At 64.0% G+C, this 42,624-nt stretch carries 39 protein-coding genes and 1 pseudogene; 28 read left to right on the top strand and 12 right to left on the bottom strand.

Annotated elements, in window-relative coordinates:
* A pseudogene (locus Q7W02_08410) lies at positions 1-162 on the bottom strand (IS256 family transposase).
* A 399-nt stretch (positions 163-561) separates the two neighbouring features.
* On the opposite strand from Q7W02_08410, the gene Q7W02_08405 reads away from it, so the two are divergent.
* A complete protein-coding gene (locus Q7W02_08405; GenBank protein ID MDO8476206.1) occupies positions 562-1,788 on the top strand; it encodes a Swt1 family HEPN domain-containing protein in 1,227 nt (408 codons plus the stop codon).
* Positions 1,789-2,219: 431 nt separating this feature from the next.
* Here the strand turns inward: Q7W02_08405 and Q7W02_08400 are convergent, their stop codons facing one another.
* Complete coding sequence (locus tag Q7W02_08400; protein ID MDO8476205.1) at positions 2,220-3,566, bottom strand: tyrosine-type recombinase/integrase; 1,347 nt, start codon at positions 3,564-3,566, stop codon at positions 2,220-2,222.
* Between the two features lie 892 nt (positions 3,567-4,458).
* Between Q7W02_08400 and Q7W02_08395 the strand changes: the two genes are divergently transcribed.
* The 5 genes from Q7W02_08395 (at position 4,459) to Q7W02_08375 (ending at position 8,871) form a co-directional block, all read left to right on the top strand.
* A complete protein-coding gene (locus Q7W02_08395) occupies positions 4,459-5,430 on the top strand; it encodes a tripartite tricarboxylate transporter substrate binding protein (GenBank protein MDO8476204.1) in 972 nt (323 codons plus the stop codon).
* Positions 5,431-5,533: 103 nt separating this feature from the next.
* Entirely contained in the window at positions 5,534-5,980 is a 447-nt protein-coding gene (locus Q7W02_08390) for a tripartite tricarboxylate transporter TctB family protein (protein ID MDO8476203.1), read from the top strand.
* Between the two features lie 22 nt (positions 5,981-6,002).
* The gene (locus Q7W02_08385; GenBank protein MDO8476202.1) at positions 6,003-7,517 is read left to right on the top strand and encodes a tripartite tricarboxylate transporter permease; all 1,515 of its coding nucleotides are present in this window, start codon (positions 6,003-6,005) and stop codon (positions 7,515-7,517) included.
* A gap of 123 nt (positions 7,518-7,640) precedes the next feature.
* A complete protein-coding gene (locus Q7W02_08380) occupies positions 7,641-8,528 on the top strand; it encodes a dihydrodipicolinate synthase family protein (protein MDO8476201.1) in 888 nt (295 codons plus the stop codon).
* Positions 8,529-8,577: 49 nt separating this feature from the next.
* Entirely contained in the window at positions 8,578-8,871 is a 294-nt protein-coding gene (locus Q7W02_08375) for a hypothetical protein (GenBank protein MDO8476200.1), read from the top strand.
* A gap of 727 nt (positions 8,872-9,598) precedes the next feature.
* On the opposite strand, the gene Q7W02_08370 is transcribed toward Q7W02_08375, so the two are convergent.
* From Q7W02_08370 to Q7W02_08340, 7 genes are all read right to left on the bottom strand, one after another.
* On the bottom strand, positions 9,599-10,456 hold the full coding sequence (locus Q7W02_08370) for a nucleotidyl transferase AbiEii/AbiGii toxin family protein (GenBank protein ID MDO8476199.1): 858 nt from the start codon (positions 10,454-10,456) through the stop codon (positions 9,599-9,601).
* The gene (locus tag Q7W02_08365; GenBank protein MDO8476198.1) at positions 10,437-11,507 is read right to left on the bottom strand and encodes a type IV toxin-antitoxin system AbiEi family antitoxin; all 1,071 of its coding nucleotides are present in this window, start codon (positions 11,505-11,507) and stop codon (positions 10,437-10,439) included. Before Q7W02_08365 ends, Q7W02_08370 begins: the two co-directional genes overlap by 20 nt.
* A 1,402-nt stretch (positions 11,508-12,909) precedes the next feature.
* Positions 12,910-13,614, bottom strand: a complete 705-nt coding sequence (locus tag Q7W02_08360) for a hypothetical protein (protein ID MDO8476197.1) — start codon at positions 13,612-13,614, stop codon at positions 12,910-12,912.
* Positions 13,607-13,738, bottom strand: a complete 132-nt coding sequence (locus tag Q7W02_08355) for a hypothetical protein (protein ID MDO8476196.1) — start codon at positions 13,736-13,738, stop codon at positions 13,607-13,609. Before Q7W02_08355 ends, Q7W02_08360 begins: the two co-directional genes overlap by 8 nt.
* Before the next feature lie 32 nt (positions 13,739-13,770).
* The gene (locus Q7W02_08350; protein MDO8476195.1) at positions 13,771-15,654 is read right to left on the bottom strand and encodes a DUF262 domain-containing protein; all 1,884 of its coding nucleotides are present in this window, start codon (positions 15,652-15,654) and stop codon (positions 13,771-13,773) included.
* Between the two features lie 554 nt (positions 15,655-16,208).
* On the bottom strand, positions 16,209-17,867 hold the full coding sequence (locus Q7W02_08345; protein ID MDO8476194.1) for an NERD domain-containing protein: 1,659 nt from the start codon (positions 17,865-17,867) through the stop codon (positions 16,209-16,211).
* 125 nt (positions 17,868-17,992) lie between these two features.
* Positions 17,993-18,721, bottom strand: coding sequence for a WYL domain-containing protein (locus Q7W02_08340; GenBank protein ID MDO8476193.1), 729 nt, complete (start codon positions 18,719-18,721; stop codon positions 17,993-17,995).
* Between the two features lie 156 nt (positions 18,722-18,877).
* Here Q7W02_08340 and Q7W02_08335 point away from each other — a divergent pair, with 156 nt between their 5' ends.
* The 19 genes from Q7W02_08335 to Q7W02_08245 all read left to right on the top strand — a co-directional run bounded on the left by Q7W02_08335 (position 18,878) and on the right by Q7W02_08245 (position 36,763).
* Positions 18,878-19,540 (top strand): TetR/AcrR family transcriptional regulator, encoded by a 663-nt coding sequence (locus Q7W02_08335; GenBank protein ID MDO8476192.1) that lies wholly within the window; start codon positions 18,878-18,880, stop codon positions 19,538-19,540.
* A gap of 7 nt (positions 19,541-19,547) precedes the next feature.
* On the top strand, positions 19,548-20,015 hold the full coding sequence (locus tag Q7W02_08330; GenBank protein ID MDO8476191.1) for a hypothetical protein: 468 nt from the start codon (positions 19,548-19,550) through the stop codon (positions 20,013-20,015).
* Between the two features lie 5 nt (positions 20,016-20,020).
* On the top strand, positions 20,021-20,260 hold the full coding sequence (locus Q7W02_08325; GenBank protein ID MDO8476190.1) for a 4Fe-4S binding protein: 240 nt from the start codon (positions 20,021-20,023) through the stop codon (positions 20,258-20,260).
* A gap of 33 nt (positions 20,261-20,293) precedes the next feature.
* A complete protein-coding gene (locus Q7W02_08320; protein MDO8476189.1) occupies positions 20,294-21,430 on the top strand; it encodes a 3-methyl-2-oxobutanoate dehydrogenase subunit beta in 1,137 nt (378 codons plus the stop codon).
* A gap of 26 nt (positions 21,431-21,456) precedes the next feature.
* Entirely contained in the window at positions 21,457-22,200 is a 744-nt protein-coding gene (locus tag Q7W02_08315; protein MDO8476188.1) for a thiamine pyrophosphate-dependent enzyme, read from the top strand.
* Positions 22,197-22,763: a 2-oxoacid:acceptor oxidoreductase family protein gene (locus Q7W02_08310; protein MDO8476187.1), complete on the top strand. Its 567-nt coding sequence runs from the start codon at positions 22,197-22,199 to the stop codon at positions 22,761-22,763. The genes Q7W02_08315 and Q7W02_08310 overlap by 4 nt, the downstream gene beginning before the upstream one ends.
* 203 nt (positions 22,764-22,966) lie before the next feature.
* A complete protein-coding gene (locus tag Q7W02_08305) occupies positions 22,967-24,508 on the top strand; it encodes a long-chain-fatty-acid--CoA ligase (GenBank protein ID MDO8476186.1) in 1,542 nt (513 codons plus the stop codon).
* Positions 24,509-24,918: 410 nt separating this feature from the next.
* The gene (locus Q7W02_08300; protein ID MDO8476185.1) at positions 24,919-25,698 is read left to right on the top strand and encodes an SDR family oxidoreductase; all 780 of its coding nucleotides are present in this window, start codon (positions 24,919-24,921) and stop codon (positions 25,696-25,698) included.
* Between the two features lie 72 nt (positions 25,699-25,770).
* The gene (locus Q7W02_08295) at positions 25,771-27,264 is read left to right on the top strand and encodes an FAD-dependent oxidoreductase (protein MDO8476184.1); all 1,494 of its coding nucleotides are present in this window, start codon (positions 25,771-25,773) and stop codon (positions 27,262-27,264) included.
* A gap of 28 nt (positions 27,265-27,292) precedes the next feature.
* Positions 27,293-28,063: an SDR family NAD(P)-dependent oxidoreductase gene (locus Q7W02_08290; GenBank protein MDO8476183.1), complete on the top strand. Its 771-nt coding sequence runs from the start codon at positions 27,293-27,295 to the stop codon at positions 28,061-28,063.
* A gap of 128 nt (positions 28,064-28,191) precedes the next feature.
* Positions 28,192-29,118, top strand: coding sequence for a dihydrodipicolinate synthase family protein (locus tag Q7W02_08285; GenBank protein ID MDO8476182.1), 927 nt, complete (start codon positions 28,192-28,194; stop codon positions 29,116-29,118).
* Positions 29,119-29,222: 104 nt separating this feature from the next.
* Positions 29,223-30,521, top strand: coding sequence for an ABC transporter substrate-binding protein (locus tag Q7W02_08280; protein MDO8476181.1), 1,299 nt, complete (start codon positions 29,223-29,225; stop codon positions 30,519-30,521).
* Positions 30,522-30,732: 211 nt separating this feature from the next.
* Positions 30,733-31,608: a branched-chain amino acid ABC transporter permease gene (locus Q7W02_08275; protein MDO8476180.1), complete on the top strand. Its 876-nt coding sequence runs from the start codon at positions 30,733-30,735 to the stop codon at positions 31,606-31,608.
* Between the two features lie 53 nt (positions 31,609-31,661).
* On the top strand, positions 31,662-32,681 hold the full coding sequence (locus tag Q7W02_08270; protein ID MDO8476179.1) for a branched-chain amino acid ABC transporter permease: 1,020 nt from the start codon (positions 31,662-31,664) through the stop codon (positions 32,679-32,681).
* Between the two features lie 9 nt (positions 32,682-32,690).
* Positions 32,691-33,416 (top strand): ABC transporter ATP-binding protein, encoded by a 726-nt coding sequence (locus tag Q7W02_08265; protein ID MDO8476178.1) that lies wholly within the window; start codon positions 32,691-32,693, stop codon positions 33,414-33,416.
* Positions 33,409-34,107, top strand: coding sequence for an ABC transporter ATP-binding protein (locus Q7W02_08260; protein MDO8476177.1), 699 nt, complete (start codon positions 33,409-33,411; stop codon positions 34,105-34,107). Before Q7W02_08265 ends, Q7W02_08260 begins: the two co-directional genes overlap by 8 nt.
* A gap of 319 nt (positions 34,108-34,426) precedes the next feature.
* Positions 34,427-34,693, top strand: a complete 267-nt coding sequence (locus Q7W02_08255) for a hypothetical protein (GenBank protein MDO8476176.1) — start codon at positions 34,427-34,429, stop codon at positions 34,691-34,693.
* An 820-nt stretch (positions 34,694-35,513) separates the two neighbouring features.
* Positions 35,514-35,906, top strand: a complete 393-nt coding sequence (locus Q7W02_08250) for a hypothetical protein (protein ID MDO8476175.1) — start codon at positions 35,514-35,516, stop codon at positions 35,904-35,906.
* Complete coding sequence (locus Q7W02_08245) at positions 35,906-36,763, top strand: alpha/beta hydrolase (GenBank protein ID MDO8476174.1); 858 nt, start codon at positions 35,906-35,908, stop codon at positions 36,761-36,763. Before Q7W02_08250 ends, Q7W02_08245 begins: the two co-directional genes overlap by 1 nt.
* A gap of 413 nt (positions 36,764-37,176) precedes the next feature.
* Here Q7W02_08245 and Q7W02_08240 read toward each other — a convergent pair whose 3' ends face one another.
* The 3 genes from Q7W02_08240 to Q7W02_08230 form a co-directional block, all read right to left on the bottom strand.
* Positions 37,177-38,469 (bottom strand): DUF362 domain-containing protein, encoded by a 1,293-nt coding sequence (locus tag Q7W02_08240; protein ID MDO8476173.1) that lies wholly within the window; start codon positions 38,467-38,469, stop codon positions 37,177-37,179.
* A 652-nt stretch (positions 38,470-39,121) separates the two neighbouring features.
* Positions 39,122-40,312: an acyl-CoA dehydrogenase family protein gene (locus Q7W02_08235; protein MDO8476172.1), complete on the bottom strand. Its 1,191-nt coding sequence runs from the start codon at positions 40,310-40,312 to the stop codon at positions 39,122-39,124.
* Between the two features lie 19 nt (positions 40,313-40,331).
* The gene (locus tag Q7W02_08230) at positions 40,332-40,469 is read right to left on the bottom strand and encodes a hypothetical protein (GenBank protein ID MDO8476171.1); all 138 of its coding nucleotides are present in this window, start codon (positions 40,467-40,469) and stop codon (positions 40,332-40,334) included.
* 493 nt (positions 40,470-40,962) lie between these two features.
* Between Q7W02_08230 and Q7W02_08225 the strand changes: the two genes are divergently transcribed.
* From Q7W02_08225 to Q7W02_08215, 3 genes are all read left to right on the top strand, one after another.
* Entirely contained in the window at positions 40,963-41,286 is a 324-nt protein-coding gene (locus Q7W02_08225; protein MDO8476170.1) for a C-GCAxxG-C-C family protein, read from the top strand.
* 72 nt (positions 41,287-41,358) lie between these two features.
* The gene (locus Q7W02_08220) at positions 41,359-41,781 is read left to right on the top strand and encodes a hypothetical protein (GenBank protein ID MDO8476169.1); all 423 of its coding nucleotides are present in this window, start codon (positions 41,359-41,361) and stop codon (positions 41,779-41,781) included.
* A 71-nt stretch (positions 41,782-41,852) separates the two neighbouring features.
* Positions 41,853-42,383 carry a superoxide dismutase family protein gene (locus Q7W02_08215; GenBank protein ID MDO8476168.1) on the top strand — a complete coding sequence of 177 codons (531 nt, stop codon included), beginning with the start codon at positions 41,853-41,855 and terminating at the stop codon, positions 42,381-42,383.
* The last annotated feature ends 241 nt before the right edge of the window (positions 42,384-42,624 follow it).

The raw sequence follows: 42,624 nt of genomic DNA, 5'->3' as shown, positions 1-42,624 counted from the left end.
CCGCGCCACCGAGGGCAAGGTCGCTTCTCCGCCGCTCGTGCCCCGGACCCGCGGCCGCGGCACCTGCACCCGCCGGCCGCCGAACGTCAACTCCGTCGCCGTCGTGCCCCAGTGGTGATGCGTGCGCGCCGCCTGCTGCCGCCCCTTGGGCCCGGCCAAGGCCACGGCCTCCTCGCGAAACAGCTCGTCCAGCGCTGCCAGCCCCTGCGCGTGGACCCACGCCAGCAGGTGGTGGCGCGTGCTCGTCATCCCGGCGAGCATCGGCTCCACCAGGTAGGCCAGTGCCGGGCCGGCCTCATTCTCCCCTTGCGTTCGCTCGGCTCTCGCTGTTCTCTTCGTCATTGGCGGCTCCTTTGGTCCCGGCGTTGGGGACCTTGTCTTGGTCGACGCGATTCTCACGCCAACCAGGGGGCCGCCGCTACTCAGTTCTCAAGTTCAACACCGGCCGGGACATCCCCTCCGGTGAACACCACCTCCGATTAATGGGGCGACGGAACTCAACATCGGCGTGCGTTTCTGCTAGAGTGAGGTGTTAACGAAAGGGAGCAACGGGGATGATTCATGGATAGCGAAAAGCATCGTGTCGTGAATGCGGGTTTGCGTTTGCCGGAGCTGGGGGCGCGCGAGATAGCGGCGCTTCGGAAAACCCAAGCCCTCAGTGAGCTACAGCTAAAGACGCTGATTGAGCAGGCATTCAGCGCGCGGCCGGTGGTTGGGGACTTGGACGCGCGGTTCTTTATGCCAGAGATAGCAGAAGCCGCCCGGCGGCAGATAGCGGAGTTCGAGCATCTCGCAGGCTCAAGAGGGCTGGAGCTCAGGACATTGTTGGAGCAGGCATTCAGCGCACGGCAGGCGCTGGAAGGTTTTAATGCGCGTTTCCATCTGCCGGAGGTAACGGACACTGCCCGGCTGATTGCGGAGTTTCAGAAGAGCCCGGGGGCAGAAGAACTAAAGAAGTTCGGTGAGCAGGCAATCGGTTTGAAGCTGGCGATCGAGGGCATGCGTACGCCCTGGCTTGATATTCAGGAACAGATGCGTTCGATGGCGGGTTTTGCGGAGTTGCAGGGGATTGGTCATGCTCTGGGCAGGCTGCCTGCTTTCGACAAGGATCTGGCGGCTGCCTTGCGGATCGACCTGGGGGACTGGCGGGCCCGTATTACGTGGCCGGCGGAGATATTTACGGATGCGGCGGCGCGGTCAGCGTTCTACGCAGGGCGCGGCTTCGATCGGGCGCTGACGGACTTCCCGGCCCCTGCTTTCCAGGAGAGCCTGCGCATTGCGCGGCTGCGGCACAAGCCGCCGCCGCTGGATCGTCGGTACGGAGCGCCGGTGCCGCGCGCTGAGGGTGATGAGGAGGACAGTTTCGGGCGCAACAATAGGGCGCACGACTGGCTGCAGCGCCTCGAAACGCAGCTGCGCCGGTTCATCGACGAACAAATGACACAGGCATTTGGGGCCGACTGGCCTAGGCGGCGCCTGCCAAACGGCATGTACGAGGCGTGGCAGGTGAAAAAGCGGAAAGGGGACCAGGTCAGCGGCAGAGAATGGCCTTTGATTGTCTACGCTGACTTCACCGATTACGAGGCGGTGATCTGCAGGCGTGACAACTGGCGTGAGGTCTTTGCGCCGTTCTTCGGTCGGCCGGAGAGCGTGAGGGAGTCTTTGCAAAGGCTGTATCCGGGCCGTTTGGCCGCGTCGCATTCGCGCCCGATCACGCAGGACGATGAGTTGTTTATATACGTGGAGATAAAACGTCTGGGGAAGGTGATTATTGTAAAGGGACGGTGAGCAAGGGACGCCGGCCCGTCGAGCCGGACCGGCGCCCTGGCTGTGGTTATGCGCGGCGCAGGAGCGCGGGCAGCCAGCCCGTGCCGGCGATCTCGCGTTCGGCCACGGATGCGAGATCGGCCCTCTTGAGCTTTTCCCAGGCGGGCGCGGGCGGTTTCGGGCATGCCCCGACCGGCTGTGGCAGCGGCTCCTGGGGCTCCTGGGGCGGCCGGCGTCCGAGTAGGGAGATTATGTCACAGGGACGGGGCCCACGAGGGGGCGACCGCTGGCAGAGGGGTTCATGTTCCGTCGCCGGCCGTAGGTCGCGAGCATCGTCGACGCCGAGGGACTGGCGATGTCGCACGAGCTTGAAGCGTTCCGTCGAGGTGAAGGGCTCGAGGTTCGAGCACCAATCACACCAGGACCCACCAACGCCATCTTCCCCCGGGACCCTACCCGGAAGGTTCACCCCGCCGGTGCGGCCTGCGGCCAGCCGGCACGCGGGCGAGTGGGTGCGCTCGCGCCCGTTGCTCACGGCCTTTCCCCTTGGGTTGGCGCCGATCGAGTGGTCTCCCCTCGTCGTCGGCCGCTCCCGGCGTGTTCTTGGCGAGTTCAGCCGCCGGGCTTCGCTCCACCTCCAGCATGGCCTGGGCGTTCGCCTCGAGCGCCCGGCGCACGGGCTCCAGGTCGAGCCGGGCGTAGACGGCGGTGGCGGACGGCTGGGAGTGGTTGAGCACCCGGCCGATCATCGGCAACCCGTACCCGCTCGCGGCCAGCCAGCTGCCGAGGGTCCGGCGCAGATCGTGAATGCGGACGTCCTTCGTGTTCGCGCGCTCCCGGATGCGCTGCCAGGCCTTCTTGGGCTCTTCGAGATGGCCGGAGCGTGCCGTCGGAGAGGGGAACACCCACTCGGACTGGCCGCGGCTCGGCAGCGACTCGAGGATCTCGACGGCTGGGGTCGGCAGAGGCAGGAGGTGTGGACGTCCCGCCTTGGTCGTCGGTAGTCGCCAGGACCGCGCCGGGAAGTCCAGCTCCGGCCACCGTGCGCGAAGGAGCTCCTGCCTCCGAGGCCCCAGCAGCAGGGCCAGGCGGAAATACGCGCGCCACCGCCAGTCCGGCTCTTGATCGATGGCGACCAGGGCTCGGCTGAGCTCGTCGGGATTCAAGAAGCGATCGCGCTTTTCTTCGTGGAACGCCCGGATGCCCGTGGCGGGGTTGTCGCCGGAGACGAGTCCCCAGGTGCGCGCGAGGTTGAACATCGTGCGGAGCAGGGCCAGCCCTCGGTTGGCGGCGTAGTGGCCGCTATCGCGCCCGACCCTGGCGTGCAGCTCTGCGATGTCCTGGCGCGTCAGGTCGGAGAGCCGGCGATGCCGCCATCTCGCCGGGATCAGCGCGGGCTCCTTTCCAGGGCGACCCAGCACGTCCCTCAACATCCGCTCGTCCTGCCTGGCCGACCGCTTGCGCGGGCGCGCGTGGCGTTCGAAGTAGAGTTCGGCCAGACCGCCGAACGTCAGCTCGCCGCGCTCGCGAGCTCGCGCCGCCGCAGGGTCCTCACCCCGAGCGACCGCGGCCGCCATAGCGAGGGCTTCGTCCCTCGCGACAGACAGGGAGAGCGCCGGGTGCGGCCCGAGCGTGATGCGCCGGACCCTCCCTTTCACGCGGCCCTCCCACACCCAGGCCTTGGCGCCCCCGCTCGTCACGCGCAGGGCAAGCCCCTGGGCACGGGCGTCTCGGAAGAAACGCTGCCCCGTGGCTGGGGTCGTGACGCGGTCAACGAACTGCTGAGTAAGTTTAGGCATAGCTAACGTCCATGTAGACGCTGTGTAGACAGTCGCGAGCGTACGACAGCGGGGGAGGGCGTAGCAAGTGGGAAGTCGAATCTCGTGAAAACGAGTATTTACACGGCCTTGCGTGGACGATCGTACACGGCAGGGGTCCCTGCCTTGAGACTCTTAATCAGCGGGTCGGAGGTTCGAGTCCTCCACGGCCCACCACTTCAATCAGTAGGTTAGCGGGCACCTCGACTGAGGTGCCCGCGGCCTGCTGACGTCACGCTGACAGCTCTGCCGTCCTTAAGCTCCTTCTCCAGCTTTCACGGAACAGCCCGATCAGGAGCGAATCTACAGTCGCGATACAGTGCGACAGTTCCCTCACTTCACAGCCGTCCCGAGCATCCCAGATCTACCCGTCTGATCCCTTGTAAAACGTCAGCGTGGCGTCTGGAGAACAACGCATGGCGAGTCGCTGTTCGGAACTTGGGCGTCCTCTACCTTCCTCACATCAGGACCAACGCCAGCTGGTGTCCGGGTATGGCACCGTATGTCACGGTGATGGGGCCCACGGACGGGGCGACCGCGCCGCCGGAGGGTGCTAATGTTGGCTGGCCTGTCTGCGTGTCGGACCGTGACAGAGCGTGAGGCTCTGTTCCGCCATTGGGATTTGAGGAATTGGTCATTTGTTCCGGAGAATTCATGAATCCCTTCGTGCATTGTCCGGATGAACCGATGAACCTGAGATGGTTCTCAGTCGCAGACAAACCAGAGGAGGGCGTAACCAGAGCGAAGGGGGATGTGTCAGAGTGGAGCAGCGATTCCTGGCAGCGTGGGGGGTGCCAGCGCGGAGGAATGGTCCGCCCGTCCGGATGCTGCCGGCGGACCTGAGAGGCAACTCGAACCTCGAAAGGAGGCAGTCATGATGCGAAAGGTTGGGTTGGTGCTGGCGGCCGTGCTCGCCGTGGCGCTGCTCGTGCCCGCGCCGGCGAAGGCGGCCTTCCCCGAGCGCGACATCACCCTGGTGGTGCCGTGGTCAGCGGGTGGTGGCACCGACACCCTGGCGCGCACGCTGGTGAAGAACGGCAAGAAGTACTTCGGGGTCAACATCAACGTCGTCAACCGCGTCGGCGGCACCGGCGTGGTGGGGATGGACTCGGTGGTCAAGGCCAAGCCGGACGGATACACGGTGGGGGTCATCACCTTCAACCTCAGCACCTACCGGCTGCTCGGCCAGTCCGAGCTGTCCTACCGGGACTTCGACCTCATCGCGCTGCTCAACCGGAGCCCGGCAGGTCTTTCGGTCAAGGCGGACTCTCAGTTCCGCAGCATGAAGGAACTCGTCGAGTACGCCAAGGCGAACCCCGGCGTGGTCACGATAGGGCATTCCGGGCCGGCCGGCGCCTGGCATCTCGCTGGCGCGGCCATCGCCCAGAAGTTCGGCCTGAAGTTCACCTTCGTCCCCTTTGACGGCGCAGCCCCGACCCGGACCGCCTTGGTGGGCGGCCACATCAGCATGTGCGCCAGCGGCATGGACGAGGTACTGCAGTTCTACCAGACGAAGCAGGTGAGGATCCTGGCGGCCGTCACGCCCACCCGCAACCCGTTCTTCCCGGACGTCCCGACCCTGGCCGAGGCCGGCTACCCCCTCGAAGGCTACATCTACGACTGGCGCGGCCTGGGCACGACGAAGGGCACGCCGCCCGAGGTCCTGAAGGTCCTGCGCGACGGGTTCCAGAAGGCGGCGGAGGACCCGGAGTACATCGCGCTGATGGACAAGGTGACCCTGCCGCGGACCTACCTGGCTCACGAGAAGTTCCAGGAATTCCTCATCGGAATGGAGAAGAGCCTGGAGCCGACCCTGGAAGCGCTGGGCCTGCTGAAGAAGAAGTAGTTTCGGATTTCCCTGTGGGGGGTTGCGAGCGCCCCGCGGCAGTTGCCGCGGGGCGTCTCATGCTTGCTTGACCGGAAAGGGAGACGGTATGCCCCACGTGTCCATGAAGAAGATTGATATCCTCTCGGCGCTGGTGATCTTCCCGATCAGCGCGTACGTCTTCTATGAATCCGGGCAGTGGCCCATCCTGCCGGACATGGGGAGTCCGGCCTGGATTCCCCGCGGGGTCGCCGTCTGCCTGCTGGGGGCGGCATCTCTGTTGCTCATTCGAGCGCTCCGGGGGCAGTCGCTGACACTGCCTGGCCGGGTGGAAGGGGCGGATCGCAACCGGGTGCTCTGGGTGGCCGTCTTGACCGGCCTGTACGTGATCTTCATGGAGCGCATCGGCTTCATCACGGCCACTGCCCCATACCTGTTCGGCTTCGTTCTGGTGCTGGGCGAGCGGCGGTGGGTGCGGCTGCTCCTCTTCGCTCTGGTGGTCCCGGTGATGACGTATCTGCTCTTCGATCGAACCCTCAACGTGCCGCTCCCGCGCGGTTTGTTCCGCTAGCGGGAGGCAACGAGTCGGCCGCATGGTAGATCTGGGTCTGCTGCTGCAGGGCTTTGGGACGGTCCTCTCCGGCTACAATCTGGTGGCCTTAATTCTGGGCTCGTTCTTCGGCATCATCATCGGGGCCATCCCGGGGTTGACCGCCACGATGGGGATCGCCATCCTCGTGCCCTTCACGTTCGGCATGACGCCCATCACGGGCATCGTCATGCTGCTGGGGATCTACACGGGGGCCATCTACGGGGGCGGGATCGCCTCGATCCTGATCAAGACGCCGGGCACGCCGGCAGCGGCCGCCACCGTGTTCGACGGCTACCCGATGGCGCAGAAGGGGCTGGCCGGGAAGGCCATCGGTATCGCGACGATCTCTTCGGGGGTGGGCGGAACGTTCACCGCCATCTGCCTCGCCTTCTTCGCCCCGATCCTGGCCAGCTTCGCGCTCCGCTTCTCGGCACCCGAGTACTTCGCACTGGCGGTCTTCGGGCTGTCGGTGACCATTACCCTGTCGGGCCGCTCACCGGTCAAGGGGGTCATCTCGGGCTTGCTGGGTCTGCTCCTGGCGATGGTCGGCCTGGACCCGATGGGGGGATTCCAGCGCTTCACCTTCGGGTTCGCCGAGCTGACCGGAGGCCTCTCCTTTGTCCCCATGCTCATCGGCCTGTTCGCCCTGTCCGAGGGCTTCCGCCAAGTGGAGATCATTCTCACCGCCCCACGAGTCAGCGCGGTCCTCAAAAACATCCTTCCGACGCTGAAGGATCTCAAGGAATGCATCCCCGCGTACGTGCGCGCCTGCCCCATCGGGCTGATCGTGGGCATCACGCCGGCGATCGGCGCCGATACGTCCGCCTTCCTGAGCTACGCCGAGACCAAGCGGGCCTCGAAGCACCCGGAGCGCTTCGGGACCGGGGAGCCCGCCGGGGTGGCGGCCGCGCAATGCGGCGAGAACGCCAGCACGGGCGGGGACGTTCTGCCCATGATCACCCTGGGCATTCCCGGAGACGCGGCAACGGCGGTGCTCATGGGCGCGCTCACCATCCATAACCTCCAGCCCGGCCCCATGCTCTTCCAGAGTCACCCGGAGGTCGTGCACCAGATCTTCGCCGGGATGATCGCGGCAAATGTCACCTTCGTGATCCTCGGTCTCATCTTTGCCCGGTTCTTCGCCCAGGTGATCAATCTCGACCGGAAGTTCCTGACTCCCCTGATCTTCATGACTTGCATGGTGGGCTCCTACGCCATCAACAACGTCTTCTACGACGTGGCGACCTGCGTCATCTTCGGCTTCCTCGGGTACCTCATGCTTCGCTACGAGTACCCGGTGGCCCCCATGGTGCTGGCCCAGATCCTGGGCGCGATGATGGAGTCGAACTATCGCCGGGCCATGACCATGTCCCGGGGGGATCCCACGATCTTCCTGACGCGCCCGATCACCGTGGTGATCCTGGTCCTGGCGGCCTTCACGACCTTCGTGGCGGTGCGTCGCCAGCGCCAAGCCCTCAAGCTGGAGGCGGCGCAACTGGCGAAGCTGGAGGAGTAGCGGATCCGGCCGTCCGGATTATCGAAGGTGGAATAGCGTTGACAACTGGGTGTTGGAACGGTTGATCGGGGAGAGGAAGGCGGTGCCCGATTCACTCGCCCGCAGCGCACGAAAGGAGCCTGCATGTACGAGCACATCTACGGGATCGTCCCGCCGGTGACCACACCCTTCCGGCCGGACAACACCATTGACGAACAAGCCCTGCGCGCCGACACGCGATACATGGTGGAGACGGCAAAGGTCCATGGTCTGGCCGTGACCGGCAGCACGGGAGAGGGGCACACCCTGACCACGGACGAGGTCCGGCGGATCACCGCCATCGTGGCCGAAGAAGTACGGGGGCGGGTCCCGCTCATCACCGGCATCATCACCGACAGCACCGAATCCGCTATCGAGCGGGGGCGTGCGGTCAAGGACTTGGGCGTCGCCGCCTTGCAGGTCACACCGCCCCACTACCTGTTCCGGCCGGACGATGACGCGATGCTCAAGAACTTCGACGCCATCGCCGGCAAGACCGGGCTCCCCGTCCTCATCTACAACGTGGTCCCGTGGGCCTACCTCTCACCCCAGCTTCTCGCCCGGATCCTCACGTCGGTGGACGGCGTCGTCGGGGTCAAGCAGAGCGCCGGGGACATGAAGATGCTGGCAGACCTGCTGCTGCTGGTAGGCAACCGGGCGCGGATCATGTCCGCCGTGGACGCCCTGCTGTATCCCTCCTTCGTCCTGGGGGCCCACGGGGCGATTGCCGCTATCCTCACGGCCGTCCCGACGCTGTGCGTCCAGCTCTGGAACGCCGCCAAGGCCGGAAATTACCTGGAGGCGCTCCGGCTCCACGAGAAGCTGCTCCCGATCTGGAACGCCATCTTCCACGACAACTTGCCGGCGAACGTGAAGCATTGCATGGAGCTGCTGGGGCGGCCTGCCGGCGTCCCCCGGCCGCCGATGCCGGCAACCTCCGAGCGCCAGGCGGGCCCGATCAAGCAGGCATTGAAGAACGCCGGCCTGCTGTAGCGCATTCAACGCTGGGCGGCACGACACCCATTTCCTTGAGGAGCCTGCCATGAAGAAGCTCATCAACCATCCAGAGGCGTTCGTGGATGAGACGATCGAGGGGATCCTGCACGGAGGCGATGCGCCGCAGGCGGCCGCCACAGCGTGGGCAGGCGAGGACGTCGAGATCGAACACGCGGCGCATCAGGGCGGCCCAGGTCCACGCACCTGGGGTGCCGGCGGCGCAGGGGCTGGCCTCGCGTTCGCGCGCATGGACGTCCGGGGGCCGGGCGGCCGTGGCGGACGACGTGCGCGCGCCAGCGCGCATGCGGGGCGAGAACGCCGTGATACACGACCAGGTTGACCGCGGGGCGGGGGATGATCGCCGCGAGCTTCTCCATGAACTCGATTGGCTCGAAAAGTAGATGCGAGGTGCCATCGCGCCAGACCGTCTTCAGCGTCTCGACGATCGAAGCGCCTCACGCATTGCTACCTATCGGCCGGGTAGCATTGAGGACGATCCGGAGACGTTGAAGGAAATCCGAGACTGGGGTATCGATCGGCTCCTTAGGTTCAAGATGGTGTTCGGCCCCAGGATTGCCGCGTTGACGAGCAGGTGAGCTAGCCGGGCATCTGCGCCCGAGAGCTGGCTTCCATTGTGAGGGCAGCGTCGGGGCCGTCCTGGGACGGCGGGAATCTCCGGGCCCTGCTGGCCTGACCGACCGACTACAGATGTCCGGCTTCTGTCCGAGAACTACTGCCGAGGTAGTGAGAAAAGCCTCAACTCCTGAGTTTCGGGAAGCCTGTATTTCTAGGCAATTGTCTCAGTAAGCTGAGGTCTGTTTCGTCTGTAACTGGTCTCTTATTCAGCGGGTCGGAGGTTCGAGTCCTCCACGGCCCACCAATCGAATCGGGCACTTCGGGATCCCCGGAGTGCCCGATTTCGCTTTTCCGGCTTGCCCCTCATCGCCTGGCCTTCCTCAGCTCGTCGAAGCTATAGCAGTCGCCCTTTCCGTGCGAGCTGATCACGTGAGGTCATCGCGCAAGAGTCAGGGTTCGAATCTACAAAGAACCTGCGCCATGATGGAGGGTCAAATCTCCCCCAATCCCGTTTTGAACTGGACGACCGAGGCCTCGGCCTTGGCGATAGGATCCTCGGCGCCCCGGAAGACTCTTGCCATGTCTGTAACGAGCCGGTCCAGGCGTTCTGCATCGTCAAGTAGTGCGAGGAGTTTGTTTCTCGTCTCGCGTGTGGCTACACGAGCCGCATCTTTGCCGAGGAGCCGCGGGCCGGCGAGATCCACGTTGTAGGCGAGGTCCTTCAAGAGCCCAAGCTCTTCGGTGAAGAGTCGATCCTCGTTGCCGGCTGCGCTGTACTGGCCCAATAGAACGGCAAAATCGAGAGCGTCCTTGGGATTGGCAGCCCCGCGATCGGCCCAGGCGAATAACTTCAAGATGGCAAGGCCCGCCAACGATGCCACGTGTACGATGAGGCCCGGATGGACCTCGACCTCCACCGCCGCGGCAAGCGCTTCGCGGTAGCCAGCCACATTCATGATGATGGATAGGTCTGGGGGCCAGGCGATCTGGTTCGGATGTTGCTCTATGCCACCGAAGGGAAGGAGGTCGAGGGGATAGCCTCTTTGCCCTATGCTTCCGCGATGGAAGAGCCTGTGCATCACATCCCCGGCAGTAGTAAATACTCCTGTCTCGAGAAGGCATGCCTTGACCGCCTCGAATTGCTTCCAGCTGTCGACCGCTACAGCAAGGTCCACGTCCAGCGTCGCCCGGCCAGTGTCGAGGCCGAAGACACCGTATAGAAGGAGGTCCCGCGCCATCGCACCCGTCACGAAGTAATCGAGCGCGAGCTCTCGTGCGATGCGATCCACGAGCGTCAGAACCGCAAGCGTCATCGGAGCGACGGGGCGCTCAGGCGCGACGGAGAGCATGGTCGATGTATTCTCCGCGGATCTGTCTTGCGACTTGCAGGTTGCGCGGGTCGAACGTGGCCATGAGGTCAGCATAGACAAGGAGTGGCGGCACGAGATCGGGTTGAGTTCCTTTAGGTTGGAAGTTCCAGAAGGCATCCAGGATCTCGACGTTTCCGTGCGGGTCAGCACGCAGGCGGTGTTGCTTCACGAGTGCGGGAAGAGCCTCGCGGGCGTTCTCTGGATGCAGGTAGATAGTGCAGATCGCTGGTTTGAGATCGTCAGTTAGTTTTGCCGCAGCGATTTCGCCTCCCCAACGCGCCCCAGCTTCGAGGCGCGCCTGTCGCCACCAGCCGGGGTCGGGGGCCTGGAATCGGCGTGGATTGAGCTTCGGGCGCAGCTTAATCGGGAAATTGGTAACCCATTCGTCGAGCAGGCGGGCAGGCTCTAGCAGTCGGCGGTTGTGCTTCCGCAAGCCACCGGTGATGTAGCCGCGGCCCTGGAGGTCGAAAAAGACCCAGCCAACAGCACCCAGCGCGACACCTGCCGCTGCAACGATTTCTCGGTACGGCGCGTTGAGAAGTTCTGGATTGCAGAGCAGCGCGAATACGACTCGCAGGGCGGTTGCAGTGCCCCCGCCGCGAGTGCCCATTCCCATTTCTCGGAGGTTCGGGGGGCGCTCGCCACGGACGAAAACGTAAAGGCCTGGTGCCCGCAAGTAAGCGTTGCCGGCAGTGTCAATGAAGTGAAGGTCGAGTTTGTTACGGCAGTGATTCGCGAGCTCGGCCGTAATGTAGGGTGCGACGAGCACGCCTCTGTTGCCGTGCGGTGCGAGTTGGTTCTTGGCCGTAGCTAGCGCGACTGCCCGATCGATCGTCTTGATTTCGGCAAAGAACTGGAATCGCTTTCCGTTCGCTTCGATTTGGATTTCCGCGTCAGGGCGGGCGCCCGTCGCACGCAGTGGCTCGCGTGTAACGATCGCCGCGGTAAGTCCAGTATTGCGCGTTAGTGCGGCAAGCGCGTCATCCAAGAGTCTAACTTCTCGATCGTGTAGTCGCGTCGTCTTGTTCATGGCAAATCTCCGTGTTCATCCTAATGCTGTGTCCACGTTACGTGAACTGGTCGTAATTATGAACGCACGAGCACTTCGTTCAGTCCCTTTGACTGTACACGAAACGTGAACATTAGTCAAATATGAACACTCTAAGACTATAATCTATCTAACATAGTGTAAATATTGCCAAAACTTGCAAGAGAAATGGCTTATCCAGGCTCGCCGAGGCGACTTGCCTGGCCAATCGTGTCTTAGGTCCAAGACCTAGATGATCATCCCCATGGGCTGCGCGGGGCAGGGGCGCTGGGGCAACCGAAGCCGCCGCCCGCTCGGCAGGGTATCAGCTGCGCGGTCACACCTTCGGTGCACGCTCCAACACCGCACTGCCGCGCTCGATGATTGAGCTTCATCCCACGCATCCTTGCGTGACGGTGTCCCTTTAATCGGAAGCAGTGAGTATGACAGCTGGGGTTTCTTCTCGGCCCACTTAGGCTTCGGAGGAGAAGGAGCACGGACGCGACCGGGGTAGGGGAGCTACCGCGCGCCGGGTGGCACTATTGCCTGGTACACATCCCCCTGCAGGTAGAGCTCCGGGAACAGGCGTCCGAACTCGTTCGTGCGCCGCTTGAACAGGGGCAGGACGCGGCTCACGAATCGCTTCTCCAGGCCCCGCACATGCGGCCGACGGAGCCTGATCGTGCCGCTTGGACGCTGCCCCGTAAGTCTTGCCGCTGTCGTCCGAAAATTTCCTGCTCGGATTGCTACTATGTATCTTTCGGCCCACTGCTCGGTCAACTTGGATGGCCGGCCGCTGCCCCCAGGTCCGCGCCTTCCTCGCCTCTCGATGCGATGGGCTCGACTTGGGCTGATTTGCGAGGCTGCACTGCCGGGGATCGTCGTGCGCCGGCATAACGTGGTAGATTTGGGGCGTGAAGCGGGCGTGGACGTCGGCGTGATGGCGTCGACGGCAGGGTTGTCCCGATGGCGGACGACGAATGGGATCGATGAAGAGGTCGTGAGCGGGATCATGGGCATTCCCCTCACGGAATAGGATGGCCAGGCTTAGGTAACTTGGTTCCAGAGCGGTTCCGACGCAGCCCGATGTACGGCGATGCACGCCGATACACTTTCATAGTGGTTCCTCGATTTCATCGCGAGTTACATCCATTTGTGGTGGTTTGAGGAACGCCTGAGGTGGACTCTTAATCAGCGGGTCGGAGGTTCGAGTCCTCCACGGCCCACCACTTGAATCGGCCACTTCCGGCACATCGGGGGTGGCCGATGCCGTCTTTGCCACCAATTTGCCATCACTCTGGTCGTCTAGGCGATTGACTGCCGCACGGATGGCTTGGCTCGGCACGGCACGGTGGCAGCGCTCGGGGCAACCTGGGCGCCGTTCCTTCAGTTGTGACAGTGAAGGTCACGCCCCTCGAAGAACGCACTGCCGGTGACAATCGAGACAGGAAGTGATCAGGTTTTCGAGGTCGTCGGTGGAGATGGAGTCCTTGCCCGCACCGTTGTTCGGCCATGCCTCGGCGAGCCGGTCCAAGTCGAAGTGGTCGATCCTGGGGGGGTAGTACTTGGAGTTGCAAACGGGATGCAGCGCGTCGATGAATCGGGTCTCGTACTGGCCGCTGTCCCTCTTTGCCTCGCTCCCCGCACCGACGGCGCAGAAGCAGAAACCAAGCTGGAGCCGGCTCAACCGTTCTAGGACGACCTGTCGATTCACGTCCTCACGCCACGGCCGCCCGTGGATCCCCCCAAAGTACGCGGCCATGACCTGGTCGAAATACTGGTTCTGAAGGCCGAGATGCGCGAGCGGCCGGTACGGCAGCCGTCCCTTTCCGACGTAGATTGGGATGGTCTGCCCCACCCGTCGGTAGAAGAGGGAATAGAGGCCATAAGGCTCCCGCCGTCCCTGGTTGCGCTGCGTGGTTAGCTTGAACGGGCGTAGCCTTTCGTCGTCCTCTTGGAACGCCCGCCACATCTCGAGGATGCTGTCGCCATCCAGAAGCCCGCGTCGCCGCGGCGGTTCCGGGTAGAGATCGTCGACGCCCGTCCCGGTCGTTTCTGCCAGGAACGACACCACGCGCGCGACACGGTCGAACGTCGGCCGGTCAGCCACCGCGCGCCTCCGCCTTCACTTCCCTCGCGATCCGCAGCACCGCCTCCACCGCCTCGTCGGCGTCCATCCCGGCCTCGGTCAGGCGCCCCGCGGCGGTGATGATGCCGGAGGTCGAATCGGACAAGCCCAGCCGGAAGCGCAGGCGGACCCAGTCCTCTAGGTTGTTGACTGGAGTGCCTCCTCCAGCGCCTCCTCCTCGTCCTCCTCGTCCTCAAGTGAGTCAACAGCCGCAGCCGCGGGCAGAAGTTGTTTGCCCATCGCGGTCGCGATGAGCGTCAGCAGCGCTTCTTTTCTCGCCTCATAGAAGGCATCGAAGTCGTCGGCGCGAAGCAGCGCCGGATCGATGAGGTGCGTCTTGAGGATCGCGTTCATCTCGGGTGGCTTGAGCGCAACCTTCTTGTTCTCTTGGATATCCTCGAGATACAAAGACGGGGCTTTGCCGCCGATGGACCGGTTCGCCTTCGCTGAAATCGGGGTCTTGTTCACCGCCGCGTTGTAGCGCCGGGCCGGAATCTTGTTTGCTTCGCACCACTTCTTCGGAAAGATGTGATGAACGTCGAGCTTCGCCTCGTCGCGGTCGATCTGCTGGATCGTCTGCTTGTAGTAGAAGTCCCTAGCCCCCTCGCGCAGCACCAGGGTGTGGAGGCCCTTATAGGCTGCCGAGAGCCGGGTGCGGAGCGTGTCCAGGCGACTGGGCTGGAAGCCGGCGTCTACCACGGTGCGCGGCTCCTGTGGCCAACGCTTTAACCAGCTGACGAGGTCCTCCAGGTCGTTCGCGATGCGCGTTTCGACGGCTCCACCGTAGAGCTCACCGAACACCCCACACCAGAACCAGCGGCGCAGCTTCTCCTGATAGGCGGCCATGGCCCAGTCGTCGCCGATGCGCGCGCAGAGTGCGGCAAGTGGTACGAGCTGCGAGCGGTAGGGCACGAGCTTCGGTGAGAAGAACTGCTCGTTTCGCAGGAACTTGCCAGCCTCCAGGAAGCCGGTGAGCGCGCGGTCAGCCCAAGCCTTGTATGCGGCGAGCGGCAAGTCTAGCACCGTCTCACGCTTAGCGGATACCGCGGTCGCTTCCTTGGGCCTTTTCCCGGCGGCGAGGTCGGCCTCACGGCGCTCCAGCGTATGAAGAAGGTTCACCGCCTGCAGGAAGTCGGTGGTCTCGATGGCGGTGAGCAACGGGTCTTTGGCAAGCCTTTCGTGTCGACCGATAACCCCCTTCGACTTGTCGCCGTACCAGTCAGTGCGCAGGTTGAACGCGTCGGCGGCGTAGGTTGCGGTGATGAGCTCAAAGACGTTCAAGGCCACCCCGCCTGTGTTCACCTTCTCGAAGACCAGGCACACCGCCTCGCGCGAGTTGTCCTTGCCAAGTTCGATGACTGGGACCTGGTAGTCGCGGAACACCCGCATCACCTTTTCGCGGAAAGTCATATACTGGCCGAAATCGGCGTTGTGGCTCGTGCACCAGTTAAAGAACCCGGCCTCCCAGGCGTCAGAGTTGATGATTTGGGCGCATGGAAAGTGCATCGCCGCGTACTCTTTCTCCGGCGTGGAAAGGTCGAGTCGGATGTCGCGGCCGAAGTTCGTACGCACTGTCCGGTCGGCATCGACCGCGACAATCGCTTCCTCCGCGACGAAGTTCCCCGGCCCTTCGAGCGCCTTCGCAATATCGAAGTAGTAAAAGCGATCGATAGGTACCTTCTTGTCGTCGAACGTCTTCACCGGGTCCGGCGACTTCAAGGCTTGCGTGAGGGTCGTGAGGCGCTGCTGGCCGTCTAGGATCAGCTTGTCAGCCACGGGCGGGGGGCCCGGGGCGAAGGCAACCCCCTCCACCGGCCGTTCGGCGAAGCGCACATCGCCACCCTTCTCAAGCAGCATGAGGGCCCCGACCGGGAACCGGCGCGCGATCGACACGAGGAGAGAGCGAATGTGCGCATCGTCCCAACGCCAACTGCGCTGGAAGTCCGGCAGCTGCAGTTTCCCGCTCGCGACTGCCTCGAGAAGGCCAGTCAGCCCTTGCTTGCCACTGTCGAACGTGCCCATACCTACCTCCGATGATTGGGTGCTTAGCTTTCGGTAAAGTTACTTGTATCCCACCTGTTCGTCTACATTGTTCAGAAAGCCGACAATCTTTCGAGCCGTCTCATTTCGAGTTTTCATCGCCGACTAGTGCCCTGCTCACCTCGCGGGATCGATCACTGCGATCCTCTCCAAGCCTGGGCAGAGTCAACTCTGCCCGCGATCTTGGACGGCAGCTGGACGCCCTCCGGCAGATCGTGAATCGTCGAATAGCCCTGCCCCTCGAGCATGAGAGCCCGCCGCCCCGCCGCGTATACCCTGAGATCGAACAAGTCCCCGGTCCCTGTCTCTCCGCCGTCAACGAATTGGCAAGTGGCCCCAACGGTGGTCGCAGTCGAGGCAGACTCGGGTCGGATCTGCCTCACTCACACAACATCCGCCGAGCACCATGAGGCCCTTTTCGACATCCTCGGCCAGCTCGGAACCGGGGTATCCATACACGATCGGCGCCACGCGCATTGAGCCACACGCTGGGCAGAGAGCCGCCTCCTTCCGGCGCGTGCCTGGGCGTCGGGTGCTCATCCTGCCACTCCGGAAGCCAAGAACCTCTCGTTCAGCGGGTTGCCGGCCTTGACCACAGCCTCCAGGCGAACCGTCGCCCGAGTCATGCCGGCGAACATGACCTTCTCAAGGTGTTCGAGTCTCTCCGGGGTCGGATCAATGTCGACCAACACTATGGCGGGAGCCTGCTGTCCCTTGAAGCGCCCAACGCTCTCGAACAGGATCTTGCCCGGCGTCAGGACCTGGTTACCCACGAGGTCGTAGTCGCCCGTAAAGCGCCGGAGGGGATAGCCGCCGACTCTGTCACGGGCGCTGAAGACCGAGTTGGCCGCGCCATGCAGCGTGAGGATCACGATGTCGTCGTGGGTGAAGCCCTGCTCGAGCAACCGGTTGATGATCTTGCCCACCAAGTCAGGCTGGTCGGCCGGGCTCGAGTAGGTCGTCACGCCAACACCCAAGCCGGGCAGGTCGTTGGCGCACTCGAACTTGAAGGGCAGCGTGCGACGGATGAATCGCGCGATCGTTTCCGGGGACCGATAGTTTCGTCTCGCGCGATAGCCTACGAACCCGTCGAGGACGACCAGTGGCTGCTCCCTCAGGTTCTGGTCCCGGTCCTCCAACCAGAGCGCCTCGTGGTCTTCCCGCAGGAACAGCGTGAGGATGTCCACCCACTCCTCCTCGAAGTCCTGGCCCTCATCCACGATCAGGGTGTCGAACTTCCACTCTTCGGGGATCGCCTCGCCGAGCACCAGCTCGATCAGCCGCTGCCAGAAGGAGGGGTCCCGGCTCATCTCCCCATAGTCGAATCGGTGCCCGCGCTCAGTCAGAAAGCGGTTGCAGAGGCCATGGAACGTCCCGACCATCCCGCCCTCCTGCACGACCACCTTGAGCTTCTCGGCGAGCGGACGGTTGTAGCAGACGAGGAGAGGCCGGCGGCCACGGGCCACGGCGTCGTCGAAGAACTGCCGGGCGATGAGGGTCTTGCCGGCTCCCGCGGTCCCGTCCACCCGGAGGCGAAGGGGATGCATCTCGAGGCCGCGGAGGAGGTTCACCAGCTCGGTGCTCAAGCGCGTGAAGTTCCGCTCCTGGCTGGACACATGGGCATGCACGTCCGGCACGAGATCGAACGTCTGACGGAAGAACTTCTGGACGCGCTCCGCCTCTGGGCACGGTGTCCCCGGACCTAAGACGGATTCCACCTTCTCAGCCAGTCGGTCGCGGGACGGCGCGTCCACAATTCGGCTCGCGTCGAGCGCGGCGGCGTTCAAGTCGGCGACGCGGTAGTCGGGGCAGTAGATGAGGTAGTCGAGGTCCAGATCGGCCCGGTTCCGGTGCACCCACTTGAACTTCTCTCGCACGCCGTCCAGGGCCCTCCGGACCTGGTCGCCCACGGACTTGGCGCGCTCCGGATACACCTTGACGAGCCCGTTTGCGGTCTCTTCGAGCTGGCCGTTCTTCTGCTCGATGACGAGCACCTTGCCGCCCTGGTTGACGACGACGAAGTCGAGCTCTCCGAACTTGATGTCGCTCTTGTACTCCCGCGACCAGTGGACCCCGTGGAAGACCGTGTAGGCGGCCGGCAGCTTGGCCTGGAGCTGGCGAAGGGTCTCCAGCTCGGGCTCTCGGGCGCCGGCTAAGGCCAAGTGCGAGATGTCGGACGGGAGCAGGCGTGCCATGCCAAGCTTCTCATTGAGCAAGACACGAGCCAGCCGTAACTGGCCGGGATCTAAGCTTTTGAGCGGCTTAGTCCGAGCGGGTGTTCCGAAAATCGTCAGTCTCCTGACGCTATCTGGCGAGCCTCCTAGAGATTTCGGTAGGTCACCAGCGCTCGGCGGAGGTTCTCCGACACGGCCCGTCGGAGCGAGAGTGGGCGAACGACTTCAACGGCGGCGCCCCACCCTAGAACCCACCGGATGATTTCGAACTCTCCACCGGCCTTGAACGTAAGCTCGACCCCGCCATCGCGCAGATCCTTGAGCCTCTGGCTGGGATGCCACTCGCGCTCCTTCACGTAGGGCGCTTGGTCGGCGGAGAATCGCACAACAACCTCGATGGGGTCTTCCCACGACACGCCGAAAGCCTCGGCCTCGAGGCGCTTGGGATCGAACGTCGGATCGATCTCGAATGATTCGCTCGTCGGCTGAAGATCGTGAATGCGATCCACGGCCAGATTGATGACGTGGCGATGCTCGTGGCTGAAGCCGACGCAGTAAAGGCCGCCATGGACGGACAGCAAGCGGTAGGGATCGAAGGGAGATGTGCGCGGTCGGTTGCGAGCGGGCGATTGATAGGCCACGCGGCAGCGAGTTCGTCTGACGATCGCCCTGACCAGCTCGAGGATGAGCGGCTCGAGCGCGCTGTAGTCCTTCGCGCCGCGGGTCCAGCCGCTGACCGCGTCCTCGATCGCCAGTCCCACCCGCCCTGCTTGACTCGGGGCCAAGGCCTGGAGCTTCGGCATCGCGGTGGAGAGTGCGGCGCGGAAAGGCTGGCGATTGCCGGCCTCCTTCACGGCCCAGACGAGCGCGGCCACCTCCACAGTCCCTGGCTGTGATGTAGACTCTCTCTCTGCCTGGTACAAAAGGTCGGTCAGGCCACCTTCTTGACAAGAGCGGGTTCGGATGATATCGGTCTTTACTGATCGGTAAGTAACTTGCGGATGGGCCCTCAACGTGATGGCGGACCAGTCATGCCGAGAACGCGATCGAAACGCCCGAGGAGCCGAAGCCGGCGGCCGCTGACGCGCGAGCGGATCATCCGCGTCGCCTCCGAGGTGTTTCGACAGCGCGGCTACCACGGCGCGACGCTCGACGACATTGCGAAGCTGCTCCGCGTGACGAAACCGGCGCTCTACTACCACATCCGGACCAAGGAGGAGCTCCTCACTGAGATCTACGTTGAGGTGGTGGACATCGCAATCCGGCGCCTCACCGAGGTCATCAACTCCGATCTACCGATCGCCGAGAAGTTCGCGAAGGTTCTCGAGACCAACATCCTGACGGTCGCCGAGTACCTGCCGATCTTCACGGTGTTCTTTCAGGAAAAGCGCGAACTCTCAGCCGAAAAGCACCAACGGGTGAACGCCAAGAAGCTTCTTTACACCGAGCTCACCGAGAAGCTGTATCACGAGGGTGTCGCGGCGGGCGTGTTCCGGGACGTCGATCCAAAGCTTGCGACCTTTTCGCTCTTCGGTATGGGGAACTGGATCTACCAGTGGTTCAACCCGGCCGGGCGGCTGTCCTCGCGAGACGTTGCCCAGATCATGGGCGACTTGGCCGCCCACGGCTACCTCCTGAGAGGCCACGCTGGGGTCGCACCCCTTCCGCCGGGACCTCCGGCCGGCCAGGAGTGATTCATTGGTGCCCGCCGAGCTGACCGAGTGGGCGCGCGAGATTGGCGAACGCTATCAGGAGATCGCCTTAGTCCTCCTGATGCAACCGCCCGAACGCGCCGGGAGCCTCGATACTGTCCACGTCTGTCTGGTCATGAAGGACGGCAAGAAGGAACCGTGGTTCGCGACGGGGAAGGGGATCGAAGGGCTCGCCTATGCGACGGTCCCGGGGAGGCAGGCCCGCGAACGGATCCTGACCGACGAGCGGCTCCGCGTACCCGGGCTCCAGCTCTACATGAACTTCTGCGACCCGCGGGCGCTGATGTTCACGTACCGCGACGGCGAGGAGAGGCTCGCTGGCGAGGAGATCGCGGATTTCCGCTACCGGATCCTGTACCCGAGCGCCGACCAGATTCCCCCGCTCGAGGAGTTCTTCCACCTCTGGGGAGACGCCGTGGTCGTTCCAGATTCGGTCAGAGCGCCAGGAAAGGCCTGAGAGCGATGGCGAAGACGGCAAAAGCACACGGGACGATCGTGGTCGACCCCGAACGTTGTAAGGGGTGCGATATCTGCGTCTATTTTTGCCCGCCTCAGGTATTGCGTCTGTCGAACCGACGCAACTCGCTTAACCACCGGGTGGTGGAGTTGTTCGATGAGGAACATTGCACCGGGTGTGAAATCTGCGCCAAAGTCTGTCCCGACATGGCGATTATCGAGGTGTACCAAGAAGTCGTCCGCTAGCTGGAGGAGGCTGAGATGGGCCAGAAGCTCTTTATGAATTGTAACCGGGCAATCGTCGAGGCCGCCATCCAGGCTGGATGCCGGTTCTTCACGGGCTATCCGTTCACGCCTGCGACGGAATGCCTCGAGCAGGCGAGCCACCGGTTGCCGGCCGCGGGAGGAGTGTACCTCCAGGCGGAGGCCGAAGTTTCTGCCATCAATATGTTGATGGGTGCCGCGATAGCGGGCTTCCGGTGCATGACCGCGACCTCCGGTGCTGGGTTCGCTCTGATGCAGGAAGGTGTCTCGCACATGGCCGGAATCGCTGAGGTCCCGTGTGTCATCGTCAATGTCATGCGGGGTGGGCCCGGGTTCGGCAACCTAGCTCCGACGCAGAGCGATTATCGCATGGCGACGCGTGGGGGCGGGCCCGGGGACTATCGGTGCCTGGTCTTCGGACCGGCGACGGTCCAGGAGGCGGCGGACCTCACCAAGCTCGCCTTCGCGCTGGCGGACAGGTACCGGACGCCGGCGATCATTCTATCCGACCAGATGCTGGCGGAGACCACGGAAGCGTTCGACCTGGGGGACCCGCTTCCCGAGGAGCCCGTCGAGAAGTGGTGGGCGACGACTGGATGCAAGGGGCGCGAGCCGATCTACATGGGGCGCCCGGGCAAGAATTACGGTCCGGAGGCCGAGTACCTGTCCGGCAATCTCACGCTCAACCTGATCGGCCTCGCCCGCGCCGGCCGCGATCCCGACACCTTCGAGGCGCACATGCTGCGGCTCGCCGAGAAGTACCACCGCATCGAGGCCGAAGAGGTGCGGGTCGAGACGCTCTACCTCGACGATGCCGAGCTGGCCGTCGTCGCCTTCGGCACCTCTGCGCGCCTGATTCGGCCTGCTATCGAGCGCGCCCGCTCCGAGGGGCTCCGGGTCGGCCTCATCCGGCCCATCACGCTTTGGCCCTTCCCCTCGCGCCTCATCGCCGATGCAGCCGAGCGGGTGCGTGACGTCCTGGTCGTCGAGATGAGCATGGGGCAGATGGTCGACGATGTGCGGCTCGCCGTCAACGGTCGAACGCCCGTACACCTTTTCTCGACGCTCGGCGGCGTGGTCCCGAGACCCGAGACAGTGGGTCGGGAGATCCGGCAGATTCTCGGCCTCGTCACGGCCGACAGCCGCGCCTGACGGCGCCGGCAAGAGGGAGACACGCGATGGATCAGGTCTTCAAGCAGACGACCTCCGCGGCGCTCAAGAGCCGCTACGACTACTGCGCCGGTTGCGGTCACGGGATCGCGGTCCGCCTGGTCGCCGAGGTCATCGACGAGCTCGGGCTGCGCGGGCAGACGGTAGGCATCCTGGGGGTCGGCTGCTACAGCACAAATCCCGTCACGTTCAACTTCGACTGCCAGTTCGCCCTGCACGGCCGCGCTCCCGCGATGGCGACGGCGGTGAAGCGGCTCCTCCCCGACCGGCTGGTCTTCACCATGCAGGGCGACGGGGACCTGGCCGCCATCGGCACCACGGAGATCGTCCATGCCGCCACGCGCGGCGAGCGGTTCACGGTTCTCATGTTGAACAACGCGAACTTCGGCGAGACGGGCGGACACATGGCGCCGACGACGGTGATCGGGCAGCGCACGCCGAGCACGCCGAATGGGCGCGATCCGGAGATCCACGGCTACCCGACGCGGATCACCGAAATGCTGGCCCTCCTCGACGGCGCCAAGTACGTCGCCCGGGTGGCCCTGGACAAGCCCGCCAACATCATGCGTGCGAAGGCAGCCATCAAGAAGGCGTTCGAGATCCAGCTCTCGGGGCAGGGGTTCACGATGGTCGAGGTCCTCACCGCCTGCCCGAGCGGCTGGCGGCTGACGCCGGTGGAGTCGCTCAAGTGGATGAGCGAGGTGCAGATGAAGACCTATCCGATCGGCGAGCTGAAGGTGGCCGCGTCATGAGGCACGAAATCATCGTTGGTGGGTTCGGCGGGCAGGGGATGAAGGTCATTGCCGCGCTGCTTGCCCAGGCCGTCCACGAGGCCGGCAAACACGCGACGATGTACAACATCTACGCGGCGGCCATCCGCGGCGGGCCGATCTTCTGCACGGTCATCGTCTCCGACGAGCCCATCGTCGGCGGCCCCACCACGACGTCGCCCACGGCGGTCCTGGCGATGGACGAGACCACGGTCGAGGTCTACGAGCCCGTCATCCTCCCCGGCGGCACCCTCGTGGTGAACAGCTCGCTGGTCAGGCGTCAGCCGGCGCGGGACGACATCAACGTGGTGATGGTACCGACCAACGAGATCGCCGAGGAGCTCGGCGACGTGAGGTTCACGGGCATGGTCGGGCTCGGCGCCCTGATCGCCCACACGGGGGTGGTGTCGCTCGAGGCGGTCACGAGCTGCCTGGAGAAGACGCTTCCTCCATACCGTCATCACATGATTCCGGCCAACGAGGCGGCGCTCCGGCGCGGCGCGGAGTGCAGCGGCAGTCTGACCAGGTCGGCGGCGGTGGTGTAGATGCTGGTACTGCCGTGTGTCTGAGGCTCGGCATCGTGGTGGTAGGCGCAGGCGGCTCCCTTCCTGGCGGGGGTGATCGCCGTTAACCTCCTTCCCGTGTTCTTCCCTCAGCTCAGCATGTTCGTGCCGAACCTCTTGATGCCCGCCCGGTCGGGAGGTCGGCCCCAGGGGCGTTAGTCCGTGAGCAGTCGGAGGGTACCGGTATGAACCTCGGCGAACTCATCACCCGCAATGCCCGCCGGACACCGGAGACGACGGCGGTCGTGTTTGGAGACGTCCGGCTCACCTACCGTGAGTTCAACGAACGGGTGAATCGCCTGTCGAACGCGCTGTTTGGCCTCGGGCTGCGCCAGGGCGATCGGTTCGCGATCCTAGCCGACAACTGCCACCAGTACCTCGAGGCCAACGGAGCGGCGGCCAAGACCGGGATCGGGATCGCCCCGCTGAACATCCGTTTCAAGGGGCGGGAACTCACCGAGGTCATCGAGAGCGTGGAGCCCACGCTGTTGATCTTCGGGCCCCGCTATCGTGATCTCGTGGAAGCCCACCGGAGCGAGTGGAAGTCGGTCGTCCACTACGTGGATCTCCATGGCGCGTCCCCTGTCGGTCGCCCGTACGAGGACCTCCTGCGGGGAGGGAGCGCGACGGAGCCCGCGGTCGAGGTGCCGGAGACAGCCCTCTTCTCCATTCTCTTCACGAGCGGAACCACCGGGCTGCCGAAGGGCATCATGCTGTCCCACAGGAACCTGCTCATCAACTGCGTGAACGTCATGCACGCCTACGGCGTCGACGAGCGCAGCATCAACCTCAACTTCCTGCCGATGTTCTTCTCGGCGTCGATCAACTGCACCATCTGGCCACACCTCTACGCCGGGGCCACCAACGTTATCCTCGAGAAGTTCAGCCCCCAAGTGGTCCTGGGGACGATCCAGGCGGAGCGCGCCACCTACATGGAGGTGGTGCCCACGATGATCATCTCCCTCCTCCAGTTCCCCGACATCCGGAAGTACGACCTGTCGAGCTTGAAGACCGTTGTCTATGGCTCGGCGCCCATGCCGGTCAATCGGCTGCGCGAGGCGATCGAGGTGTTCGGTGACGTCTTCGCCCAGATCTACGGGTTGACGGAGGCGACGTGCGTGTCGACCGTGCTCCGGAAGGATGAGCATCTCGTCGGGGAGGACGAGAAGAAGATCCGGCGCCTGGCCTCCTGCGGACGGGAGGGCCTGAACGTCCACCTCCGAGTGGTGCGTGAGGACGGCACCGACTGCGAGGCGGGCGAGGTCGGCGAGCTCATCATCCGCGGGGACCACGTGATGCTGGGATACTGGCGCTCGCCCGAGGCGACGGCTCAGGCCATCCGGAACGGCTGGCTTCACTCCGGCGATCTGGTCACGCGGGACGAGGACGGGTACGTCTACATCGTCGACCGGAAGAAGGACATCATCATCAGCGGCGGGATCAACATCTCCTCGAAGGAAGTGGAGGACATCGTCTACATGCACCCCGCTGTGCTCGAGGCGGCCGTGATCGGCGTGCCGGACGAGAAGTGGGGAGAGAGCGTGCGGGTCGTAGTGGCGCTCAAGGAGGGGGTGAAGGCCTCGGAGCAGGAGATCGTCGACTTTTGCGCCCAACATTTGGCCGGCTACAAGAAGCCGCGGTCGGTGATGTTCATCGACGCGCTGCCCCGGAACCCGACCGGCAAGGTGCAGAAGCTGGCGCTCCGGGAGAAATACGGAAGACTCTAAAGACTGTTTCATTCCCTGGGCGGGGTGCAATGAGATCCGGCCTAGCACGTTCTCACGGGAGAAATGGGCAGATTGCTTCATTGTCAAATCTACCGAACGGTCAGTAAGCTCGCCGGCAACGCTCCCGTAGCATTGGACCCGGGGCGCCACGACAACTAAAGGGGACTCACACGTGAGGGACATCGGTGGCCGCACACCTCGGACCCCCACTACGTCGTCTGCGGCACTCCGACGGAGTGCGTCGATGGTCTCATGGCGTTCGTGGACGTAGCAGTTGAGCACTTCGTGTTCATCCTGGCCTCGGCGAAGCCCGGGGCCATGCTGGACTGCATTGCCGAACATGTCCCGACCGGTCTATGGCGAGGCGAAGAGTGTCGGGCCTGCGTGCACATCGGAGACAGAGGCAGCCAATGACGGGGTCCCAGATAGGGCGGCTGGCCGGTAAGGTGTGCGTAATCACGGGGGCGGGTTCTGGCATTGGACGCGCGGCGGCGCGGCTGTTCGCGACGGAAGGTGGCAAGGTGGTAGTGGTGGACATCGGCCTCAGCGCGGCTGGCGAGACGGTGAACCTGATCTCGGAGGCGGGTGGAGAAGCCACGGCGGCCGAGGCGGATGTGAGTGATGCCGGGAGCGTGCGGGGCATGCTCACGGTGGCGGTCGACACTTATGGCCGGGTCGACGTGCTGGTGAACAACGCGGGCTACGGATTTGCCGGCACGGTGGAAGCGACGGAGGAATCCGACTGGGACCGACTGATGGCCGTGGACTTGAAGAGTGTGTATCTGGGGTGCAAGTACGTCATCCCGATGATGCGCCGCCAGGGTGGTGGGGTGATCATCAATACCGCGTCAGTCGTGGCCCTCGTGGGGATCGAAAACCGAGCTGCCTACTGCGCCGCGAAGGGCGGCGTGGCCGCGCTGACGAGGGCGATGGCGCTGGATCACGTACGAGATGGTATCCGTATCAACTGCGTCGCGCCGGGCACTGTCGACACACCGTACTTTGCGGGGATTTTCGCCAGCAGCGTGGATCCGGCGTCGCTCCGGGGACAGCTCGAGGCACGGCATCCCATGGGGCGCCTGGCTCGGCCGGAGGAGATCGCATATTCGATGCTTTATCTGGCCTCGGATGAATCATCGTTTTGCACCGGCTCGATGCTCGTGGTTGACGGGGGAATGAGCGCGCGCTGAGGCCGTTTGGACGGACGCTGTTGAAATAGGGGGAAGAGGATGAATTCGACAGATCGGCTCGATGCGGACGTCGTGGTCGTGGGCGGGGGCGGCGCGGGGCTGGCCGCGGCGATCGAGGCGGCGCACGCGGGCGCCAGCGTGATCGTTCTCGAGAAAAATCCGGAGCTCGGCGGCACCACGCGTTTGTCCGTGGGGTCGGTATCGGCCTGCTGCACACCGCATCAGCGGCGAAAAGGGGTCCAGGATTCTCCCCAGGAGTTTTTCGAGGACATGGGGCTCTTCAATCGGCAGCATGGACTGGATGACAGCCGGGACAACTTGGAACTGCGGCGGCTCGCCGCAGAGAAATCGCCGAGAACGATTGAGTGGCTCATGCAAATGGGCGTGGAATTCTTCGGTCCAATGCCCGAGCCGCCCAACCGGCATCCGCGGATGCACAACGTGCTACCCAATGCCTATGCATACATCTACCACCTGGCTCGGCACGCGCGGCGGCTTGGGGTCAAGTTCATGCTTGGGGCTCGCGCGGAGCGACTTCTCCGGGCCCATGACCGTGTTACCGGAGTGATGGTTCAGACGGCCAGCGGCGGAATGCTTGAGATCATGGCGCGTCGAGCGGTCATCCTCGCGTCCGGGGATTACAGCTCGAACCTGGAGATGAAGAAGAGCTACATGTCCCCCCAACTGGCGGAGATCGAAGGCATCAACCCCACGAGCACGGGAGATGGTCACTCGATGGCGCTGGACGTCGGGGCTCAGGTTCTCAACGGCGATCTGTGCCTTGGACCCGAGATTCGTTTCGTGGCACCGCCCCGGAAGCGGCTTGTCTCCCTCCTCCCGCCCTTTGCGCCCCTCGCCAAGGCCATGAATGCGGTCGCCAGCCGGCTCCCCGCGCGCTGGCTGCGGCCGATCATCCTCTCCTTTCTGACGACCTACCTGGCCCCGTCGCCGAAGCTCTTCGAGGAGGGCGCCATCCTAGTGAACCGAGAGGGACGCCGATTTGTCGATGAGCTCACGCGGCCGGCCCCGGCGATTTCAAGGCAGCCTGACCGCGTGGCCTACATCGTCTTCGACGATCGCGTGGCCCGGCGGTTTTCCGAATGGCCGTACTTCATTTCCACTGCGCCGGGCATTGCCTACGCCTTCCTGGCGGACTACCGCCGGAACCGCCGAGACGTGTACGCCCAGGCTTCGACGGTGGACGGCTTGGCGCGGGTCCTTGGCATGCCGACTCCATCGCTTGCACGGACGGTGTCCGATTACAACGGCCTGGTCGATCAAGGGAAGCCGGACACCACATTCGGTCGTGCCATCCTCGGGCCGGGGCTCAAGGTTCCGCCGTTTTATGCGCTCGGCCCGGCCAAGGCCTGGATCGTCGTTACGGACGGCGGCTTGGCTATAACGACGCGGATGGAAGTGCTGGGCCAGAATGGACAGGTGATCCCCGGCCTCTACGCTGCAGGCTCCGCCGGGCAGGGGGGCCTGCTTTTAGAGGCCCACGGCATGCGTCTCTGCTGGGCGTTTACTTCGGGCCGCCTCGCCGGCATGACTGCGGCCGCGGGTTAGCACGAAACTCACTTCGAGGGAGCGTTGTGTGTACGGACTGAACGGAAAGACCGCACTGATCACAGGCGCCGGTTCGGGAATCGGCCGAGCCATCGCGGTTCGCCTCGCTCAGGAGGGGTGCACGATCGCCGTGCTGGATGTCGATGAACAAGGCGCTGAGGAGACCGCTGCTCTGGTACGTGGGCAGGGTGGAAAGAGTATGGTCGTGCCATGCGACGTCAGCATGAGTGCGGATGTCCAGCGCGGTGTTGGCGAGATCCTGCACGCGTTTGAGGAGATTCACATCCTTGTCAACAACGCCGGCATCATTCGCGTCGCCCCCTTGCTGGAGATGCCTCCCGCGGACTGGAATCTTGTCTTCCGCATCAACGTGGACGGCGTCTTCAACTGCTGCCAGGCGGTCGCTCCCCGGATGGTGGCGCGGCGCCAAGGGCGGATCATCAATATCGCGTCCTGGTTCGGCAAGGTCGGCAGGCCCAATTACGGGGCGTACTGCGCGTCCAAGTTCGCGGTAATCGGAGTCACGCAGTCTCTGGCGCAAGAACTCGCGCCGTTTAACGTTACCGTAAATGCCGTCTGTCCGGGGACGGTGATGAATACCGGAATTCGGGCCTATGCCGACGAAAGGTCTCGCAACTACGGGTTACCGACCGCCAAGGACCGGGAGGCGAGCATACCCCTGGGGCGTCTATCTCAGCCTGACGACCCGGCGCGCATTGTCGCCTTCCTGGCATCCGAGGAAGCAGCGTACATGACCGGACAGGCCATCAATATCACCGGGGGTCTTTGGATGCACTGAGGGGATCGGAGGGCAGTCAGATGGTGGGCACCTCGCCGGGACACGTCGGCGGGAGACAGCGGCGAAGAGGGAGACGGGTGTAGCAACGGGACAGGCACCGCGAACGAGCGTGTGTGAAGGAGGAGACCATGCGAGAGGGGCTGAGCTTTTCCGGGGTGATGCCAGCCAACCTGCTTCCGTTCAAGTCCGATTACTCCATCGATGAGACGGACTACCGACGCCATCTCCGATGGCTGGCCGACGTACCCGGTGTCACCGGCATTGTGGTCAACGGCCATGCGGCAGAGGTGTCCTCGCTGTCGCGGGAAGAGCGGCGACGGGCGCTGGCCATCGCGGTGGAGGAGGTGGGGAAGCGCCTGCCATTGATCGCGGGAATCTACACGGACAGCACCTTCGAGGCGGTAGAACTGGCGAAGGACGCACAGGCTGAGGGGGCGCGGGGCGTTCTGATCTTTCCACCGACGCTGTTCATGTGGGGCGGCCAACTTCGGCCCGAGATGGTATTTCGCCACTTCGCGCTGGTCGCCGAAGCGGTGGACTTGCCAATGGTCGTGTTTCAGTATCCGATCGCCTCAGGCATCGGCTATTCTCCTGAGACGCTCACCCAGCTGATTGAGATCCCGCAGATCGCGGCAGTGAAGGAATGGAGCAATGATATCGTAGCGTTCGAGCGGAATCTCCGCGCCATCCGCTCGGCCGGACGGCCCGTGGCCGTGCTGTCGAGCTTCACGATGTCCCTCCTCGCCAGTTTCCTCCTTGGTGCTGACGGCGCCATCTCCGGGATGGGGAGCGTGGCGGCCGATCTGCAGGCGGAGTTGTTCGCCCACGTCCAGCAAGGGGATTTGGAGGCAGCGCGAAAGGTCAACGACCGCCTGGATCCACTTGTCCGGGTGTTCTACGCTCCGCCTTTCCTGGATATGCACAATCGAATGAAGGAGGCGCTCGCGCTCCTGGGGCGCATCAGCCGGGCGGTGGTGCGCCCGCCGCTGCAACCCATCAGCGACGCGGAACGGAACCGAATTCGGGCGGCGCTGGCGGCGGCGGGGCTCGTGTGAGGCAGTGCCGAAGTCGGGGAGGTGAAGAAGGTGTCGCGCGAAGGGTGTGGCAACGCCAGACGGCATCGATGACCAGGAACGGATCCAAAAAAAGGAGGGTAGACATGACCAAGTTTAAGGGCAGAACGATTCAAGGTGTCGGCATGGGACTCGTGATGGTGGCGGCGTTACTCGTCGGCGCCGGCATCCCTCAGGCGAGGGCACAGTCCCTGGATAAAAAGGTCATCAAGATAGGCGTGGCGGCCGCCCTGAAGCAGCCGTTTGGCCAGGCATCTGTGCGAGGGGCGACAATGGCAGCAAAGGAGATCAACGACGCGGGAGGCGTGCTGGGTGCCAAGATCGAGCTAGTGCAGGCGGACACGGAAGCGACGGCACCCAAGGCGACGGAAGCCATCGAGCGTCTCTATTACAGCGACAAAGTGGATACCATCGTCGGGGCATACTCGAGCGAAGAGGCGACAGCCTTTCAGCAGGAAGCAGCGAAGTTGAAGCTTATCATGCTCTTCCACGGCACCACCCACATTCTCGATAACAACTTCAAAGCGGAGCCTGGAAAGTACAAGTACTACTGGAACTATATCGTGTCCGACGTGCAGTATCGAGACTACGTTCGAGATCGTCAGCTGGGTCTGCTGGTGGACGCCCTCAAGAAGCAACTGGGCCTCTCCAAGATCAACGTCGCTGTCATCACGGATGCCGCGCTGTGGACGGAACTGATGCATCCGGGCTTTCAGGAGGCGGTGAAGGCGCGGCCGGACGCCGAGCTTGTCTACGTCGGGAAGATCTCGCGCGACGCGATAGATTTCACCACCGAACTCACGGAGATGCGGAAGAAGAACGTGCAGCTGGTGCTCTGCGCGACCGGCTACTCGGCCGGCTATTCGTTGATGAAGCAGGCCTCCGACCTCAAAGTGCCCGCTTTGTTTGCCGGCATGATCACTCTGTCGTGGAGCACGAGCGACTTCATCAAGGCAGTCGGCGCCGATGCGGCTACCTACACGGTAAGCCTCGGCTTCGGGACGATGGCGACCACGCCGCACACCGTGAAGCTGCTACAGGACTACGCGCGCATCTATGGCGGGGCGCCGCACTTGGATGTCGGCCCGACGTATAACGGCGTCAAGGCGTACGCCAAGGCGGTGCAGTTGGCCCGAAGCCTGGACAAGGACAAGGTCGCGGAAGCGCTGAAGAAGGTCCGCCTGTCGGAGAGCGAGGCCTGGGGCGTGAAGGAGTTCCGGTTCGACGAGAACCAGCGCGTCCTCGTGTCCCCAAAGGACGGGCTGATCATTTACAGCTACCAATACCGTCCAGGGGGAACGGTCGTTCTCTTTGATCCGCCCGAGTATAAGGGCGGGGACCTGATTATCCCGCCGCACATGCTGGAGGCGTGGAAGCGGAAGTAGCGCGCCACGGGGACCGGAGCGAGTCTCGTGGGGCGACCTACGCGAACGGGGGCACGGCCGTGAGTGGGAGGCGGGCCTTGAGGCACAACAGTTGGCGCGATAGCGTCGCACTAGTCGCACTATATGACGCGCACATAGGGACGATGCGAACCGCGGTGCCACCTCGCCCGCCGAGCCCATCACGGCTATGCCCCCGCCGCCGGAGACAAAGGTGAACGTAATCGTGAACGGGATGCTGCTGGGGTTGGGCTACTGTCTCATGGCTGTGGGCATGTCCCTCATCCTCGGCGTGGCCAAGGTATTCGATCTGGTCTATGCGAGCTATTACGCGATTGCCGCCTACATGGTAGTGGCGCTGATCCCAGTTCTGGTGCCGGCGGTCCCGATATGGCTGGTGTTTGTGATTGCTGCCTTTGCGGCGGTGGTCGTCGCGCTTGCCACCCACTACTTTTTGATTCTGCCCATTCGGAAGGAACCGACTTCGGTCCTGGTGTCAACCCTTGCCGTGGCGCTGGTCGTGCAGGAGCTCCTGATTTTCAAAGAGGGAGCCGCACCTGTGTATATGCCGACGGTGCTGAAAGGCGCCATGCCCATATTTGGGATCTGGGTGGTCAACGCGAAGCTTTTGGTGGCAGCAGTCACCATCAGCGTGATGGCATTGCTTTGGCTGTTCCTGACCCGGACACGACTCGGGCTCGCCATCCGCGCCACGGCCGAACAGCCGGAGGCGATGCAACTGGCCGGGGGGAATGTCCGCCTGATCTGGCTCGTGGCGGCCTCGTTGGCAGCGGTGGTCGCCGCGATCGCGAGTCTGCTCCTCGGTTCCAGTTACCCGCCCCATCCTTACATGTGGCTCGATCTGTTGGTGATCGCCTTTGCTGTGATGGTGCTCGGTGGCATGGGAAATATCTGGGCGTGCCTGCCCGCGGGCCTGATCTTGGGGATCAGCGAGGCGGCATTCACGGCGTACGTCCCGTCCGGCGGGATCGTAAAGCGTTCAGTGGGGCTGATCATCATCCTGCTCGTATTGGTGTTCAAGCCGACCGGCCTCTTCGGCGTGAAGGGATGGGAGGAGCAACCGACGTGACGCGGGCTCATTGGCGTATGATCTCGGCGTGCTGCGGGTAAGGAGAACGCTTGATGCGGAACGTCATCGGGTCATCCGAAGAGCTGGATGCCAAGGCGGCGTCCGTCCGCAGGAAATCCCCAACGAAGGAGGGCCAGCGGGTTGTGGGATCCTTGTCGGAGTTAGGGAGGCGGGGGGCGGTATACTTCATAGTTTTGCTGTTTTTCCTGCTCGAGCTGGCATTGCCGCTCGTGGTCGAAGATAAATGGACATTGCGGACCATCATGTTCGCCAACATTTTCGTTATCTATGCGGTTAGCTACGACCTGCTGGCGGGCTACACTGGACTCATAAGCTTTGGGCATTCGCTATTTTTCGGCGGGGCCGGATACGTGTCAGGGCTCTTGAGCCTCAACCTAGGGGTGCCGCTGCTAGCGTCTATGGGGGTCGCGTGGGCGGCGTCACTGGTGGCCGCGCTAGGAGTGGGTTTCATCTGTCTCCGTCTCAAGGGGCCATACCTCGCGGTCGTCACCCTGGTGTTCCCGCTAGTCGCGGCCAATATCGTTCACCTCTCGCCCCGCTACCTGGGCGGTGATGACGGCATCGCCGGATTTGCGCAGCTGGCGTCGGGATCCTTCTACGCACAATTCTATATCGTCCTCCTCGTCACGCTCGGGGCGACCCTGGTAGTCCTGCGGCTGGCGCGAGGCGATCTCGGGCTCATCCTGAAAACAGTCAGGGAGGATGAGTTCGGCGCCGAGGCGTCCGGCGTGAACACGACGAAATATAAGGTGCTGGTCTTCGTTATCAGCGGAGGGTTCGCTGGCCTGGCCGGAACCCTGTTCACCCACATTATGGGGTCTGTCGGGCCGACCACGCTCTCCCTGCATTATTCGATCCTCCCGGTGATCATGATGTCGCTGGGGGGGGCGTCGTCAATCGTGGGAGCGATGATGGGAGCGTACGTCATCACGCTGATGGACCTGTATCTCCAGGCGTTGCCGTACCTGCGTGTGCTCATCTATGCGGCCATCATCATCGTCGTGCTTCGGTTTTTCCCGGGTGGGCTGATGGCCGTCGTAAGAAAAACCTAGGAGATGACCATGGCGACCGTCCTGGAGGTTCGAGGACTGACAAAGCGATTCGGCGGATTGATGGCCGTGAAGGATCTCTCCTTTTCGGTGGACGAAGGCCGGGTTCTTGGCATTGTGGGGCCGAATGGGTCCGGGAAGACCACGACCTTCAACTTGATCACCGGATTCATCAAGCCGGATTCGGGACGCGTGGTATTCGATGGCCGAGACATCACCCACCTCAAGCCGTACCAGATCGTGGACGGAGGAATCGCGCGGACATTCCAGATTGTCCGGGTCTTTCGTGGCCTATCCGTGTACGAAAATGTGAGAGCCGCCGCATTGCTCCGAACGAGCCGTGGTGACGCATTGGAGGATCGGATCACTCAAGTGTTGACTGTTGTCGGCCTGGCGGGCAAAGAAGGGCAGCGAGCGGGAAGCCTGCCGATCGGAGACCTTAAGCGCTTGGAGATCAGCCGGGCGTTAGCTACGAACCCCCGCTTGGTGATGTTGGACGAACCATTCAGCGGGCTTAGTCATGCTGAGGTGAGTGAGATCTCCGGGCTTCTGCGGAATCTGATCAACCGCGGATTGACGGTCGTCATCGTGGAGCACGTGCTCCGGGAACTGAGGAGGCTGGCCGAGCAGGTTATCGTCCTGGATTTCGGCGTGAAGATTGCCGAAGGCAAATTCGACCAAGTGATCGAGCTGCCAGTAGTGCGAGAAGCGTACCTTGGAGGGGCGACGGGTGCTTGAGATAGAGTCGCTCACGGTTCGGTACGGCGCGGCGTATGGGGTCGAAGGCGTGTCTGTCAACGTGCGAGAAGGGGAGTTCGTGGCCATGATCGGCCCGAATGGAGCGGGCAAGACCACGTTGTTGCGAGCGATATCGGGTCTGGTACCCATCAGCTCAGGGAGAGTCAGCTTGAACGGACGGCGCGTTGAAAGGCTCGACCCCTGGAGGATCGCCCGCCTAGGAATTATCCACGTGCCTGAAGGACGGAAACTCGTGGGAACGGCCTCGGTACTCGACAATCTCAAGTTGGGCGCGTATGTGCAGTGGGGAGAGCTCCGGGCTCGATTGCCGCTGGTGTACGAGATGTTCCCAGTGCTGCGGGAGCGGGCGAAGCAACAGGCGAGGACCTTGAGTGGCGGAGAGCAGCAAATGGTGGCGATCGGACGGGCCTTGATGGGGGGACCCAAGGTGCTATTGCTGGACGAGGTTACCTTCGGGCTGGCACCACGACTGGTCCACCTGCTGCGCGGCAAGCTGAAGGAGCTTCATGAGCTGGGGATCAGCATCCTGCTGGCAGAGCAGAACGCGGAGCTGGCGCTGACGTTGGCCCAGCGCTGCTATGTTCTTGAGCACGGGAGCGTTGTCAGGGAAGGCCCGGCCGCGGAACTCAGGGCCGACCCTGGGGTGCGGGCAAGCTACCTCGGACTCTAGCTGCGGCAGAAGTAGCGACCAGGACCTGTGCCGAGCCACCGGATCTCACGCGCGGCTCACCGGCTTTCGTCTGAGAAACGCAGTGGCGACTTTGACTCATTCTTGCCTCTTTTCGGTTCTTGGGTCCCTGGGGCACAGAAGACGATTCTGAACGTCAGGGAAGGTTTTTATGGCGGTCGTAGGGAAAATCGGCCGGAAAATCAGCCCGGCCCGAGCGTAGCCATCTGGACGGGTATGGGCAAGGGCAAACGGGTGAGGGCCTCTGCTACACTACGGGCTAATTTCCGACGACGGCCCGAAGAGCGCGTTCGAGCTGGCGATGGAACGCCTCCGGCAGAAGGACACGGAGGCCAGCATCGATGATCGCCCACTCACCGACGCGCAGAAAGCCGCCATCGACGAGGCCCGCCAGTTCTACAAAGCGAAGGTCGCCGAGCGCGAGATCCTCCACCAAGCCGCGCTTCGCAACGCCGGTACCCACGAGGAGATCGAACGGCTGAACGAGGATCTACGGCACGACAAGGAAAGGCTGGCGAATGATCGCGACCGTAAGATCGCCGAGATCAGGAGAGAAGAGTCCTCGTAGGCGCAGCACCCTTCACCCGTGTTCAGCGACCTGGTGCGCGCGATTTTGAAGCCGCAAGCAGCTAAGATCAAGAATTATTCCAGTAGGTCGTGGGCACCGTGTAGCATTCAGCGTTGCGGGCCCCCGCAACAACGCAAGATGAACCATCTCAGCTTTCCGAATGCGCGATCGCCCGTTAGTCGGTTTGTTGGGGACGAGGGTCCTGAGCGCCCCGGGGAGGGAACTCCAGGCGCGTGGGATTGCTGCCCAATTGGGATGAACACAGGGTCACTCAGCGGCACTATGCCTCAGGCCAAAGCTCAAGTTGGTGCGAGCTTAGCGCATCCAGTATCATCGGAGTGTGATCCGGGTTTGGTCTCTTAATCAGCGGGTCGGAGGTTCGAGTCCTCCACGGCCCACCACTTGAATCGGCCACTTCCGGCACATCGGGGGTGGCCGATGCCGTTTTTGCTACCACTCTAGTCGTCTAGGCGATTGACTGCCGCTTTGTTTCCCATCGGCCCGACCCGCGCGTTGAGCGGCGCGGCGCAGCACAGTGGGCACGAAGTACTTGCCGGACCCTCGACCCTTCTTGGGATCGTTCGCAACCGGACCGTTGTGAACACAGGCGGTAGGTGATCTGCCCCCCGGGGGCGCCGGCGTCCGGGTCTGGGGGCTTACGTCATGGTGACGGGGGCCAAGCAACGGGGGAGTGATGCCGGAGGGCGTTCATGTTGCCTATCCTCTCGGATGCGTCCGACCTCGACGGGGCAATCACCGTCTCGGCGATCGGGATCGCCGCCATGGTAAAATTAGACCCTTTCCGGGAGGGGACACCACGATGCAGCTCTCCGACCCGACACGGCTCCAATCCAGCATCGACGCGGATCCCGAGTTCCGCATGGCCGCGCGCTACTGGAATGCCACGCTCAGCCTCGAATCGCCGTCGTGCGCCCTTCGCATCGAGATTGCGGACGGCCGGGTCGCGAGCTGCCGGGAGAGCGCGCCCGGCCAGCCGGCCACGATCACCGTCGTCGCGCCGGACGACGGCTGGGCGCAGTTTCTCGCCGCGGTGCCGCGGCCGTTCTACCAGGACCTGCTCGGGGGCTGCGTGCAGCATCACGGGTTCCAGGTTGTCGGAGACATGCTCTCGCTGAGCGCGTACTACCAGGCCGCCGCGCGGCTTTTCGCCGTGATGCGCACGCTTCGCGCCTCCACCGGAGAGGGACGCTGATGGCTCGCTTCGATGCTGCCACCGGCCGCTACGTGTACCTCGCGATCGACGGGGTGGAGTACCGCGTCTACTTCGAGGAGGCGGGCGCGGGGATCCCGCTCCTGCTCCAGCACACCGCGGGCGCCGACGGCCGTCAGTGGCGCCACTTGCTCGAGGACGCCGACGTCGGCCGGCACTTCCGGATGATCGCGTACGACCTTCCGTACCACGCGAAGTCGGTGCCGCCGGCCGCCGTCGAGTGGTGGACGGAGGAATACCGGCTGACGCGGGACTTCTTCATGAAGGTGCCCGTCACGCTGGCCGCCGAGCTCGCGCTCGACCGCCCGGTGTTCATGGGTTGCTCGATCGGCGGCCACCTGGCCGCCGACCTCGCCTGCTACCATCCCGGCGTCTTCCGCGCGGCCATCGGCCTGGAAGGGTCCCTCTGCACGCCCGCTCGCCGCGACCTCTCGTTCCTCCACCATCCGCGCATCAGCAACGAGTACCGGGCCGGCCTCATGTACGGCATCACGGCACCCCAGAGCCCGGAGGCCTTCCGCCGCGAGACCGCGTGGGTCTACTCCCAGGGAGCGCCCGGGGTCTTCAAGGGCGACCTCCACTACTACAACGTCGATCACGACCTCACGGGCCTCGCCGCCAACATCGACACCACGAAGACACCGCTCTACGTCCTCACCGGCGAGTACGACTGGTCGAGCACGCCGGCGATGGGCCAGGCGCTGGCGGCAGCGGTACGCGGCGCGACCTTCCGCGCCATGCCCGGTCTCGGGCACTTCCCCATGTGCGAGAACCCCGCCCGCTTCCGCGAGCACATCCTTCCCGTGCTCGACGAGATCCGGACCCGCCCTTCGGACTGATTGTCGCGCCGGCGCCCGCTCCCGCCTCGACTACCTGTCGGCCCACACGTCCTGCATCCGACCGAAGTTGAAGATGTTGTGGTGGGGCACGAGCCCCTTCACGTGGGGCCTGTGTGAAGTAGTCGAGGCGGTGGGCGAGAGTGGGCCGGGCCGCGGCCTTCTCGAGTTTTCGGGAATCAATCAATGATCGTGCGAACGAGCGGTGGGTCGAGCCGAGCGATCGAAGACATAGACCGGTCGTGAATGCGCGGTGGAGCAAGGACTGGAACAGATGATCGGCTTGCGCAAGCGCGATCTCGATGCCGCGGTTCATGGACAGGGAGTACTGCGAGGCGGCTCCCGTGAGGCGCAGCAGGCCGCCGATGACGACCGGTCCGGCCGCCGCGCTGGAGGAAGTGGTGCTTCGTCCGGCATCACCGGCCGGGGTTGACCCGGCCCAGGTCCACTTCGTCTTCTCGCAGAAAGCCCTTGCCGTCGTAACGGTCGTAGGGGAAGGGCGAGAACTTGGCGAACTTGTCGCGGAATCGCAACCCGACCGGGCGCGAATCAGGCGAAAATGCGAAGTCCTCCGGCTTTCCCTGGACGACCTCTACCAGGTCGTACTGCCTGCTTCCCAGCCCGATGATCTCGCCGGTGACAAGCTGGATCTCTTCGCTGACACCTGGTGCTCGGGAAGAGCACGCCTCGAACTTGCGCTCGCCCGCGTCCAGCACCCCCTTCTCGGCAGCCGTGGAGCCGGAGATCCCGATGGCGCCGGTCGCCTTGTCGATGCATGCCTTGTCAATCGCCACCGGGTCATAGCTGGCGAAGACGCCCAGATTCGGGACAATGGGCATGTCGCTGAAACCCTGACAGTCACATCCAGGCGTGAGATCCAGAGCCAGGTTGATGAACGCGACCTTCCCCTTGCCCACGGCCTTGATGGTCGCGAGGCAGGCATCGGCAATGGCAGCATTGGCTGCTTCCTGATTGGCGTTGTGCACCTCCAGGACACCGCAACTGGTCATGGGACCCATGCAGGCGCGGCAGGTGGGGCAGTTCTCCTGATCCCATTCGATGGACTTGTCCCTGACGTGTACGAGGCCGTAAGGGCAGATGTCTTCCAGCCATTTCCCGCCGTTTCCGCCATTGAGGCCCGCGAGCTTCTCCGGGTGAAGCGTCGCCGCCCCGGTGAAGCCATAACGTGGATGGCCACCCATGTGGACGTTGAATTTGCCTCGCTTGGACTGTGCGCCGATGCCGAGGTTCTTGATGGCTCCTCCGATGACGCCCATGGCGTGGCCCTTGAAATGGGTCAACGTGATGAGGACGTCGGCCGCGGCGATGGCAGTGGCAATGAAAGCCTCCTTGAGGATGTACCCTTCCGGAAGGTCGACCCGGTAATCGTCGGTCCCCATGAATCCATCGGCGCAGATGAACGGGCACCCCAGAACGGCGGGACTGTATCCGTTGCGCTCGGCCGTGGTGAGGAAGTCCAGTTCGGTGACGCGGCTGGCGTAGGGGCTGTACGGCAGCGTCGTGGTGTCGCACACGAAGGGTCTTCCGCCCAGGCTCTTGACCCGGTCCGCCAGGGCCCGAGCGTACACGGGGCGCAGATAGCCGGTGTTGTTCCACTCTCCGCAGTGGGTCTTGATAGCCACCACGTCCTTCGGCTTGATCAGCTTGTCGAAACCGGCCGCGTCGAACACGGCCAGCAGCTTGGGCACCAGGCCCGTCTCGAGCGATGCGCTCCGGGCATTCATGTAATACACAGTGGAAGCCATGGCCCCTCCTTTTGGTTAGCGCTCAGTCCAGATTTCCCGTTCCGGCCTTCCGATCGTCACGACGAGCTTCAGCGGCGCGATCTCGCGGTAATCTCCTCGAAGACCGGCATGAGCGATCGCCATCTATTCGCCATTCATGATGAGATCGTCACGGTCCCGAAAAAGCCAGTGGTTGCGGTCACCTCCTCGGCGGCTGAGACAGGCAGACGCGTGGCCGCACGAGGAGACTATGCGCCGAGATGGTGGGCCCTCAATAGTGCGATTGGTGCATTCTCGTGAGACGATCGCGCTACGAGCGGCGGCGGCGCCTGGCAACGCCCGATGGGCCGGCCCTGGGGGCCGCCGCGTCCGCGAACAGGCGTTATGTTATCTACGCACTCTCGCGAATGATTTCGACCTGCTACAGATCAGCGATCTGGATCACCATCCAAGCTGACTCCAAATACCGCTTCAGTGCTCCCACAGCCAGATCCTCACCCACCATCGCCACTAGAGCCGCAGCATGCCCGATGCTGCGAGCAGGGCACTCATCAAAGAATCGTAGCGTCGCAACAGGATCCACCCTCACCGTGGTCATGGCGGCTCCCCTTCCGGGTCAGTCCTTCGGCAGCCCGAGCACGCGCTCGGCGAGGATGTTCCGCATGATCTCGGAGGTGCCGCCCTGGATGGTGTTCCCGCGCGAGCGCAGGGCCCGGTACTGCCACCGCCCGTCCTCGGGCGTCCACTCGCTGCCCGCCCCGAGCGTGGCGTAGGCGCCCTGCATCTCCAGTGCGAGCTCCGCTACCTTCTGCCATGTCTCGCTGAAGAACAGCTTGGAGGCCGAGCCCTCCGGTCCCGCCGGCTCGCCCCTCAGCAGCCGGGTGAGGATGCGCAGGTTCGCGTATCGCAGGGTCTCCGTGTCGATGTACAGCTGGGCCAGGCGCTGGCGGATGAGGGGGTCACCGGCAGCGGACCGCCCGGCGCGGGTAGGCGTGCGCGCCTGCGCGAGCAGCTCGGCGAGGCCCTGGCGCAGGATGAGTTGGCGCGTGAGGGTCCGGGGTCCGCGCTCGAACATGAGCGTTGTGATGGCCACCTTCCACCCGTCGTGCTCCTGCCCCAGCACGCCGTCCGCCGGCACCTCCACGCCGTCCAGAAACACCTCGCTGAACTCGGCGTCGCCGCTCATCTGGCGCAGCGGCCGCACCGTGAAGCCGGGGCTCTTCATGTCCACCAGGAAGTAGGTCAGCCCTCGGTGGCGGGCCGCGCTGGGGTCCGTGCGCGCCAGGATCGTGCACCAGTTGGCGTAGTGCGCGAAGGACGTCCAGACCTTCTGCCCGGTGATGCGGTAGGCCCCCTCCCTGCGCTCGGCCCGGGTCTGGAGCGAGGCCAGGTCGCTGCCCGCGCCCGGCTCGGAGAAGCCCTGGCAGAAGACGTGCTCGGCGGCCAGGATGCGGGGCAGGTGGAAGCGCTTCTGCGCCTCCGTGCCGTGGACCATGATGGCGGGGCCGGCCATGTCCAGGCCGATCGCGTTCGCGAGCTCGGGCGCCCGCGCCCGTGCCAGCTCCTCGTAGAAGATCGCCTGCTCCATGACGGTGGCGCCGCGGCCGCCGTAGGCGATTGGCCAGTGCAGTCCCACGTATCCGGCCGCGTGCAACCGTCGCTGCCAGTCGATGAGGAATTCCGCACGCGCCTCGGGGCTGCCCAGAGCCTGCCGGGTCTTTTCCCAGTCCCGCGGGCAGTGCGCCTCGAGCCAGGCCCTGAGCCCGTCGCGGAACGCCTCCTCCGTGGGGGACAGCTTGAAGTCCATGGCGTCTCCTTGAGGCTGTCTAGTCTCGCGTCCTCATCTCCGCTTCCGCTTTCTCCAGCCAGTACGTCCTGCCGAGCTCGGCCGCGCGCCCCAGCTCCACCGCCGCGGGGCCGTTCGAGTAGCGGCCGAGGCTTGCGTATCGTCGTTTGAACTTCATCGTCGTCTTCCTGTCAGATTATTGGTCGTCGCGTCGCCGGAGCCGCAGGGTTAGTATGGCCGCACTGTAGCGATGAGCGTGTGACCCGTCAAGGAAGCGAGGCCTCCATGAAGGTCCATCTCCCGTACGGCGGACGACGATCGAGGCCGAGCTGCCCGAGAACACCCGGCTTCTCTCCAACGTCGAGCAAGCCCGCCTGCCCCCGCTGGCTCCCGGCCACGGTTCGTCTGCGCGGTGACAGCCGCCGTCTCCGAGAACGGGCTTTGCTCAGAAAATCGGCGTGTAAGTACCCGATTTTCATGTGGCAGGGTGGGCCAGTGGCCCATGTTCGTTTATGTTGACTACGCGCCAGATTTCCCGAGGGGGAAAGCCGATGACGACGGCGGATCTCAATCCTGCGCAGCAGCTGATGGCGCAGGGCTACTACTGATCGGAGGCGGTCCTGCTGGCCGTGTGCCGGCACCTGGGAATCGAGTAGGAGGTCGTTCCCGGCATCGCCACCGCCTTCGGCGGAGGCATCGGTGGAACCGGGTCAGTGTGCGGAGCCCTGGCCGGGGCGGTCATGGCCATCGGCCTGCGGCACGGGCGGCGCGATCCGGCGGAGCGCGATGCCAAGGCCTATGCCTTGACGCAGGAACTGCGCCGTCGCTTCGAGGCCGCCATGGGCCACGTGGACTGCCGAGACCTGACGGGAATGGACCTCGGCACGCGGGAAGGCGTCAAGCGATTCTACGCCTCGGACGTGCCCCGGACCGTCTGCATGCCCGCGGTGGGCGTCGCCTACCAGACCGTGGTGGAGCTGCTGCAAGCGCCCTGAGGCAAACGATGAGAGCCGCCGTGGCGCAGATGAGGGCAAGACGGCGAAAGGACGGCCACTGAGGAGGTGACCATGGACAAGGAAGATCTCTGGGAGCGGTTCCAGACGCACATGGGCTACACGGACGCGGAGATGGCCGTCTTCCGGTCGGATCCGCTGAAGGTGAAGATGGTGACCGAGAGCCCCGAGTTCGTGACGTCCCGCATCGTCGCCGAGGTGATCGAGTCCCACGGGTGCCACGCCCATCACACCGTGGGGCAGACGTTCGTCATGGACGGCAATGGCCAGATGATCACCCGGGAGTGCCCGGAGAAGATGTGCATCTTCGCCCTGGCCGCCCTCGAGAGCCCGGTGAACCAGATCTACGAGCGCTTCATCGCCCACTCGGACCCGAACAACGAGCGGACCGCGGTGGTGCAGTGCTCGGACGTGGGGCTCGACAAGGGAGGGTGGGGCAAGATCCTCATGAAGGTCTCCGTGGAGCGCGTGAAGTAGAATCCGCCAGGGCGATGCGTGATTACAAGACACGACCCCGATACCCGATACCAGTGACCACCTTGAGGAGCGTGGCCTGGATCGTCGCGCTGGCGCTCTCCCTGAGCGCGTGCAGCATGCCCTACATCCCGGGCGTGACCTCGGGCCCTCCCGTTGCCGGCGTGACGCTCAAGGATTCCAGCGGCCGCGTGGTGGGGAGCGCCGTGCTTCTACAGGGAGATGACGGAGTCCGTATTCTGCTCGATCTCAAGGGTGTCACGCCGGGCATCAAAGCCGTCCACATCCACGAGGTGGGACGATGTGATGCGCCGAACTTCGACTCCGCTGGCGCCCACTTCAACCCGAAGAAGGCCGAGCACGGCACCGAGAACCCGCGCGGGCCTCACGCGGGCGATCTCCCCAACATCACCGTGGACGCCACAGGCTATGGCCACCTCGAGGTCACCGATCCCCGCGTGACCCTCAAACCCGGGTCGGCGTCGCTGCTCGATGGCGGGAGGACCGCCCTTGTCGTGCATGAGGGCCCCGATGACATGCGGACCGATCCGGCCGGCAACAGCGGCCGCCGCATCGCGTGCGGGGTCATCGAGCGCGGCGGCTAGGGCCGGCGGGTGATAGGCCACGGCCTTCCAGCCGTCCTTGCACAGGCAGATGTGGACCTGCGCGTCGACGATCATTGCAGAACCTCGGCGCCCTTGCCGACTTCCAGCTCGCAGGCGTTCACCGTCATCGACAGCATGCTGTAATAGCCGATCGCCCCCGTGAGCTGGATGAGTCCGTCATCGCCGAGCCGTGTCCGGAGCGCCTTGAACGTCGCGTCGTCAACCCGATGCTTGCGGATGA

It is taken from the genome of Candidatus Rokuibacteriota bacterium, assembly GCA_030647435.1.
Taxonomy (GTDB): domain Bacteria; phylum Methylomirabilota; class Methylomirabilia; order Rokubacteriales; family CSP1-6; genus AR37.
Note: the sequence above shows the minus strand (reverse complement) of the source record. Positions and strands in the feature narration are given on the sequence as shown.

Excerpts from the sequence above, each read along its gene's own strand:
- Q7W02_08220 (MDO8476169.1), top strand. The coding sequence starts at position 41,359 with ATGGACAAGGAAGATCTCTGGGAGCGGTTCCAGACGCACATGGGCTAC.
- Q7W02_08335 (MDO8476192.1), top strand. The coding sequence starts at position 18,878 with ATGCCGAGAACGCGATCGAAACGCCCGAGGAGCCGAAGCCGGCGGCCG.
- Q7W02_08310 (MDO8476187.1), top strand. The coding sequence starts at position 22,197 with ATGAGGCACGAAATCATCGTTGGTGGGTTCGGCGGGCAGGGGATGAAG.
- Q7W02_08285 (MDO8476182.1), top strand. The coding sequence starts at position 28,192 with ATGCGAGAGGGGCTGAGCTTTTCCGGGGTGATGCCAGCCAACCTGCTT.
- Q7W02_08265 (MDO8476178.1), top strand. The coding sequence starts at position 32,691 with ATGGCGACCGTCCTGGAGGTTCGAGGACTGACAAAGCGATTCGGCGGA.
- Q7W02_08405 (MDO8476206.1), top strand. The coding sequence starts at position 562 with ATGGATAGCGAAAAGCATCGTGTCGTGAATGCGGGTTTGCGTTTGCCG.
- Q7W02_08345 (MDO8476194.1), bottom strand. The coding sequence starts at position 17,867 with ATGGCACGCCTGCTCCCGTCCGACATCTCGCACTTGGCCTTAGCCGGC.
- Q7W02_08255 (MDO8476176.1), top strand. The coding sequence starts at position 34,427 with ATGGAACGCCTCCGGCAGAAGGACACGGAGGCCAGCATCGATGATCGC.
- Q7W02_08230 (MDO8476171.1), bottom strand. The coding sequence starts at position 40,469 with ATGAAGTTCAAACGACGATACGCAAGCCTCGGCCGCTACTCGAACGGC.
- Q7W02_08245 (MDO8476174.1), top strand. The coding sequence starts at position 35,906 with ATGGCTCGCTTCGATGCTGCCACCGGCCGCTACGTGTACCTCGCGATC.
- Q7W02_08315 (MDO8476188.1), top strand. The coding sequence starts at position 21,457 with ATGGATCAGGTCTTCAAGCAGACGACCTCCGCGGCGCTCAAGAGCCGC.
- Q7W02_08365 (MDO8476198.1), bottom strand. The coding sequence starts at position 11,507 with ATGAACAAGACGACGCGACTACACGATCGAGAAGTTAGACTCTTGGAT.
- Q7W02_08305 (MDO8476186.1), top strand. The coding sequence starts at position 22,967 with ATGAACCTCGGCGAACTCATCACCCGCAATGCCCGCCGGACACCGGAG.
- Q7W02_08250 (MDO8476175.1), top strand. The coding sequence starts at position 35,514 with ATGCAGCTCTCCGACCCGACACGGCTCCAATCCAGCATCGACGCGGAT.
- Q7W02_08320 (MDO8476189.1), top strand. The coding sequence starts at position 20,294 with ATGAATTGTAACCGGGCAATCGTCGAGGCCGCCATCCAGGCTGGATGC.
- Q7W02_08400 (MDO8476205.1), bottom strand. The coding sequence starts at position 3,566 with ATGCCTAAACTTACTCAGCAGTTCGTTGACCGCGTCACGACCCCAGCC.
- Q7W02_08370 (MDO8476199.1), bottom strand. The coding sequence starts at position 10,456 with ATGCTCTCCGTCGCGCCTGAGCGCCCCGTCGCTCCGATGACGCTTGCG.
- Q7W02_08235 (MDO8476172.1), bottom strand. The coding sequence starts at position 40,312 with ATGGACTTCAAGCTGTCCCCCACGGAGGAGGCGTTCCGCGACGGGCTC.
- Q7W02_08300 (MDO8476185.1), top strand. The coding sequence starts at position 24,919 with ATGACGGGGTCCCAGATAGGGCGGCTGGCCGGTAAGGTGTGCGTAATC.
- Q7W02_08280 (MDO8476181.1), top strand. The coding sequence starts at position 29,223 with ATGACCAAGTTTAAGGGCAGAACGATTCAAGGTGTCGGCATGGGACTC.
- Q7W02_08270 (MDO8476179.1), top strand. The coding sequence starts at position 31,662 with ATGCGGAACGTCATCGGGTCATCCGAAGAGCTGGATGCCAAGGCGGCG.
- Q7W02_08390 (MDO8476203.1), top strand. The coding sequence starts at position 5,534 with ATGAAGAAGATTGATATCCTCTCGGCGCTGGTGATCTTCCCGATCAGC.
- Q7W02_08380 (MDO8476201.1), top strand. The coding sequence starts at position 7,641 with ATGTACGAGCACATCTACGGGATCGTCCCGCCGGTGACCACACCCTTC.
- Q7W02_08385 (MDO8476202.1), top strand. The coding sequence starts at position 6,003 with ATGGTAGATCTGGGTCTGCTGCTGCAGGGCTTTGGGACGGTCCTCTCC.
- Q7W02_08375 (MDO8476200.1), top strand. The coding sequence starts at position 8,578 with ATGAAGAAGCTCATCAACCATCCAGAGGCGTTCGTGGATGAGACGATC.
- Q7W02_08395 (MDO8476204.1), top strand. The coding sequence starts at position 4,459 with ATGATGCGAAAGGTTGGGTTGGTGCTGGCGGCCGTGCTCGCCGTGGCG.
- Q7W02_08350 (MDO8476195.1), bottom strand. The coding sequence starts at position 15,654 with ATGGGCACGTTCGACAGTGGCAAGCAAGGGCTGACTGGCCTTCTCGAG.
- Q7W02_08325 (MDO8476190.1), top strand. The coding sequence starts at position 20,021 with ATGGCGAAGACGGCAAAAGCACACGGGACGATCGTGGTCGACCCCGAA.